A 41,755-nucleotide genomic window follows, 5' to 3' on the forward strand; every position below is an offset into this window, starting at 1 on the left:
TCAATTCCATTCCCGGGCTCATCCTGGCAGATTCCTCGCACGGCATCCCGTTCGCCATCCTCATCGTCAGGGCCTTTATGAACAACATGCCCGCATCTGTCATCGAGGCGGCAAAGGTGGACGGCGCAGGCCATCTCAGGGCCTTCTGGTCAATCGTCCTGCCGCTCAGCCGGAACGCGCTCATTACCGCAGGGCTCTTCACGTTCCTGTTCACGTGGAGCGACTTCCTCTTTGCGCTCACCCTGACAACCACCGACGACGTCCGTCCCGTGACGCTGGGCATCTTCCAGTACATGGGGGCCTACGTCAACGACTGGAGTTCGGTCATGGCGACGGCGGTCCTCGCCTCCATCCCCGCCATCATCCTGCTCATCGCTGCGCAGAAGTACGTGGCGGCCGGAACCACCGGCGGCGCCGTCAAGTGACGCAGACCTGTCCGCAACGCACGCCAGCCCCACCAAAGACCACCAGAACCCGGCAATGCCAGAACCACAAGGAGATGCAATGAGTAACACCGTCCCGACCAGGGTCACCGTCTGGAGCGAAAACCGGCACGAGCAGGAACACGAGCACGTGGCCAAGCTCTACCCGCATGGTATGCACGGTGCCGTCAAGGAGGGCATCGTGGAAAACCTGGGCGCCGGCGTCGAGGTTCGCACCGCCACCCTTGACGAACCCGAGCACGGCCTCACCGAAGAAGTCCTGGCGAACACGGACGTCCTGACGTGGTGGGGGCACATGGCCCACGGCGACGTCGACGACGAAATAGTGGAGCGCGTCCACCGCCACGTGCTCTCCGGTATGGGGCTGATCGTGCTGCACTCCGGCCACTGGTCCAAGATCTTCACCAAACTCATGGGCACCACGTGCACCCTGCGCTGGCGCAGCGAGCAGGACCGGGAGCTCGTGTGGACAGTGGATCCCACCCACCCCATTGCCAAGGGCGTGCCACACCCCATCATCATTGATGAGCAGGAAATGTACGGCGAATTCTTCGACATCCCCACACCGGAGGAACTGGTCTTCATCAGCTCGTTCAGCGGCGGCGAAGTCTTCCGCTCCGGCTGCACCTTCCGCCGCGGCCACGGCAAAATCTTCTTCTTCAGCCCCGGTGACCAGGACTACCCGGTGTACCACCACAAGGACATCCGCCGGGTCATCTCCAACGCCGTCCAGTGGGCGGTGACGGACCGGCCGCGCCGCGAACTACCCGAACTGCTGCGGTACGACACCAATGAGTTCTTCAAGGGCGCCGGGTACCAGGGCGCCACCGCGATCTACGAGGAAACCACCGCATGAGCCGGCCATTCACAACAATCGACGACGACGGCGCCCCCCTGAAAGTGGTGGTGGTCGGCGCCGGGGGCATGGGCCGCGCCTGGCTGGGGGCTGTGGAGGCCTCGCCGCTCGTGGAGCTCGGCGGCATCGTGGACCTTGACCTGGACGCCGCGCGCGCGGGTGCCGCTTCGGTCGGCAAACCGGACCTCCCGGTGGGGAGGGGAACAGCGCAACTGGCGTCCGATGTCGGCGCCCAGGCAGTCATCAACGTTACCGTTCCGGCCGCCCACCACCCTGTGTCCACCGAGGCGCTCTTCGCCGGGCTGCCCGTGCTGGGCGAAAAGCCCGTGGCCTCCACCGTGGCCCAGGGCCTGAGCCTGGCCGCTGCCGCCGAGCTCACCGGCCAGCTGTTCATGGTCAGCCAGTCGCGCCGGTACAACCGGGACCTGTTCGCGGCCAAGGCACTCGCGGGCGGGCTGGGGCGGCTGGGGATCCTGTCAGCGGATTTCTTCAAGGCACCGCACTTCGGCGGTTTCCGGGACCAGATGGATCACCCGTTGCTGCTGGACATGGCCATCCACCAGTTCGATATGGCCCGTTTCCTCCTGGAGGCTGACCCCGTCTCCGTCTTCTGCGAGGAATACAACCCTGCCTGGAGCTGGTACCGGGGTGACGCTGCGGCTGTGGCGTCCTTCGAAATGTCCGGCGGCGAGCGCTTCGTGTTCAACGGAAGCTGGTGCAGCCCCGGGCAGGAGACCTCCTGGAACGCCGCCTGGCGGCTGGGCGGCGAATACGGGACCGTGCTGTGGGATGGCGACAACCCGCCGACGGCGAGCCTTGCTTCTGCGGACGCCGCGGCTCTTGCTGCTGTTCCGGCGGATGCCGTCGTCGTGAAGGACCCGGGTTCGGAAGTCCACGGGTCCCTGCGCGAGTTCGTCACGGCACTCCGGACGGGGACCCCACCCATGGGCCAGGTACATGACAACATCCTCAGCCTGGCCATGGTGGAGGCTGCGATCGAAAGCGCCGCCACGGGCCGGCGGGTGCTCATCGGCGCGTTGCTGGAGCGTTCCTACAGGGAGGCGGTCCGCGACGAGAAGCGGCCGGACGTCGCAGCCGTCCTCAACTCGTGGTCCATCGACGGTTCCTTCTCAGCCGGGGCGGCCCTTGGCACGGCGCCTGCCCCGGCAGTGCCAAGCCCGATCTCCTGATCCAGAAGTGCCGGTCAGGAATGTCGGGTCAAGAATAAGGAGGCTCCTAGTCCAGCTGCCCGGTTCCGGCTGCGGCGAGAGGCAGGACCTGGGACCAGACGTCCTCGGGAATGTCCCATTCGGCCAGCCGGACTGTCTGGTCCACACGGCCGGGCTCGGACATACCCACGATGGTGGAGCTGACGCGCGGATCACGGGTGGAGAACTGCAGCGCAGCGGCCGCCAGGGGCACATTGTGGGCTTCACAGATCTGCTGCATTTTCCGCACCCGCTCGATGATTGCAGGACTGGCGGGCCGGTAGCAGTAGTTGGGGGCAACGTCGGGGCCCTTCACCAGCATTCCGCCGCCGAAGGGTGCGGCGTTGACGAACGCCACGCCCCGCTCCATCGCGTCGCGAATGAGCGGCTCTGCTGTCTGGTCCACGAGGGTGAACCGGTTGTGGCTGATGACGACGTCGAAGGCGCCTGTGGCCAGATACTTGAGCTCAAGGTCAATGGGGCCGCCTGCGACTCCCAGGTGTCCGATGACGCCCTGGTCCCTCAGATCCACCAAGGCTTCGAGGGGGCCGCCGGCCGCGGTGCCCTCTTCGAACGTGATCTTCTCGGGATCGTGGAGGTACACGAGCTGCAGGCGGTCCAGGCCGAGCCGTTCAAGGCTCTCCTCCACTGACCTGCGCACACGGTCGCCGGAGTAATCGCGTGTCCCGACGATAGGGTCGACTTTGGTGGCAACGACGAATCCCTCCGGCAGGCCGCCTGATTCCGCCAGGGCCTGCCCGATCCGGCGTTCGCTGTTGCCCCCGTTGCCGTATTCGTTGGACGTATCCACGAAGTTGAAGGGACCTTCCATGGCCCGCCGGATGGTGGCCACGGCTGTGTCGGTGCCATACGGGGGCGGCGGGCTGCCCAGGGAGCTTGTCCCCACGCAGACGGGAGAGACGGACAGTCCGGTGCGGCCAAGGGTTCGATATTCCATGCCTTGTACCTTATCCGCCGCCACCGTTTCCGTAGCCTGGGTCCGGGAGGGCCCGTCTTCTTTCGGCTCCCGGTTACCCGCGGCACTTCAGCTTTGAGGCCCGCGCATCCTGCCTGTGGATCGCCGAGGAACAAGTTCTGAGGGCAACGCCGGGCCACGAAGAGGCTCCGTCCGGTTGATCAGCCCGAGAAGCTCCTGCACTGCAGTGCGGCCCTGGGCCGCGAAATCAACGCGGAGAGTAGTAAGGGGCGGCGAGAAGTAGGCGGCCTCGGGGATGTCATCGATTCCGGTTACGCTCACGTCGTCCGGAACACTGATTCCGCTTTCGGAGAGTGCCAGCATGGCGCCGAGGGCCATCTGGTCATTGGCGGCCACCACGGCGGTGGCTCCGAGATGAGGGAGTCGCCGCCCCAATTCCTCGTACCCTGAACTTGCGGTCCAGTCGCCGTAGACGATTCCTTCGGAATGCAGTCCCTGCTGCGCGATCGCTGCCTCGTAGGCGCGGGCGCGGTTTCGGGCCGCGGAATACGTGAACGGTCCAGCGATGTGGATGAACTTACGGTGGCCAAGCGACGCGAGGTGCTCGATCAGGGACGGAAGGCCCACAGTGGTCAAGTGTGAGGGGTGCCCGCCGCGGGCGTCGTCCTGTTCCGCGGCAATGTATGCGGGCACCCGGAAGTCCGTTCCCTCGAAGGCCTCCGTCATTTCGTCCGTGGAGGCGAGCGCCAGGACACCCGCGAGATCGTGCTGCATCACCAGTTCGAGCGCCTCATCTATCGAACGGCGATCGCTGACGTCCAGGGTGACGATGTCGAGCAAGTATCCGGCCTCCCGGGCGGCAGCGCTGGCACCCTGAAGGATTTTGCTCGGGCCCACCTGGGAGATTTCATGGGTCAGTGCACCGAGCCTGTGCGACTGGCCCGTAGTCAGCGAGCGGGCCGCAAGGTTGGGCCGGTAGTTCAGCCTCTCAAGTGCCTCAACCACCCGCTGCTTCGTCTGGGGCCGAATCCCCTCGAAGCCTCTCAGGAAGCGGCTGACCGTTTGATGCGAGACGCCAGCGGCCTCGGCAACGTCGTAGATTGTCGCTTGCCTTGTTGCCGACCCGGAAATGCCCACCCCCGGTCCGGACTCGTCATCTCCGCCGCTGACCGTCGTGGCCGCCCCGGCCACGGCTCCCGGTCCGGCTACGGCTCCCGCCTCTTCCGCGTGCAAATCGGCCTCCCCTCGTTATCGATCAATCCTAAGGGCCCGCGGCCCTGCAGACAGTTTACCGGTAACATTTCTGTTACAGGGCTATGTTTCCGGTAACATTTCCGGTTAGGATTCAAAGCACCTTCCGGCGGATAACAGCTTCTCCGCACATGCACTTCCAGCACAGAACCTTGCACAGAACCCTTCCCGCACAGAACAACGGAGTTTACCTCGATGGATTCCCCCGCCCCCGCATTCGCCCCTAGCGGCATCCTCTTCGGAGCGGCCTACTACGCCGAATACCACGTGGCCGACCGGCTGGACCTCGATCTGGACCTGATGAAGGCCGCAGGATTCAATGTCATCCGGGTCGGGGAGTCAGTATGGTCAAGCTGGGAACCCCAGGACGGTGAGTTTGACCTCGAATGGCTGGCACCTGTACTCGACGGCGCCCATCGGCGGGGCATCAAAGTCATCCTCGGAACTCCTACCTATGCTGTGCCGCCATGGCTCCAGACGGCTTATCCGGAGATCGCGGCGGAGCGCAGCACCGGGGTTCGCATTCCCTGGGGCGCCCGACAGGAAGTCGACTATTCACACCCCGCGTTTTTGTTCCACGCCGAGCGGGTTGTCCGTGCAGTGCTGGAACGGTACGCCAAGCACCCGGCAATCATCGGATTCCAGGTCGACAACGAGCCGGGCATGGAGCTGTTCCACAATCACGGCGCGTTTACCAGGTTCGTGCGGCGGCTCAAGAAGCAGTACGGCGATGTTGAGACCCTCAACCGCGAGTGGGGCCTCACCTACTGGTCGCATCGGATCTCGGATTGGTCAGAGTTGTGGCGGCCGGACGGGAACACTTTCCCGCAGTACGACCTTGCCTGGCGCTGCTACCAGGCCGACCTCACCACCGAGTTCATTGCCTGGCAGGCCGATCTGGTGGCCGAGTACCGGCGCAGCGATCAGTTCGTAACGACCTGCTTGCAGTACCCCCGCCGCGGCCTCGACGACGAGCAGGTATTCCGTCGGCTCGACATCGGCGCGGGGAATCCCTACTACGGGATGCAAGATCACCTTGATGCACTTCAGGAGCGTCCGCAGCCCAATTACTGGACCACCACCGGGGTGGCGGGCCTCTTCCGCCAGGCAGACCGGCTCTTTTCCTCGAAACAGGGGCGTTACCTTGTCACCGAGACCAATGCGCAGGCAATCGGGGCATCTGATACAAATCAGCCGCCCTACCCCGGGCAACTGAAGCAGTCAGCCTTCGCCTTCATCTCCCGCGGGGCGGCGATGATCGAGTATTGGCACTGGCACACACTGCCCTACGGAGCGGAAACCTACTGGGGAGGCGTGCTGCCCCACAGCCTGGTGCCCGGCCGTGTCTATGCAGAACTGTCCGAACTGGGGTCCGAACTGGAACAGATCGGCACGCTCCTCGACGGTTACGAGCCAGACGCCGATGTAGCAATCCTGTGGTCCACTCCCAGCCGCTTTGCTTTCCAGTTCATGCCACCTTTCAACGTCGACGGGAAGCCGGATGAAGAATCGTACGAGCACATCGTGGACTCGTTCCACCGCGGCGTCATCGACGCCGGGCGGCAGTCCCGGATTATTCATCTCAGCCAAGCGGTAGCGCTCGGTGCCGAGGAACTCGTGCGACGCTTTCCGGTGCTGGTCGCCGCGGGCGTCTACATTGCAACGGACGAAGACCTTGAGCTGCTCCGGAAGTATGCCGAACTTGGCGGCCACCTCGTACTCGGGGTGCGCACCGGGTATGCAGACGAAGAAGCCCGTGCCAGGGTCGCCGTCGCGCCGGATCTGCTGCATGAGGCGGCCGGCGTGCGGTACGAGGAGTACTCGAACCTCGAACAGGAAGTGCCCGTCACGGGCCCGGACGATGGCCGCTTCGAGCTCGACGACGCGTCGTACGCGCGGCTGTGGCTTGATGGGCTCATCGTGCAGGGGGCTGAGGTGCTGGCCTCCTATAAGCATCCCCGGTTCGGCGACTTCCCGGCGGTCACGTCGCGGCTCCACGGCGCGGGCCGCGTGACAGTCGTGGGCTGCGTGCCGTCTCCCGGGCTCGCCAGCTCCATCATGCGGTGGGCCAGCCCGCAGGGACGGGCGTCCCAGTTGGTAGAGGCGGTCGAGCGTCCGCTCACGGTTTCCTCGGGTGTGCTCCCTGACGGCCGTCGGGTCTGGTTCCTCTTCAACTGGGGATGGGGCACTCACGAGGTCACGCTCTCCCACACCGTCACCGACACCCTCACCGGAACCGCCTACGAAGCGGGCACAAAACTCTCACTTGGCCAGTGGTCCACGCGGACCTTCGTCAGCCGGTGAAGCTACGGATCATCCGATCCGGACCAATCGCAGTTCGATCGTCACAACTCAAAGAAAGAGAAACGATGAAAAAGGCACCAAGAACAGCAATGAAGCTGGTGGGCAGCGCCGCGGTCGCCGCACTGCTCCTCACCGGCTGCAGCAGCTCCCCGGGGGGAACCACCGCCAAGGAAACCACCTCGCAGGACCAGATCGACAAGGCACTTACCACCCCGACCAAGCTGACCTTCTGGACCTGGGTTCCTGGTATCGAGAAGGAAGTTGCCCTGTTCGAAAAGAAGTACCCCGCCATCGACGTGACGGTCGAGAACGTCGGACAGGGTCTGCCGCATTACCAGAAAATCCGGACCGCGCTGCAGTCCAAGGACGGCGCACCCGACGTGGTCCAGATGGAGTACCAGTACCTTCCCTCGTTCACCGTCACCAACTCACTGCTGGACCTCTCAGCCTATGGCGCCAAGGGCGTCGCCGGTGACTACGTGGACTGGGTCTGGAACCAGGTCTCCACCGACAAGGGTGTGTGGGCCTACCCGCAGGACGTCGGACCGATGGGCAACCTTTACCGCAGCGACATCCTTACCAAGGCGGGCGTCACCAGTGCCCCGAAGACCTATGAGGAATACGCCACCGCCGCCAAGAAGGTCAAGGACGCCACAGGGTCCACCATCTCCAACCTCGCCACAAACGACCCCGCGCAGGTCGTGGGCCTGCTGTGGCAGGCAGGCGTGAAGCCGTTCGGCTACGACGGCGACAAGACCGTCTCCATCAACGTCAACAGCCCCGAAGCAAAGAAGGTGCTCGGCTACTGGCAGGACCTGATCCAAAAGGATCTCGTGTCCACGGACGCCGACTTCAACGACCAGTTCTACCAGGGACTTGCCGGGGGCAAGTACGCAGGATGGCTCACCGCTGCCTGGGCGCCCATCTTCCTCCAGGGAACCGTGGCAGATACGGCAGGAAAGTGGACCGCCGCGCCCATGCCGCAGTGGGACGCAACCAAGAACGTCTCAGGCAACTGGGGCGGATCCGCGGACGCGGTACTGTCGACCACTAAGAACCCCATAGCCGCCGAGGAACTCGCGAAGTTCATCAACCACGACCAGGAATCGACGACGATGCTGGCCACCCAGCAGTCTCTCTTCCCGGCAGCCAAAAACGTCCTCGGCAGCCCCACGTTCACGGACGCCAAGAGCGACTTCTTCGGCGGCCAGACAGTAAACAAACTGTTCGCCGACATTTCCAACACCGTTGACAAGAAGTTCGAGTGGCTGCCGTTCACCGACTATGCCTACTCCCAGTTCAACGAGATCGTCGGCACCTCGATCGGCGAGAAGAAGGACCTCAGCACCGCGCTGGATACCTGGCAGGACGTCCTGGTCAAGTACGCCAAGGACCAAGGATTCACCGTCAAGTAGACGCCTCCGGGAGGCGTCATGCGTCAGCAAGGCGCCTCCCGTTCCCTCTTTATCTTCTCCACAATGCAAAGGATCAGCCGTGGCCACCAGCTCACTTCCCGCCGCGAAACCGGCGGGCGCCACCCGCGTCAGACGCGCATCCGCCAGCAAGCGCAGACAGACCACCGCGGCCTACCTGTTCGTGCTGCCCTTCTTCGTCGTCTTCGCCACGATGCTTGTCATCCCGCTCGGCTACGCCGGCTACCTCAGCGTGTTCAAGAGCCAGCTCATCGGCGGACTTTCGTTCATCGGGCTGGACAACTACCTCCGGGCCTTTACCGATCCCGAGTTCCTGGGCGGCATCGGCCGGATGGTGATCTTCCTGCTCGTCCAGGTGCCCATCATGCTGGGAATTGCCCTAGGCCTGGCCCTGGCCCTGGACAGCGGCCGCGCTCACGGATCCAAGGCGTTGCGCCTGCTGTATTTCGTTCCTTATGCGGTTCCTGGCGTGGTCGCAACACTCATGTGGGGATACCTCTACGGGCCCGACTTCGGCCCCATCTCCCAGTTGTTCCGGGCCGTCGGTCTCGATGCCCCGAACCTGCTTGATTCCCAAAGCATCCTGGGGTCAACGATGAACATCGTCACCTGGGAGTTCGTGGGCTACAACATGATCATCCTGTACGCGGCGCTCCGCTCAATTCCCGCGGAACTCTATGAGGCCGCCGCCATTGACGGGGCCAGCCAGTACAGGATCGCCTGGAGTATCAAGATCCCCGCTATCCGGCCCGCGATTATGCTCACGGTCATCTTTTCGATCATCGGCACTTTCCAGCTGTTCAACGAACCCAGCCTGCTCGACGCGATCGCCCCCACCGCCATCACCAACGGATTCACCCCCAACTACTACGCCTACAACATCGCGTTCGTCAACCAGGACGTCAACTACGCAGCGGCGGTCGCCTTCCTTCTTGGAGCGCTCATCGCGATCATTTCCTACGTCGTACAGCTGGGAACGCAGCGCAGCGAACGCAAACAGCGAAAGGCCGCACGATGACCGCCACCATTACCGCTCCCGCCAGGGAAAATGCTGCGGGCCACGCCAAACCCTCCAAGCGTCGCCAGGGGAAAAAGCGCAGCCTGCCCCTGACCATCCTGTTATGGCTGTGCGCCCTCTACTTCCTCCTGCCTCTCTTCTGGCTGTTCATCGCCAGTACCAAAGACAATTCCGATCTCTTCAGCACCTTCGGACTGTGGTTCGGCAACCGGTTTTCCCTGTGGGACAACGTGGTATCCGTATTCACCGCCCGTGACGGACTCTACCTCCGCTGGGCCCTCAACACCGTCCTTTACGCCGGAGTGAGCGCCATCGGAGCGTCACTTGTGGCCACCATGGCGGGCTACGCGTTTGCCAAGTACACCTTCCCGGGGTCACGCGTCCTCTTCAGCCTCACCCTCGGGGCCATCATGATTCCCCTGACCGCACTGGCCCTGCCGACATACCTGCTCTTCAACGCGGCCAGCCTGACCAACACGCCCTGGGCCATGATCCTGCCCTCCCTCGTGAGCCCGTTCGGGGTCTTCCTCATGCGTGTTTACGCAGCAGACGCCGTCCCGGACTCCATGATCGAGGCGGCCCGCGTCGATGGAGCTGGTGAATTCCGGATCTTCTGGCAGGTCTCCTTCCGCCTGCTCGGACCCGGTGTGGTCACGGTGTTCCTCTTTGCGCTCGTGGCGACCTGGAACAACTACTTTCTCCCACTGATCATGCTGAATACGTCATCCCTCTACCCGCTGACTGTGGGACTGGCTCAACAGCAGGCTGCAAGCGCCGCCGGCGGCGGTGCCCAGGCCCTGTTCTCGACAGTCATTACTGGGTCGCTGATCAGCGTCGTGCCGCTGATCATTGCCTTCCTCTTTCTCCAGCGCTACTGGGAGACCGGTCTTGCAACCGGTGGAGTCAAGGAATAGCCCACCCTTTCCGGGGCCGGGCCGCAGATTTACCAACCAATCCCTAAAGGAGGGGCCATGAAGGAAAGAAGGCTGGTGAAGGCTCTTGGAGTCTTCGTTGCCGCAGTATCGCTTTTGTATTTGCCCGCGATCAGTGCTCAGGCCTATGCCCCCGAGGGCGGTGTAATCTACCAAGTGCCAGCCGATCAGCCGTGCCTCAAGGGGCGTGGCAACTGCGCAATTTACGTGAAGTCGGCGCAGTTGCCCAATGGGCGCCTCGTGGCGACGTTCGAGAAGGCGACCGTTGTACCCGAGTCCCAGGGAGCTGCCGGAGAGACGCTCCCGGTCTATAAGAGCGATGACCTGGGAACGTCGTGGCAGGCACTCTCGGAGGTCAAGGCCCCCGCCTACCTTTCCAGCGACCCGCAGTACGCGAAGTACACCAGCAACTGGGGGAGCCCGTACCTGTACACACTGCCGCAGGACGTCGGGAACCTGAAGTCGGGCACATTGCTCCTCGCGAGCACAGTGACGGGTGAGGACGCTTACTACAAGGAGCACAAGGCTGCCGATCCGAACTGGGTGCCGACCAATGACGGCGACCGCTCTGACGTGGCCCTCGCCCTCTTCTCGAGCACCGACAGCGGGGTGACCTGGAACGTCCTTAACGTCATCGCGACCGGTGGATGGCAGGGCGGCAGCGCGGGCGCGGCCGGCCAGAACATCGCGGCCGCGAACACGAACAGGCAGGTAGATCCCCTCTGGGAGCCGTTCCTGATGGTGCATGCCGGCAAGCTCGTTGTCTACTACTCCGACGAGAACGACTACATCGGCTTCGACCCGGCAACAGGCGTGCCGATCGTCGATCCGAACAACGCCACGGCTCCGGATTCGATTGGCCAGATCCTGGTCCACAAGACCTGGGATGGCAGCGGCGCTTCCTGGAGCACTCCCGTCGTCGATGTCGCGGGGGCCACCGTGAACAGGGGCAACGGCAAGACGGAGATCGGTGGCGGGCGCCCCGGCATGACCACAATCGCCCAGACGACTGACGGCAAGTGGCTGCTCACGTACGAATACTGGGGCGGGGGAGCCAACGTCAGGTTCAAGATCGCCAATGACCCGTTGAAGTTCTACGCAGCAAGTGATTTCGATGGCGAAGAGATCACCGGACTGCCGGTCGACGCCGGTTCCCGTACCTTGTCGCAGGGCGGCAGCCCCGTCCTGATCACCCTTCCTGACGGACGGATCGTATACAACGCTTCCGGCAGCGGAGACGTTTGGGTCAATGACAGCGGGCGCAGTGACGGCGTCTGGACCGAATACCAGACGCCGGTCGGAGCCGGCTACACCCGCAACCTTCAATACGTGCAGGGCACTGGGCGGGTTGTCATCCTGCAGGGTAGCTGGGGCGGCGCCGGCAGCCAGGCCGTGATTCGTTTCGGCGAGGTTGACCTGGGAAAGTCCGACGGCGCCTACTACCGGCTCGTGAATCGGAAGACTGGCCAGGTGATGGGCACAGGGAACAACACCAATGACGCGAACATCGGCAATGCGAACGTCCCCGACGTCGTGCTCGAAACGGCCGGCGCGGTGCAGAACCCGGATACCCAGTACTGGCATGTCGTCACCAAAGCTGACGGCAACGAGACGCTGCTGAATAAGTCGGGCGGCCGCGAAGCGTCCATCTGGACAGCAAATGCGACAGCCGGGCAGCGCATCGGACAATGGGTCGATAATAAAGCCTCGGGCGCCTGGAACCTCATTGACAATGGCAATGGCTACTACCGCTTCCAGGCCGTGAACAACACCAATGTGTACCTGACCGGTTCCGTTGCCGGCTCACCGCTGACACTGCAGAACTCCGCTGTGGATGGCTCGCAGGACTGGCAGCTCGTTGCAGAGCCGCAGCCGCAGGCCAAGACCCTACTGGGCGCGCAATCGGGGAAATGCCTCGATCTGAAGTCCTTTGCAACGAATGACGGCGCAGTGGTCGATATCTACACGTGCAACGGCGGCACGAACCAGAAATGGACCCTCGACACCTCAGGGCAGCTGGTCAATGCCTCCTCCGGCAAGTGCCTGGATGTCAGTGGCCAGTCAACCTCAAATGGCGCCTTCGCGCAGCAATGGACCTGCACCGGTGGCGGCAACCAGAAGTGGACCTACAACGCGGTGACCCGGCAGCTCATCGGGCAGCAATCAGGCAAATGCCTCGACGTCAACCAGGCCAGCACAGCAGACGGAGCGCGGCTGGTGATCTGGACCTGCGGCAACCAGACCAACCAGCAGTGGACCATCAGGTAGGAACGCACTGGTGAGTTAAATCAATCGGATGCACTGAGCACACGGACTGGGCGGGGCACTGACACAGTGCCCCGCCCAGCGCGCGTTCAGGCCAGCCGGGCGATGCTTCTTCGGCTGGGGCGGGCCGCTGTGCCGTCGGAGAAGAGCTCGGGCGTGGATGCCTGAATCCTTTTGACGTCGTCGAATACGCCGCGGAGGTGAAAGCGGAGGGAGCTGCCCCACCGGCGGCGTGAGCCTGGCCACCGGGCCGGATTACCTGAAACTGCCCAACGTCCCGTGCGTCGGCGGCAGCTGGCTCACTCCCCGCAGCGCGGTGGAAGCTGACGACTGGAGCCAGATCACCGCACTGGCCCGGCAGGCGGCAATGCTCCCGGCCGGGCGCTCCCGCACCTGACCGCATTCCTGCGGTGTATCGTCCGTGCTGTTTGAGCCGAGGGTGGGCGCTGAAGTTGTCCGCGGCCTTCCCGGGGCCGAAGCGGACCCGCTGTCCCAAAGCGATGTGCTCAAAATCGAGAGCCGTCGTCAAGCTTGAGCTGGGCAGGGTGAGGGCCGCGCTGCTGGAAACCACACGTACCGTCTCCAACGAGCTGGGCGTTTCCTCCGACAAGGCATCCTGACGCGCCCTATGCACGGCAAACGCCAGAGGGCGACGGCGGGAAGTTCCCGCCGTCGTCCTCTGGGCTTTCTCTACGGTCAGTCTTTCTGTAGGGCCTATGCTCCCGGAACCGTGGTGGCGCTACCCACAACCACAGGGGCGATAGTCACCGAGTCAATGTCCGGGGCGTAGGCCGAGCTGTTGCCAAGCGTCAGCGCTCCAGTGGTGGTGCTCAGTTTGATCGGAATGGTCCGCTCCCAGAAACTGTTCCAGGAGTAGGTGTACCTGAAGAAGGCGCTGCCCGCTGCAGCTGGGTTTCCTGCCTCGCCCACAGTGATCTTTCGGTCCACCACCTGGGGGTTGTAAGCGTGGTTGCCTGAAAGTTCGGCGTTGGCATAGCGGACCACCATGTTGTAATCGCCGGTCGCGGAAAACTTTGCCTGGCGTGCGATTTCAATGTAGTTCGCCGCCCCTGCTCCGACGTTCCCGACGAGTTTCATTCCGGAGGCGTTGCTGCCGGTGCTGTCAGCCAACGTCCTGGCTACTGCATTCCCACGAAGAGTGGCGTTCTCCGCCTCAATGGTTACTGCCGCGGAGTCCGACGCCGCCGCCCTGGTCGTGGTGATGCTTTCCACGTAGGCGCCTGCTGCCGACGTCAGCTCCAGTTCGTTGATTCCCTGCGAGAGGTGCACCCGGATCTTGGATACCCAAGACCCCTTTTGTGCGGGCGCGAAGTCCGCCACGGTCTTGCCGTTGGCGGTCAGGTGCAGATCCGACGCCGACGCCGTCCGGTACGTGGTGGTGATGTCGTAGTAGCCGGAGTCCCAGGCAGTCACGTAGCTGTCGGCCCGCTGCCCAGAGCCCTGAATGCGCAGTGATCCCCGCGAGGCAGAGGGGTTATCCAAAACAGCGTCACCCCAGGTCAGTTTGGCTCCGCCGAAGGGGCGCAAGGTGTTGGCCGGGTAGGCCGTCACCTCGCCGGATGTGACGTCCGTCAGGACGAACTTGTCCAAGGTAATGTCCGAGTTGGGCAGCTTGGTAGTGCCGTCGGCACTGGCCCGCAGTGAGAGCACATGCGTACCCGCCGTGAGCTGGACGGTCACCTCGGCGCTGCCGCGGTACTGCCACTTGCTGGTGGCATTGAGGGCAAGATCAGCGGTGTACTGAACGGTCTGGTTGCTGACGTTATCCACGAATAGGGCGTGCCGCCCAGGCACGCCGGGCGTAGACCCGATGACCTGGTAGCGGTAGGTCCCGGTCCGGGGAACTGTTACCGTCCAGTCGGCCTTGGACTGAACGGTGTTGAAGGATCCAACATCCTTGCTGCCGGAAGCGAGGAACTTCCAGCCGTTTAGGGATCCCGGGTCCTGGAAATATGCCGTCGCATTAGTGAGGGCAGTGTTTTCGGCCTCGACCGACTGGCTCCACGTTCCATCGACGCTAACAGCCCGGCCTTGCTCCGGGGTGATGATCACCTGGTAGGCGGCATAACGGTCGTAGGTGTCGACGTCGAACTTGAGCTTTCCATCGGTGACAGTGACACCGTCGAGAGCCTTGATGACGCGGGGTGTTGCTGCCAGTCCTTCAGCACCAGTGACTGCGGCTTCGCGGACTTCGACGTCCACCTTGCCGCCGAAGACGGCGGGATCAAGACCGCTGAGGTCCAGGGAGACGTCCTTGTTGCTTCCGCCAAAGAGGACGGTGGCGCGCTTGTTGACGTTGTCGACGGCACCGATTCCCTGAAGCGTGTCTGCCACATTCAACTGCGGAGGCGTCAGGTTCACGGTGGTGCTGCCCTGCAGATCGCCGTACCACTTGAACATCCACCAGCCGGCGTTGGCGCCGTTCGGACGGGCGGAGTTGTCAGAGAAATTGCCGGCATAGTTCCAGTAGGCCGTCTGGGCATCGACCTTCTCATCTTCAAACATGGCGAACCACTGGATCAGCTGGCCTGGCACGCCCATGTCACGGAGCATGCCGTACTCAGTGATGTTGACCGGAATCGCGGGGATGCCTTTAGCGGTTTCCAGGCTGCGGTAGGCGGTCAGGTGGGACCGGAAGGTTGCCAGCTCCTGGATGCCCAACTCGTGCCAAATGAAAACGTCGGGCAGGGTGTTGTTGGCTTTGGCGAAGTCGAGAATGTCCGAAGACCGCTGGGCCTGCCATTTCGTGTCACCCGGGCCGCCGATCCGTGCGTGTCCCAGCCCCTTCGCGGCATAGACGCTTTGGATCTTGGCGTAGGCGGCGTTCCAGTCGTTCAGGAAGGTGGTTTTCATGGTTGACCAGTTTGCGTACCAGTTTCCCCCATCCGGTTCATTGAAGGGAATGAAGACATATTTTTCCGGGTGGTCGGACTGGGTAGCCACAGCGGTGGCCACAAGCTCCACCACCTCGAGATAGTCCCAGATTCCGTTCGCCGCATTGGTGTAGGTTCCGGTGGCCTGGTTGTAGGAGCGGGTATCGCCGGGTCGTGCTCCGCCGTTGTAGGCCCAGTCCGGATAGTAGTCCTGAACGTACGTGTACATGTCCTGTCCACCCTTGGCGAAGAACCCGTCCTCGACTTTGAGGGCATCACCGCTGGGGTGCTGGGTGCCAAAGGGGGCTTTTTGGGAAGTGTTGGTAATCCTGGCCCCGTTAATGAGTGCCGGGGTGGGCGCGCCTTCGTCCCCAAAACCATAGAGCGTTCCCGTGGCTCCGCCCCGGAAGCTGCCTGTGGTCTGGGCAAAATTAACCCCAAGGACCTCCGGCAGCTCATCTGCGGCGACAGCCTTTTGGGCGGAGGCGTGTGGGACGGTCAGCCCCATAAGGGCCAGTGCCGCCACCGCCAAATATGTGGAACCTGCAAATCTCTTCATTGAGTTCTCCTTTTGGGTGGCGGACGCCGCTCCCGTCATCCACACGATAGCGCTTTCATGAGAATAAGCAATAAGCCGTTCAGGACCAGAGTATGTCCATTCTCCGGCGTAATTCCGCCATTGCTCACCCTAGTGGTCGATCTTGCAAGCGGTTTCAAATACGCCTTGCGCAAATTCTTGAAAGCGCTATCATGATTCTGTCGTGTGGTTGAGGAATCGTGCGACTCAAAGACGAGGAGCACCGTGAGCAGCAAGCTGTCCTGGGGACACACCACCTTCACACTCAAGTTCGAGTGGGATGCCGATCAACCCGTTTGCCTGGCCGGAGCCTCCAGCCCCGAGGCGGAACTGGTTATTGATCATCCGATGCCCGCAGTGGAAGTCCTCTCTGCGGCCGGCGGCCGGCTGGCTGCTTCGGACAGGCTGTCCCACACCGCAGTGGGAGCTGGCCTCCGGTACGTTTCGCATGAGATTTCAGAGACGTCCGGCGGAACGGCGTTGAATATTCTCCTCCGCTCGTTTCGCCACTCGCTGGAGGCCACTGCCTCCTTCGAAATGTTGAATGGCGCAGCCGCCGTCCGCGCCACTGTGACTGTCACCAACACGGGAACGGGCGATGCCGTCCTGCAGGCAGTTCCGTCATGGTCCGCCGGCTTCGGCACCCGGCCAGGTACCGTCGTCGACGATTCCTTCGGCACCTGGGAGAGCATTTCCGGCACCAGCGACTGGCTGGGGGAAGGCCGGTGGGGACGCCGCCCACTGCGTGGCAGGGATTTCCCCCGTCTGGGCGAGGACCTGACCGGGCACAATCCACGCGGCGCACTGGCAGCGGTCTCCACCGGCGCATGGTCCACCGGCAAGAACCTCCCGGTGGCAGCCTTGGAATCGCCCCAGTTCGCCGCCGCCTGGGCCTGGCAGATCGAACACAACGGCGCCTGGCGCTGGGAGATCGGCGAAGACACCGCAGATGGCTACTTCACGTTGTCCGGGCCCACCGACCGCGACTCGTCCTGGAACAAGGTCCTGGCGCCCGGCGCCTCCTTCACCACGGTGCCGGCCACGGTTGCCTTCGGGAGCGACCTCGTGGGCGCCATGGGCGAGCTCACGGCGTTCCGCCGCCTGGCCCGCCGGGAGCACCTGGACAACAGCACCCTGGGCGTGGTCTTCAACGACTATATGAACACCCTCAACGGCGACCCGACCACGGAGAAGCTGCTCCCGCTGATCGCGGCCGCCGCCGACGTCGGCGCCGAAATCTTCTGCATTGACGCAGGCTGGTACGACGACAGTGGGAACTGGTGGGACAGCGTGGGGGAGTGGCTGCCGTCAACAACCCGGTTCCCCGGAGGGCTGGGACTCGTGGTGGACGCCATCAAGGACGCCGGCCTCGTGGCGGGATTATGGCTGGAACCCGAGGTGGTGGGCGTCCGGAGCCCCATGGTGCACAGGCTCCCGGATGAGGCCTTCCTGCAACGGCACGGCCAGCGCCTGGTTGAACACGGGCGCTACCACCTGGACCTGCGCCACCCCGCTGCCGTACGTCACCTCGACGATGTGGTTGACCGGCTGGTAAAGGACTTCGGCGTCGGCTTCTTCAAGTTCGATTACAACGTGGACCCCGGTGCCGGAACAGACCACCGCGCGGACAGCCTGGGGGACGGGCTCCTGGAGCACAACAGGGCCCACCTGCAGTGGCTGGACCGGCTGCTGGACCGGCACCCCGGCCTGGTCATTGAAAACTGTTCCTCCGGCGCCATGCGGATGGACTTCGCCCTTCTCTCACGGCTGGCCATGCAGTCCACCTCGGACCAGCAGGACTTCCTCAGGTATCCGCCCATTGCCGCGGCCGCGCCGCTCTCCATGCTGCCGGAGCAGGCTGCCAACTGGGCGTACCCCCAACCTGAGATGAGCAGCGAGGAAGTGGCGTTCTGCCTGGCCACCGGGCTGCTGGGCCGGTTTTACCTCTCGGGGTACCTGAACAGGATGCCCCCGGAGTCCCTCGAACTCGTGCGTGAAGCAGTGGTGGCCTCCAAGGCCCTGCGCGCCGGTATCAGCACCTCGCGTCCCTATTGGCCGGCCGGGCTCCCAGCCTGGACAGATCCATGGGTTGCGCTGGGACTCCGAAGCGGCGAATCAGACCTGCTCACCCTTTGGAACCGGGGCAGCACGGCTGATATCCAGCTCGCCCTCCCACATCTGGCAGGGCGTGAAGTCCTGATCGACACTGTTTTCCCCGTTGACCTCCCGCCATGGAAGACCACCTGGGATCCAGCAGAAGGAACACTCACCGTTGCCGCCCCCACAGGCATCTCGGCCCGTACCTTCCGCCTCACTCCGGACAGTCCGGACTGAGGCACCCGCAGCACTCCGCACTGTTCGCGGAAAACACGGATAATACAAGAAATAAGGAGCAGTTCAATGAAGAAAGCCCTCAAAGTCGCCGCAGTTCTGGCGACCGCAGCATCTTTTATGCTGACGGGATGCAGTGACCCGGGAGCGGGATCGGGGACCCAGAACAACGGCCCGGCCACATGGCCAGCCGCCAACTCGGACCTGAAAGGCACCAAGCTGACCATCTGGGCCGCCCAGAACTCGAACAAGGTTCCGGACAGCGTGGTGGCCGGCTTCGAAAAGCTGACCGGCGCGGACGTCAACGTGGTCACCATCCCCGACCCCTATGAGCAAGGCATCCAGACCAAGGTGGCAACCGGGGACAAGCCGGACCTGGCCTTCTGGCAGCCCACCGGTTCCCAGCTCACCGCCCTTAACGCCACCACCAACCTGCAGTCCCTTGACGGCGCACCGTGGATCGACTCCACCAAGCCGGCGCTGAAAGACATCACCGGGATCCTGGACAAGACCCGGTACGCCGCGCTGATCACCACCCCCGCCGTCGAAGGCGTCTACTACAACAAGGAAGTCTTCGAAAAAGCCGGAATCACCACAGCACCCAAGGACTGGGATTCCTTCATCAAGCTTGGCCGTGACCTCAAGGCCAAGGGCGTGACACCGTTCTATGAAATGGGCAAAGACCGCTGGGCAACGCAGTGGTGGGTGCATGTACAGCTCGCGGACGCCGCGAAGGACGGCCTTTGGGACCGCGTCAACACCAACAAGGAAAAGTTCACCGATCCCACCATCCAGGGTGCCATCAATACCTACAGCGGCCTGATCAAGGAAGGCCTCTTCAACGACGACATCAAGACCGCCACGTTCGAGGACCAGGCCGACGCGCTGCTCGCAGGAAAGGCTGCCATGGCCGTCCAGGTGAACTCGTTCTTCACCCAGCTCCAGTCCAAGACGGACACAGCCACCCTGAACAAGAAGATCGGATTCTTCCCGATCGCCCCCAGCGGCAACATTGGCACCTTCATCCCGGACCAGAGCAACGCCCTGGTCGCTTTCAAGACCGGTGACGCCAAGCGCGAAGCCGCTTCCCGGCAACTGCTGAGCTACTGGCTCGGAGACGGCTACGCCGATTTCGTCGCGAAGCAGTCCACCATTTCGCTGCAGGACGGGGTCAAGACTCCCGCCACTGTTCCAGACGCGCTGCTCGCCGTCAGTGACTCACTGGACAGCGCCGTCGGCTCCATGCAGACCAAGGCCATCGCCAACCCCGATCTGTACATCTTCCTCGCGGACATGATCCAGGGGACCAAGACCCCCGAAGAAGTGGCCAAGGCCACCCAGGACCAGTTCGCACAGCTCGCCAAGGCCCAAGGCGCAGCCGGTTTCTAACCCCCTGAGCGGGTGCCGGGCAAGACGCCCGGCACCCGCTCCAGAAAGGACCAGACGTGACCGCAGTCATGTCCCCGCAGGACGTCTCCCGCGTCGAAGACACCAGCAAGGCCAGGCGGCACGGCGGAAAGCGCGGCGGAAAAAATGACCATCCGCTGTGGTTCCTGATCCCTGCCCTTGCCGTACTTGTCGTCTTCTTCTTCATTCCCACACTGTTCAACTTCATCTACGCCTTCACCAACTGGTCCAGCTTCAAGTCCGCCATCGGCTTCACCGGACTGGACAACTTCATCACCCTCTTCAACAGCGGCACCCTGCTCAACGCACTGCGCGTCACCCTGGTCTACGCAGTCCTGGTGGCCATTTTCCAAAACCTTTTCGGACTGGTCCTGGCGCTGCTCCTTGAACGCGACACACGGGTCAACCGGGCCGTACGGGTAGCCTTCTTCATCCCCGTCATCATGTCCGCGCTGGCCGTCGGGTACATCTTCCAGGCGCTCCTCAAACCCGAAGGCGCCCTGAACGGGATCCTCAGCTTCCTCACCGGAAACCACGTCAGCATCGCCTGGCTCGGCGATACCACCTGGACCATCGTCGTCGTCGCCCTTGTCCACGCCTGGAAATGGATGGGCCTGTCCATGCTGATCTACCTCGCGGGGCTCAAAACCATTAACGACGACGTGCTGGAAGCGGCACGGCTCGACGGCGCCTCCTGGTGGACCACGTTCCGGGAGATCCGCTTTCCGCTGCTGGCGCCAGCCGTCACCTTCAACGTCGCCACAGCTCTGCTCGGCTCCATGAACGGGTTCGACGTCGTCCAGGCAACAACTGAGGGCGGCCCCGGCGGTTCCACCGAACTCCTGAACATCTTCATCTTCCGCACCTTCGGCCAGGGCCTTTTCGCCCAGGCCACCACCATGAGCCTTGTGCTGTTCCTGGCGGTAGCCATCCTGGCGTTTCCGCTGATCCGGATGCTTCGCAAGCGAGAGGACGTACTGTGAGCGCCGCCCCGATTCTTTCCACGAAACCGGAACTTTCCGGAAAAACGGTCCGCCGCGCCAAGGTTCCCGTGCAGCCGATCGTTGCCGTACTGGCGGCGGTCCTCCTGCTCGGAGTTCCGTTCTGGCTGGTCATTAGTACCGCCGGCAAGAACCAGGCCGAGGCACTCAATCCGAACCTCAACGCCCCCAGCCAGTGGCAGCTCTTCGAGAACTTCGGCCAGGTATTCTCTGAGGGCCGGATGCTGACGGGCTTCTTCGGCAGCCTCCTGGTGATGGTTCCTGCCGTCTTCGGCGTGCTGATCCTCGGCTCGATGGCCGCCTGGGTGCTCGGCCGCCGCGGCGGCAAGGGCATGGCTGTCATTTACGCCGTCGCCATCAGCGGGATCGTACTCCCGCCGGCTGTGGTGACCATCGTCCTGCTGCTCCGGCAGCTGGGACTGGCAGGGACCGCCGTCGGCATGATCGGCGTGTACATGGGCATGTACCTGTCAACGGTCATCTTCTTTGTGACCGGCTTCGTGCGGACCATCCCGCCCGAACTGGAGGAGGCTGCCCGGGTTGACGGCGCATCGCCGCTGAAGGTCTTCCTGAAGATCATCCTGCCGCTCCTGGTCCCGGTCCTGGCGACGGCGACCATCCTGATCTGCCTCTATATCTGGAACGACGTCTTCTACGCCCTGTTCGTGGTGGGCGGACGGCTGGACACGTTGCCGCTGAACCTCTATCAGGTGGCAAGCTCCGGGCTGTACCTTCAGAACTGGCACCTGATCTTCGCCTACATCACCTTGATGAGCCTTCCGTTGCTGATCACGTTTGTGGTGGCACAGCGTAAAATCATCTCCGGTATTACAAGCGGCGCGGTTAAATGAGTTCAGGGCCGCGTCTGAACTTATCGGGGGGCGGCGCGGGTGAGGCTGACAGGCGGCGGGCCGCCCCCATTTCGACAGGCGGGCCCGAATTGACCACCAAGAAACCGCAGCAGCAGCGCTCACCCGTTATCGACGACGTCGCCCGGCTTGCAGGGGTCTCGGTGCCGACGGTCTCCCGCGTCCTGACCGGTGCGGCCAAGGTCAGCGAGGCAAAGCGCGAAGCCGTCATGAACGCCATCACCCTGCTGAAGTACCGGCCCAGTGCCGCGGCACGGTCAGTGGCGTCGCGCCGCTCCTCGGTGATCGCCGTCATTGCCGGCAACACCTCCCGGTACGGGTACGCGGAGACCATCCGGGGTGTTGAGGAGGCCGCGCGTGCGCGGGGCTATATCGTCTCGATCACGGTGGTTGATTCCACAGAGGACGACGACGTCGAGCGCGCGGTTTCGCTGGTGGTAGGCCAGGACCTTGCCGGCATCGTGGCATTGAAGTTCGATCCGCCGGGGGTGGCGGCGCTGCAAAGGCTGCCCGACCACATCCCCACGGTGGCTATTTCCGGGGTGCGTGAAACCCACGTCCCCCAGGCTGTCCTTGACGAAGCAAGTGCCGCCGCGGAGCTGACCGATTTCCTCCTTAACCTCGGCCACGGCACCGTCCACCATGTCCGGGTTCCGCCCTCCCGCCGGGAAGACGGCCGTACCGCCGGCTGGCGCCGGGCACTCCGGAAAGCCGGCGCAGTCATTCCCCCGGCCTTCGACGCCTCCTGGCAGCCCGAATCCGGCCGGGCCATCGGCCAGGCCCTGGCCAAGGACGAGTCAGTCACCGCCGTCTTCTGCGGAAACGACGAGATCGCCATGGGGGTCATCCGCGGACTGGCCGACGAGGGGCTCCGCACACCCGAGGACGTCAGCGTGGTGGGCTTCGACAACCACCCGCTCTCCGGGCTGTGGACGCCGTCGCTGACCACTGCCCACCAGGACTTCTTCGGGCTGGGCCAGCGCGGGTTCGAGCTGCTCATGGCCCAGGTGTCAGGGGAACCGGGAGCCCGCCGGTTCTCCTCCGAACGGCCCGCCCTGGTAATCCGCGCGAGCGCGGCGGCGCCGAGTTCCGGTCGCGGCCGGAGTGACCTGACGGCCTAGGCCGGGCTCCTCCACTAGGCTGGCAGCTATGACCCGGAAGATCAGTGTGAGCCTGCCGGATGCGGCGCTTCGTGAGTACCTGAAACCGCACCCCGACGTCACGGTCCTTGAGTGGGATCTTGCCGGAGAGGCGCCGCAGCGGCAGATCGACATCGTGGTACCCCCGTACATGCGCGGGACGCAGATTCTGCAGAATCTCGAACCCGTGGAGACAGCGCTGGTGCAGAGCCAGTCGATCGGATACGACGGCGTGGCCGAGGCGCTCCCGCCCGGACGGGTCTTCGCCAATGCCGCCGGAGTGCACGAGACGTCCACCGCGGAACTGGTTTTGGCCATGATCCTGGCCAGTCAGCGGGAGTTTCCGCGCCTCCTGCGGAACCAGCAGCAGGGCCTCTGGGAAACGAAGCCCACCGCCAGCCTGGCAGACCGCCGTGTCCTCATTGTGGGCTACGGCGGGGTGGGCAAAGGGATTGAACAGCGGCTTCTCCCTTTCGAAACCAGCGTCACGCGCGTGGCAAGCAAGGCTCGGACGGATGAAAACGGCGTAGTCCACGGAATTGCCGAGCTGCCTGCGCTGCTGCCGGACCATGACATTGTGATCGTGGGCGTTCCCCTCAACGACGCCACCTGGCACCTCATCGATGACGCTTTCCTCGCGGCAATGCCCGACGGCGCGTTGCTGGTCAACGTGGCCCGCGGGCCCGTTGCGGACACGGAGGCCCTTGTGCGCCACACCGGCTCCGGCCGCATCCGTGCCGCCCTGGACGTTACGGACCCCGAGCCATTGCCCCGGGACCACCCGCTCTGGAGCACACCCGGCGTCATCATCACCCCTCACGTCGGCGGGGCGAGTTCGGCGATGCGTCCGCGGATGGGCCGGCTGCTGCAAAAGCAGATCGACCTCATGCTGGCCGGCGAACCGCCGGTGAACGTGGTCCTGGGCGGTTAGCCGGAGCTGGCTGAGTTACACAGTCATTGCAACAGTCGACAGCACTCCACCCTCTCGGGTGTCACGGCGAGATTGGCAGCACTGCGTACACTCGGCCGCCCTTGGATGTGCTCTCGGCGGAGAGCGTGCCGCCGAGCTCGGCCGCCCGCTCGCCCATGGAGTCCATGCCGGCGCCGGCCCGCCACGGCGCACCCGTGCTCCCATCGTCGGTGACCTCAATCTCGAGGGCCTCCTCACCGAGTGTGAGGCTGACCGTCGCCGTGGTCGAGGTGGAGTGCCTGGCGGCGTTGGTCAGCGCCTCGACGACGATGCGGTAGGCCGCCACCTCGACGGCCGCGGGCAGCGCCTGCAACCTCCCTGCTCGCAGCTCGACCCGTAGTGGTGTCCCGTCAGGAGCCCGGAGCGCCTGTGCCTGCTGTCGCAGTGCGGTGACAAGGCCCAGCTCGTCGAGCGCGGGTGGCCGCATCGCGTAGACCAGCCCCCGGATGTCCTCGATCGCGTTCACCGTCTCCTGGCGCAGGGTCCGCAGCAGGTCCTCGGCTCCGGAAGGGTCCTTGCGCAGCGTGTTGCGTACCGCGTCCGAGGTGAACGCGATCCCGGACAGCCGGGGTCCGAGGCCGTCGTGGAGGTCGCGGCGCAGCCGACGGCGTTCCTCCTCGATTGCGGTGACGGCCTGGCCGCGTGACTCCCGCAGTTCGTCGGCCAGTGCCCGGGCACGTAACGTCTGCGCCAGCAGCGGCGCGACCAGGCTCAGCACGCGGTGATCACCCGCGGACAGGGTCAGGTCACCGGGCCGCAGCCCCAGCGCGAGCTCGCCCGCCCGGTCTGCGCCGAGGGCGAGGGGAAGGGTCCGGGTGTGGGTGACCTCTACTCCGGACTCGGCGACGATCTTCCCGTCCAGGCGGAGCGCAGAGTACGGAAGGACCAGCGCCTCGCGAATCGCCCGCAGTGCCAGCACCGGGTCGTCACCGATGTGGCCGACCACCTGGGTGGCCGCCCCCAGCGGGTCCGGACGCGCCCCGAAGAGGAGCTCGTCGACAACGGCCCGCAGAACCACCTGCAGCGGATGGAACGTTGTCGCCGCGACGACGCCGACGACCGCCAGTGTGCTCGCATGCGGGACACGGTTGCCCAGGATCTCGAGCAGCGACTCCAGCGCCATGAAGAGTGCGATGTAGCCGACGGCGGCCGTCACGAAAACCACGAACCGCACCACCAGGCCCCTGACGTCCACCACCTCGGGCCGGCGAACCCCAACGTACAGGGCGGGTGCGACGGTGCTCAACGCAAGGCTGGCAGTCACCTCTCCGACCGTGCCGAGCTGCATGAACCCGATGGTGAACCCGGTCATCCCCGCCAGTGAACCCGCCAAAGCCATCCAGGTGAGGGCCCTCCGGTCGCGGTCCCTCGCGTGTTCGATCTTCCACCAGGTGTGCGCGATCAGCGTGCAGCCCATGACCAGGCCCATCGCGCCGACCACGCCGTCGCTTCCGGCCGAGACCACCGCCAGGACGCCCGAGCCTCCGACCAGGACCAGCGAGACAAAGTCCAACGGGTGACGCCAGGCGAGCACCGGGTACGCGGTCAGTGCGAGCGGCGCCAGGAGCGCGCCGCCGATGATGAATGCCAGGCGCGAGGCTTCGCTTCCCCCGGTCGCTTCCAGGACGGCCCCCGCGAGGGTAGCCAGACCGGCGAACACCACGAGCACGGCGCTCGGCCAGACCCGACGAATGCCAAGCAAAGCCAACCCGCTGATGCACCAGCTCACGCCAACGGCGGCCAGGGCCAGCAGCACAGGGTAAGGGGTCACGTGCCGAGCCCGCCTTCACGGGCGCGGATGATCGCGGCGGCCCGGTCGAACACCTCGAGCTTGGCGAAGATGCTGGTCAGGTGGTTGCTGACCGTCTTGGGGGAGAGGAACAGCGCCTCGGCGATCGCCGTCGTACGCCGTCCGGACGCGAGCAGGTCGAGGATCTCGCGCTCGCGCTCGGTGAGCTCCGGGAAGGGGCGGGGCTGTGGTGTGGGTGGTGCGGTGAAGTGGCCCAGTATGCGTGCCGCCACGCCCGGCCCGAAGATCGCCTGCCCGGTGACCACTGCGCGGATGGCCGCGACGATCTCCTCCTGTTCGGCTCCCTTGAGCAGGTAGCCACGGGCCCCGGCCTGCATCGCGGTGAAGACGGTTGCGTCGTCGTCGTACATGGTCAGGATCAGCACGGCCGTCTCCGGCACACTGGCACGGATCCGTCGGGTGGCCTCCACGCCGTCAAGACCGGGCATCCGGACGTCCATAAGCACGACGTCGGGCCGCAGGAGTTGGGCCTGCCGTACGGCTGTCTCGCCGTCGGCTGCCTCACCGGCCACCTCGAGCCCGTCCAAGGTCCCGATCAGCGCCCGGAGCCCGCCGCGCACCACCGGATGGTCGTCCGCGATCAGCACCCTCAGGGTCATGAACCCATTATGATCCCCGTTCACTCCTGCTGACCCGGGAACTTCCTCCCCTTTGACCGGGATCTGCGGGAACATGGATGGGAAGGCCGCCCCTCGCGGAGGGAAGTGGCGCGGGCCGACAGTGGAGGAGTCCACTTCACCGACCCATCCGAGGAGCAACCATGAACACCACATCGAAACGACAGAAGGCCGGCCTGGCTCTGGCCGGATTCTGCAGCGCAGTCAACATCGTGGGCGTGCTCTTCCCACCTCCGGACGGCCAGGAGGGCCCGCCGATGGGCATCCTGGTTGTCGACAGCGTGCTCGGCTTGGTCGGTCTGGTCGCCGTGATCGTCACCTGGCGCACCGGCAACCGCGCCGCGCAACGCGTTGCCGCCGGCGCGATCATCATCATGACCCTCACCGCACTGCCGGCGTTCTTCGTCGACGTGCCAGCAGTCCTCAAGCTACTGGTTGGGGTGGCCGTGCTGCTCACCATCGCGGCCGTCGTCCTGATGTTCTCTCCGGGGCGCCGCTCGACGCCGGTCCTGGACTGAGTGAGGACCTGCGCGCCAAACATGAGTCCGCGGCGGTCGAACCTGCCGGTCTGAACCTGGCCGGCAGGGCCAGCAGCATCAGGGTGACACGGGCCGGCTAAAACATCGCGTCGATTTCCTTAGCCAGTTCCCTCGGGTGGTTCAGGAAGCCCATGTGCCCTCCGGGTACCGTCCGGCGGGCAGTACCGGCAGAGGACGCTATCCACTCTGCCGCCTCCACGAAGAATGGCGCGGTCTGTTCCGCGCTGAGCACCGCCAGCGGCACGCTCATTCCGGACAAGGCCCCGGGTTCGGGCCGCCAGGAGGAAAAAGCTCCGAACTCCGCTTCCAACAGGACCCTGGCGTTGGTCCGAAGCCCGTCAAGGAAGTCCGGCGGCAACTGAGCGGCGGCGTCCGCCGCCGCGAACTGGACGAACGCCTCGGCGCCGCCGGCAAGCCCGCCGGCCTCCACCCCTGCAGCAATCACCGGCTGGACCGTGGCCATGGCGTCGTCGGGATGGGCCAGAACGCCCAAAAGCGCTGGCTCGTGCAGCACTGCGCCGGTAAAGCGTCCGGGAGCCTTCAGGGCAGCGGCCAGTGCTATCAGCGCCCCGGTGCTGTTGCCGAACACGACGCAGGGCTCTGTTCCGAGCGTTTCCAACAGGGCGGCGACGTCGCCGGCGTGCTGGTCCACTGAGGTCTGGGCCCAGTCCGGACGCAGCGGACTGCGTCCGTTGTTCCTGCGGTCATAGGCGATGACTGTGTGGGTCTCCGCCAGCAGCCGGGCCAGCTCACCGTACTGCCTGGCGTCTCCTCCAGCGCCGGGGACCAGGAGAACAGGCGTTCCGGCTCCCGTGACGTCAACATGGAACGCGGCGCCGTTGGCCTCCACGAGGGCGGCGCCATCAAGTGTGCTCATTGTCTTCACCTTTCCGGTTGCGGTTTACCTTTCCCCTTCATTGGACGCCCCGCAAGGAGCTGCCGTCCAAGACAGCTATGGACTCGGACGATCACAAATTTTTATGATGGGGCATGGAGATCCGCCAACTCCGGCGATTCCTTGTGCTGGCTGAGGAACTGCACTTCGGCAAAGCCGCCGCCCGGCTCCACATCGCCCAGCCGGCGCTGAGCCAGGAGCTCAAGGCCCTGGAAAAAACCCTGGGACTCCGGCTCATGGACCGAACCCACAACTACGTCGCCCTCACGGATGCAGGCCGCCGTCTCCGTGAGGAAGCCGCACACATCATTGAGGCCCACGACGCCGCGGCATCAGCGATGGAAGAACTGCGCAGTCCTCCGCGCGGCACGCTCAGGCTGGGTGTGGCCGTGGGGGTGGCGTATCCGCTGCTGGCGGAGCTGCTCCGGGATCTCAGTTCAGGCGGCCTGGGTCCCGTTGACGCTGCCCCTGAGGTTGACGTCAAACCTGCGGCCGCGAGGGAAGGCGTCCAGAAGCTTCTTGACGGGGAGTTCGATGCCGTTTTCATCCATGCCGTGCCTCCCTCCGACGAACGGCTCGGTGTGCTGACCCTGGAAACCGAGCCAATGGGGGTTGCCCTTCCGTCCGGCAGCCCGCTGGCAAAGCTGGCAGCCGTCAGCCCCACCAACCTGAATGGCCAGGCCCTGATCTGGTTACAGCGCGACGGCGACCCCGACGTTCGCGAGCGCGTGCTGGATTTGCTGTTGGACGGCGGGATGGTTCCGGGCCCGCACCGCTGGTCGCCGAGCATTGCCACCACCATGAGCCTGGTGGCTGCCGGCCTGGGCGTGTCCTTCAAGACACCGCATCAGGTGGTGCCGGGTGATCCGCCCGGCGTCGTGTGGCGCCCGTTCTCCGGGATAGACCTGCCTATGCCCACTGTGCTCGTCTGGCGAAGGAGCGACGCCTCACCGTTGACGGCCGAGCTGGTCGTCCATGCCCGACGGTACCTGGCCAAAAAGGGTAAGGCATCGCTGCCGTGAGGCGGCGAATACGCTCTGGGAGAACCGGCCCCACTTTCCCTGCCGACGTCTGGTTGCCTCCGGCAACGAGACGTAAACTGACCTTCGAACCACACCCTGTGGGACCGAACTCATGGCTTGGAGCCCGATGCTCTGGAAACTGCTTGTCGAATACCTGCGGCCGCACCGGCAGCTCCTGATCGCCGTCGTCGTCTTCCAGCTGGCGCAGTCCATCGCGTCGCTGTACCTGCCCACCCTGAACGCGGACATCATTGATCAGGGCGTGGCGAGGGGGGACACGGGGTACATCCTGTCCACGGGCAGTGTCATGCTGCTCATCACGCTCGCCCAGATCGCCTGTGCGGTGATCGCCGTGTATTTCGGTGCGAAGGCGGCCATGGGCCTGGGGCGTGACCTGCGCGGCGCCATCTTCGCCCGGGTGGGGGAGTTCTCGGAGCAGGAGGTCACCCGGTTCGGTGCGCCGAGCCTGATCACCAGGTCCACGAACGACGTCCAGCAGGTCCAGCAGCTGGTGCTGATGAGCGCCACCATGATGGTCGCCGCACCCATGCTCAGCATCGGCGGCGTGATCATGGCCATCCGGCAGGACGTTCAGCTGTCCTGGCTGATCGCCGTCTGCGTGCCAGTGCTCCTGGTCGCGGTAGGGCTCATCGTTACCCGGATGGTGCCGCTGTTCCGGAAGATGCAGACCCGGATCGACACCGTCAACCGTGTCCTGCGCGAACAGCTCACTGGCATCCGGGTGGTGCGGGCCTTCGTCCGCGAGGACATGGAAACAGCCCGTTTCGCCCAGGCGAACGCCGACGTCACGGACGTTGCGTTGCGGGCCGGCCGTCTGATGGCGCTGATGTTCCCCGTGGTCATGCTGGTGCTGAACGTCTCCAGCGTGGCGGTGATCTGGTTCGGCTCGTTCCGGATCGAGGACGGCTCCATGCAGGTGGGCACCCTGATTGCCTTCCTGAGCTACCTGATGCAGATCCTGATGTCCGTCATGATGGCCACCTTCATGGCCGTGATGATCCCCCGCGCGGCCGTCTCCGCGGACCGGATCGGCGATGTGCTCAGCACCGAGTCCAGCGTCCGGCCGCCGCTGAATCCCGTCAGCAGTGCGGCTTCTTCCGACGGCGGACGCCGGGGGGAACTGGAAATGCTCGACGTCGGATTCGCCTACCCGGGTGCCGACCAGCCCGTCCTCAGCGGCATCTCCTTCACGGCCACGCCGGGACAGACGACGGCGATCATCGGCAGCACAGGCTCCGGCAAGACCACCCTGGTGAACCTCATGCCCCGGCTGTTCGACGCCACCACGGGCTCGGTCCGGATCGACGGCGTGGACCTGCGCGAACTGCACCCGGACCTGCTCTGGGGGCACATCGGCCTGGTCCCGCAGCGCCCCTACCTGTTCTCCGGGACCGTGCGCAGCAACCTGCTGTACGGCAAGCCGGACGCCACCGAAGAGGAACTCTGGACCGCGCTGAGCATCGCCCAGGCGCAGGACTTCGTGGAGCGGATGGAGGGCGGGCTGGACGCGCCCATCTCGCAGGGCGGCACCAACGTCTCCGGCGGGCAGCGGCAGCGCCTGGCCATCGCCCGGGCCCTGGTGAAACGGCCCGAGCTCTACATTTTTGACGACTCGTTCTCGTCGCTGGACACGGGCACGGACGCCCGGCTGCGCCAGGCCCTCAAACAGAACACCGCCGGCGCCACGCTGGTGATCATCGCCCAGCGCGTGTCCAGCATCGTGGACGCGGACCAGATCCTGGTGCTCGACGACGGCAGGATCGTCGCGCGCGGATCGCACGGCGAGCTCCTGGAGACTTCGGAAACGTACCGCGAGATTGTGTCCTCGCAGCTGGCAGCGGAGGAGACAGTATGAGCGCGCAGCGTCCCGGCCCAGGTGCCGGAACCTCCTCGGGACCGGGTGCCGCCTCCCGGACCGCACCTGCCGCCGTCGAACGCATTCCCCGTCCGGCCGGCGGACCTGGCCGCGGCGGACCATTCGCCGGAATGAACATCCCGGCCGAGAAGGCGATGAATTTCGGCGGCTCGGCCAAACGGCTGCTGGGCACCCTGCGGCCGGAGCGGGCCTGGCTGCTGCTGGTGCTGTTCATGGCGGTGGCCGGCGTGACGCTGCAGGTGATCGGGCCGAGGCTGCTGGGGGAGGGCACCAACCTGATCTTCTCAGGCGTGGTGTCCAAGCAGCTGCCGGCCGGGGTGACCAAGGCAGAGCTGATTGCGCAGCTGCGGGCCGCGGGGGAGAACCAGAAGGCGGACATGCTGAGCCCCATGGCGCTGACGCCCGGGACCGGGATCGACTTCGCGGCGCTGTCCTCGGTGCTGACGTGGGCGCTGGTGCTGTACGTGCTGGCGTCCGCGTTCATGTGGGTGCAGGCGTATGTGCTGAACGGGGTGGTGCAGCGGACAATGTTCGGGCTGCGCGAGGAGATCGAGGCGAAGATCAACCGGCTGCCGCTGCGGTATTTCGACTCCATCCAGCGCGGTGAGCTGCTGAGCCGGGTGACCAACGACGTCGACAATGTTTCGCAGAGCCTGCAGCAGTCCATCAGCCAGGCGGTCACATCCGTGCTGACCGTGGTGGGCGTGCTGGTGATGATGTTCATCCTGTCGCCCACGCTGGCGCTGATCGCGCTGGTGACCATTCCGTTGACGCTGGGGATCACGGCGCTGATTGCCAAGCGCTCGCAGAAGCTGTTCGTGGCGCAGTGGAAGCACACGGGGGAGCTGAACGGGCAGATCGAGGAGACCTACACCGGGCACGCGCTGGTGAAGGTGTTCGGCCGGCAGCGTGAGGTGGGCGAGAAGTTCCGGCAGAAGAACGTGGAGCTGTACGAGGCGAGCTTCGGGGCGCAGTTTATTTCGGGGCTGATTATGCCGGCCATGACGTTCATCGGGAACCTGGTGTACGTGGGGATTGCGGTGGTGGGCGGCCTGCAGGTGGCGTCCGGGACGATGCAGCTGGGCGACGTGCAGGCATTCATCCAGTACTCCCGGCAGTTCACCCAGCCGCTGGCGCAGCTGGGGTCGATGGCCAACCTGCTGCAGTCCGGGGTGGCGTCGGCGGAGCGGGTGTTCGAGCTGCTGGATACCGACGAGCAATCGACTGATCCTTCGCCTTCTGAGGCTCCCGACGGCGGCCGGGGGCGGCTGGTGTTCGAGAACGTCTCGTTCTCCTACTCGCCGGACAAGCCGCTGATTTCGGACCTGAGTTTGGTGGCGGAGCCGGGGCAGACGGTGGCGATCGTGGGGCCGACAGGTGCCGGGAAGACCACTCTGGTGAACCTGATGATGCGGTTCTACGAGCTGGACGCCGGGCGGATAACGCTCGACGGCGTGGACGTCACCGCGATGACGCGCAACGAGCTGCGCTCGCGGATGGGCATGGTGCTGCAGGATACGTGGCTGTTCGGCGGCTCCATCCGGGACAACATCGCATACGGGCGGCCTTCGGCATCCGAGGCGGAGATCCTGGAGGCCGCTCAAGCGACGTATGTGGACCGGTTCGTGCACTCGCTTCCCGAGGGCTACGACACCGTGCTCGACGACGAGGGTTCCAATGTCTCTGCCGGTGAGAAGCAGCTGCTGACGATTGCCCGGGCATTCCTGGCACGGCCGTCTGTGCTGATCCTGGACGAGGCAACTTCTTCCGTGGATACGCGGACCGAGGTGCTGGTGCAGAAGGCCATGAGTGCCCTGCGGTCCGACCGGACTTCTTTCGTGATCGCGCACCGCCTGTCCACCATCCGCGATGCCGACCTCATCCTAGTGATGGAGGCCGGCCAGATCGTGGAGCAGGGGACGCACGCCGAGCTGTTGGCTGCGGGTGGGGCGTACTCGGCGCTGTACGAGGCCCAGTTCGCAGCTCCGGTGGCGGAGGTTTAGCCGTAATTCCCTTAGAACAGCGGCCAGGGCACCGCCGACATCTCACCGCTTGGAGCCGGAAACCGCCCTGCCAAGCGCAACCGGGCGCAGCGCGCGGCGAGTGAAGCGATTTCTTCGGTGCTGAGCAAGTCAGCTAGGTTTCGGCCCAGCTCACCGTGCAGTTCTTCGCTGACACGATCGAGGCTGTCGCGTTCCTCGGTGGTCAGAGCGTCTCCCAGCCACCCCCACAGCACCGTGCGCAGCTTGTGGTCACAGTGAAAGGTGAGCCCATGGTCCACGCCGTGCCGGTGTCCGCCCGGCATGGCAAGAATGTGGTCGCCTTTGCGGTCGGCGTTGTTGACGACCACGTCGAACACCGCCATGCGTCTGAGCGCTGGCGAGTCTTCGTGAACGAGGGCGACCATCCGTCCGTTCTCATCTTGTCCCTCGAGAACGTGTTTCCAGCCCGTCTCCGGCACGTTGTCCGTCGCGACCAGGTTCACGGCGCGTTGGGCGGGGTCTTGCTCCTGCCAGAGCTGCACCATTCCTTCGCCCATCGGACCATCGCGCAGCCAGGTGTGCGGCACGACGTCCCAGCCGAAGACCTGCGAGACCAGGTAGGCGGCCACCTCCCGGTGGGCCAGGGTGCCGTGGGGGAAATCCCACAGCGGACTTTCGCCTGCTATCGGCTTATAGACGACCACCACGTCGCCGATGCTGCCCAGGAAGGTAGCGTTAGACGCCGTCGTGATGCGGCCGGTGAGCGTCAGCTCGGCGGTCACTAGGTCCGGCGCTGGCATCAGACTTCGGGAAGGGTGCAGATGTGCCCGTCGGCGTCTATGGGGTAACCGCAGAGCGAGCAGATTGGACGCCCGGCGCCCACGACCTCACGGGTGCGCTTGGTGAATGCGCGGGCGGTGCCGACCGGCATCCGCACCAGCAGCATTTCGGGCTCGTTAGCGCCATCCTCATCAAGGGATTCGTCGTTGTCATCAGGATCGACATCGGTGATGGGGTAGGCCTCTATGACGACCTGCGCCGTCGTTGGGTCCCAACCTAAGCTCATGGCGCCGGTCCGAAACTGCTCCTGAACGGCCTCGAGCTGGTCATTGTCGACAAGTTCAATGGGAGTACTCGTGGGAACGCTGAAGGGGTTGCCCTCGACGGTGATGAGCTGGTCGAGAATTTCGTCGATCTTCTCGGCGAGCAGAGCCGACTGCTGCTTCTCCAGGGCAATACTCACGATCTGCGTCCCGGCGCGCACCTGCAGGTAGAACGTGCGCGCCCCCGGAAGGCCAATGGTGCCAACGACGACCCGATCAGGCCAGGCAAACTCGTGAACGCGTGTAGGCATGTCAGTATTTTAGGCACATGACGTTCATGGCGCCTTGTGCCCTGCGCCGCCGCCCACCGGCGCATCGCCAGAATCGATGCCGTTCGACAGCCACGACAGATCCCCCGCGTCGGTGTTGGTCGCATAGACGCTCGGCCGACTAGCGCCGTAACCCACAATCGATACGGAGGCGGGGCCCACGTTAATACGCTGGAACAGGTCAAGGTGCATGCCGAGCGCGTCGGCGAGGATTGACTTGATGATGTCACCGTGACTCACCGCCACCCACACGGCCCCTGGCCCGTACTCGGCTTCGAAGGCTGCATCGTGGCGTCGAATCGCTGCCACCGACCGAGCCTGCATCGCGGCCATGGATTCACCGCCCGGAAAGATGACGGCGGACGGTTGCGACTGCACAACCGACCACAAATCCTCCGTCGCGAGATCACTGAGTGTGCGGCCCTGCCACTGGCCGTAATCGCACTCGGTGAGATCGGGATCGACCGACGCGTACGGAGTGCCAGCCTGGCGATCGAGGATGAGCTGGGTGGTCTGCTGACAACGCTCAAGAGGGCTCGACACCACCCCGACTACGGGCACGGCTGCGAGCCGGTCTCCGGCCAGAGCCGCCTGGTCGCGCCCGATCTGGTCCAGGCTGACGCCGACGGCCCGACCGGCCAGCAGCCCAGTGGCATTGGCTGTGGTGCGGCCGTGCCGCACGAGAATTACTGTCGCCATCCACCCAGCCTAACCACCGGGTTGCAAAGGGGTAGAGCGTCCTTGGAATAGGCTGTTTAGCGGATTCATCCTGTAGTCGATCGCGTGGAGGCAGTTCTTGAGGGGTTTACTGGTCAGTGGCGAAGCCATGCCAGGTGGGACTTCAGTAGCCCCGGCAGGCGACAACTGATGTCGGCTGTGAGTACCGCAACCCGGCCAGTCCGCATCAGCTCGAGCCCTTTGCAACTGCAAACAGTGGAGCCTTTGCTGGAGTCTGTCCAGGCGGAAGTCGGGAATGTGCCGGCATTATTGGCTATCGCAGAGAACCTCGGGCGGTCGGCTGCACGCCCGGGCGTAGGGGAGACTGTCCGGCTCTGGGAGCTCCTGGCCTCGGTGACGGCAGTGGATGTGGCTGCTGGTCGCGTGCTTGAACCACATCTTGATGCGGTGGCGATCCTCTCGCAGTCCGGTATGCCAATGGACGCCATGAATGGAGCCTGGGGTGTATTCGCGGCCGAAGGCCCGGGCCTGCGCCTTGAGGCGACCAGGGACGGCGCCGGCGGCTACATCCTGACCGGGACTAAGCCCTGGTGTTCGCTGGCTGAGCAGCTCCGCGGCGCTGTGGTCACAGCGCACCTTCCTGACCGGGACGGCAGGGGCGCCTTCGCGGTCAATCTTGAGGACCCCGGAGTGGCCTGCCAGACACCGAACTGGATCAGTCGCGGACTGAGCGAGATCCCCAGCGGGAACGTGCATTTCGCCAGCGTCCCAGCAACGCTTATTGGTCAACCGGGATGGTACTACGAGCGTCCGGGCTTCGCGTGGGGTGGCATGGGCGTGGCTGCGTGCTGGTTCGGCGGGGCAGTGGCTGTGGCCCGCGAGTTCAGGGATTCTTTGGTCAAAGCCGCGGAGCGTGGTCGCGAACCGGACCAGGTTGCCTTGGCTCATTTGGGTGAAATTGATCGGATCATCGCTGCTTCAACCGGGTACCTGGCCGGGGTTGCCGAGGGTATCGATGCCGGGGAACTTTCCGGCTCCAACGCGTGGAGCGAAGCGCTGCGCGTCCGCGGCGCAGTAGCCACCGCCGTCGAGCGCATTCAAGCGTTAGTAGTGCAGAATTTAGGTCCGGGCCCGCTGGCCTTCAACGAGAATTACGGTAAGCGAATGGCTGACCTATCGCTTTATATCCGGCAGCACCATGCGATGCGTGATGACGCCCAACTGGGCGCCCTTACGCTGCAACGGGACTGCCCGTGGTGAACTTTTCGCACCGAGACGCCGGGACCGCCGAGTCCGTCTGGGCTGCCTGCGGCCTCGACGGCCTGCCGGAGCTCCCACTGGACGCAGCTGAACTTGAGGCCATGACCTTTGTTGTGCTTGCTGCGCACCCCGATGATGAAACCCTCGGCGCGGGCGGGCTCCTGGCGAAGCTGCATGCCGCTGGGGCCGCAATAGAGGTCCTGCTGTGCACAGCTGGCGAGGCTTCCCATCCTGAGTCGCAAACCACGACGGCGGAGCAGCTTGCCGCTGTCCGGCTCAGTGAATTCCAGAGCGCTGTGACTGGCCTTGCTCCCAGCGCGGCGTGGCGGTTCCTGGAACTGCGCGATGGACAACTGGCCTCTGACCCTGCCCCTATCGCGGCTGCAGTTCGGGAAGCCATCACCCGATCTGGGCGTCCGGCCGAAAGGGTAGCGATTGTGGCTCCGTACCGCGGGGACGGCCACACTGACCACGATGTCCTGGGCACTCTTGCGGCAGAGGTGGCTGACGAAGGTGGCCACGGGTTGCTGGAGTACCCGATCTGGTACTGGCTTTGGGCCAGTCCGGAAGATCCACTCTGGAAGTCCTGGGTGCAAGTGCCACTGGCCCCGGAAGAACAGCACGCGAAGGCAAAGGCCATGCGTTCCCACGCCTCGCAAACCAGTCCTCTCTCCGACCAGCCCGGAGACGAAACACTTCTGTCCGAGACCTTCCTGGAGCACTTCTCCCGCCCCCGGGAACTGTTCGCATGGCATCCGTCGGAGGCCGGTACCAATAGCGCAAACGACGCTGAGCGGATCTTCGACGCGGTGCACACCCGCGACGAGGATCCGTGGAATTACACCTCCAGCTGGTACGAACGGCGCAAGAGGGCCCTGACGATGGCCGTCCTGCCGGAGGAGAATTACGACTCCGGGCTGGAACTCGGCTGCTCAATCGGCACTCTAAGCGTTGACCTGGCCCAAAGGTGCCGGCAGTTTCTTGCGGTGGACGCCAGCAGCGCAGCCCTGGCCCGGGCAGCGGAGCGTCTTTCTCTCTACCCGTCAGCCCAGACACGGCAGCTCACTCTCCCGCGTGACTGGCCAGAGGAACGCTTCGACCTCGTGGTCATGTCCGAAATGGGCTACTACCTCGCCCGGGATGAACTCTCTGATCTGCTGAGACGGGTGGAAGCCTCCACAGAACCTGGCGGCACACTTGTCCTTTGCCACTGGCGCCATCCAATCTCCGGCTGGCAGCTGGACGGGGAAGCTGTACACGACCTGGCCCGCAGTCAACTCCGATGGCGCACCAGGGGGCTTTACCGGGAAAAGGACTTTGTTCTGGAGGTGTTGGTCGCGCCGACCATGGTGCCATGACACCGCTGCCGATCTCCCGCGTGGCAGTGGTCGTGCCTGCACACAATGAGGAACAACACCTGGCCCGCGCCCTCTCCGGCCTGCTGGCTGCCGCCGATGCGCTGCAGCAGGAGCATGCTCAGGTTGACGTCACCGTCACGGTGGTGCTGGACAGCTGCACAGACCGCTCGGCCGACATCGCAGCCGCGTACCTTTCCACCGACTCACGCTTCAATACTTTGGAGGTTCGCCTGCGGAGCACCGGGGCCAGCCGGGCGGTTGGGATAGCGGCAGCTATGGAGTCGCTTGGTACAGCGGCCAGTATGAACACCACATGGCTGGCCAACACGGACGCCGACTCCACCGTTCCCGGTCATTGGCTCACCCGGCAAGTGGGACTGGCCAACGCAGGAGCCGACGCGGTACTTGGAACCGTGCAGCCCAATCCCAGCGATCTGGACTCTGCGGTCCTGCGCCGCTGGCTGGAACATCACCCGTTCCGGGAAGACCACCAGCACATCTACGGCGCCAACTTCGGGGTGCGTGCCTCCGCCTACCTCACGGCAGGCGGCTTTCCGAAGCTGCGCGTCCATGAGGACAGGATCCTGGTGGAGCGCCTTCGCCGGCACAACTTCTCCGTTGCAGCAACTGACACTATCCGGGTACTGACATCCGGACGCACACTTGCCCGGGCACCCCAGGGCTTCGGCGCGTATCTGCGCGCTCTTAGCCGGGAACTGCGCGAACAGCACCTCTAACACCCACTAAAATTACTCTCCTCCAGGCCATCGTCTCCCGCAGCGTCCGCCTGCCCGTCTCCGTTGAGGTGACTGTCGAAACCACCGGAACCATGCTGATGGGATCCGAGATCGGCGCGGCGCTCACCTTGGCCCGAGCCGCTCGGCGTCGTGTCCTTCTCCTATTCGCCGGACAAGCCGCTGATCTCTTCTCTTTCTTTGGTAGCTGAGCCGGGGCAGACGGTGGCTATTGTCGGGCCCACCGGGGCGGGCAAGACCACGCTGGTGAACCTGATGATGCGGTTCTACGAGCTGGATGCGGGGCGGATATCGCTCGACGGCGTCGACGTCACCTCGATGACGCGGCTTGAGCTGTGCTCGCGGATGGGGATGGTGCTGCAGGATAGGTGGCTATTCGGCGGGACCATCCGGGACAACAATGCGTATGGCCGGCTCGAGGCTTCGGAGGCGGAGATCCTGGAGGCCGCGCAGGCGATGTATGTGGACCGGTTCGTTCGGTCCCTGCCCGAGGGGTACGATACGGTTCTCGACGACGAGGGCTCGAACGTGTCGGCGGGGGAGAAGCAGTTGCTGACCATTGCGCGGGCGTTCCTGTCCCGGCCGTCGGTGCTGATTTTGGATGAGGCGACTTCTTCCGTGGACACCCGGACCGAGGTGCTGGTGCAGAAGGCGATGAGTGCGCTACGGTCTGACCGCACGAGTTTCGTGATCGCGCACCGCCTGTCCACGATCCGCGACGCCGACCTCATCCTGGTGATGGAGGCTGGCCAGATCGTGGAGCGGGGGACTCATGCTTCTTTGTTGGAGGCGGGTTGGGCGTATGCCCGGCTGTATGAGGCGCAGTTCGCGGCTCCGGTGGCGGAGGTCTAAGAGCGCTACGCAGCAGGGGCGTGCTGGTGCTTTTGTGGTTACTTTGGATGTGGGTCGCTGGCTGGGAATTTTTAGCTGTTTATGTTGGCGAACATTTTCGCTGGTTCTTATGTAATAAAAGCGACTTCTGTCCTCCGCGTAGTTCCAAGTCATAGGCGGATCCCGGGTGAGGGAAGGACCGCTTGTTCAAGCACCCGGTGTTCCCCAAGGAGGTGGCCGCCAGGGTCAACGGTGGAGCAGGGGACTGTCTTCGACGTAGCGGAGGACCGGCTCAGTTTCCGAGCGGATAGGTCCCGTAGACGACTGGACGGATGCCATCGAGCGGAAACTGACGGGGTTGGTAACACCTTATGGGATTCCCTGCCGGACCTACCGTACCTCCGACACAGAGTGTCCTGTCTTGCCGGCCGCGAGGAAGGTGTAGAGTGCTGACAAGATCGCCTGAGGCGCCTCTAGCCTCTAGCTTTTGAACCGTAAAACCGACACTGCCAGCGCATCAAAAGTCATAGCCAAAACTTGAACTCGTGGCACGAGTGAAGGTTGTTCAGTTTTTTCTTCGAATCGAGGCGGGAATAAATAATGGGTTCTGCAGCACTTCTGACGGTTTCAAGAGTTGAAGATCCAACAAAGGTCATTGAGGCCCTTGACCACGGAGACATCTCATTCTTCCCCCGCTCCTCTGATGACTCTCCCGAAACTACCCTCGAATTCAAGGGGCGGCGCTTTTACGGAGAGGCGGATATTCTCGAGAATATCGATAGCATCGCTGCCAGCATCCATTCAGCCCGATAGGTCGGGCTTTGGTCAATATCGCCCTTCTTGCGTCACCTGGAGTCGGCTCTCGTCTCGTTCGTGAGCAGTTGCTACGGGCCTTACCAGACATGGGCTTGCATGATGTTGACGATGAACTCATACGCCAAGAGCATCTCTGGTTGAATGCGCGGTTACGGTCAGTCCCTGCTCAAGCTCGATCGATTCGATCATTAATCGAAGGTTTGACTAGGGATGCCTTATTAAACTATTGGAATGAAGCTTATCAGGGAATCATTGACCATATAGTTCAAAATAAGGTCAATACTAACGTTGTATCTTTCCACCCTTCATATTATTCTTCCCGCCGCAGTGAATTTTATTCCACATTAGCTTTTCCAATCTCTCAGCGAGATGACCTTCGATTCTCTCATATCATTCTCTTGATAGATGACATTTATGATATACAACGTCGACTCGGCGGAAAGAATGATATTTTCGACCTCAAGAAGAGGCTGGACAGGCACCTGCTTTCACAACGCCTTGATGTTTATCAGGCAGCAAAGGGGGAACTTCCAGACCATATGGGTGAAACGTGGGAGTCTTTCCGTTCAGAAAATCTGAACGCCGTCCTGTCTGACATTGCTACCTGGCGTCGATTTGACATGGTGCAGGCGGAACTCCTCGCCCGGGCCCATGACTGCAAGCTAACCGTCCTGGGCGTGAAGCACCCGTTCCGCTCACTTGTTGAACTGATAAAGGATCCGAACAATTCAAAAACCGCCTACCTTTCCCACCCGATTTCGCGACCCCGCCGGGCCGTTCTGGCTGGTACAGTGGCGGACTGGCCAGAGGTTGTTCTCTCCAGCAACAGGCTAGGAGATCGACTTGCGTCAGAAGGCGTCGACTTAGTCATGCCGACATCGATTGACGAGTTTCGGATCATGCCTGCTCCCGACGAGACTCGTCCTTACGAGAGGCCATATCGGCTTGGTAAACGCTGGCCGGACTTGTCCCCGACTGGAGCGATAGTTCCCAATGAGAGTCCAGCAGACCTTGCGGTTCTTCCCGATTTGCTTACTGAACTCAAATTGGGAACACATGCTAGGGGCCTGGAGAAAATGATAATCGGCGAAGTGCCTTTCCGCGACCACTTCCTAGTTAGTAATACTGACTCGTTCTTCGTATACCGACCGCTGTTTGGTGTCAAGACGTCGGAGTCCACCAAGGAGCGTGGTGGCTCGTTCTCTGGTGGCGTCCAAGCCGAAATTGACCACTGGGTTGACTCATGGGATTCGCAAAGCTTCGGAACTCGGAAAAGACGCGCTCTGTTCACCCATTGCCTGAGTGATATTGAAGAAATTGGATGGCTTTGGGCCGGAAACCAACCCCAGAATATAAATGAGCGTAAATTGCACGTCAGAGGTGTAGAGCAGGCACTTCGGTCACATCTTCGCGAAGAGTACGGACTCAAACGCTTTGATATTGAGAATGTGCTGCAGGGTGAGCCGCTACGCGAAGACATGCTTGATGCCGCAGTTATGGACGCCAGTCACGATGCTGGCGAACTGCGAGTTCAAGCCTATGAGACGGCTGGGAAGAGTTACCTGGTCCAGTACCTTTCGGGGGGAATAGAGCGACAGGACGTTTTAGACTCTGGCGACGTGGGCATTTTCCTAGTGGATGGGGAAGAACTTTTCGATAATGATCTTCGTGAGTGTGCGGCGTTTCTTCGAGGCGAGAGTTCATGGCCGACGCTACTGCTAGACCAAGGCGGAGTCCTTGAACGAGGTTTAGGGGTTGCCGCCATCGGAGAATGGGTGGAAGGCCTCCTCGCTCCGAGCTGATTTCCTGAATGTCGAAAACACTCCGCCATCAGCTACCCTGAACCGCAGATTTACTCTCCGGAGGGAAAGCAAGGCAGAGCCTGCACACGTCAGACCTTGCCTCTATATTTGGCCTTTCGCCTCTTTGAGGCGCTTTGCTTCCAATTTCAGTCCCTTCCTTCTAAAAACAACGTCCACGGCCGCGAAGTTGAAACCGGTTGCATCCCACCCTCCAGCCAACAGTTGTCTGCCTGTGAAAACCAACGGCAGGTTTCTATCCCACATACGGGCTCTTCACGGTTGGTGG

At 63.8% G+C, this 41,755-nt stretch carries 33 protein-coding genes and 1 pseudogene (1 of these 34 cut by a window edge); 25 read left to right on the plus strand and 9 right to left on the minus strand.

Translation table 11 applies throughout. The features are described 5' to 3' along the window. The 3 genes from J7E83_RS11630 to J7E83_RS11640 form a co-directional block, all read left to right on the plus strand. Positions 1–425, plus strand: the 3' portion of a protein-coding gene (locus tag J7E83_RS11630; RefSeq protein WP_251043789.1) for a carbohydrate ABC transporter permease. It extends 328 nt beyond the left edge of the window; 425 of the gene's 753 nt are visible here — the last part of the coding sequence; the start codon falls outside the window, past its left edge; its stop codon occupies positions 423–425. 79 nt (positions 426–504) lie between these two features. After that, positions 505–1,299 carry a ThuA domain-containing protein gene (locus J7E83_RS11635; protein WP_214962182.1) on the plus strand — a complete coding sequence of 265 codons (795 nt, stop codon included), beginning with the start codon at positions 505–507 and terminating at the stop codon, positions 1,297–1,299. After that, positions 1,296–2,489, plus strand: coding sequence for a Gfo/Idh/MocA family protein (locus J7E83_RS11640; protein WP_214962184.1), 1,194 nt, complete (start codon positions 1,296–1,298; stop codon positions 2,487–2,489). Before J7E83_RS11635 ends, J7E83_RS11640 begins: the two co-directional genes overlap by 4 nt. 46 nt (positions 2,490–2,535) lie before the next feature. Here J7E83_RS11640 and J7E83_RS11645 read toward each other — a convergent pair whose 3' ends face one another. Both J7E83_RS11645 and J7E83_RS11650 read right to left on the minus strand, forming a co-directional pair. Then, positions 2,536–3,465, minus strand: a complete 930-nt coding sequence (locus J7E83_RS11645; RefSeq protein WP_214962186.1) for an aldo/keto reductase — start codon at positions 3,463–3,465, stop codon at positions 2,536–2,538. An 87-nt stretch (positions 3,466–3,552) separates the two neighbouring features. Beyond that, on the minus strand, positions 3,553–4,677 hold the full coding sequence (locus J7E83_RS11650) for a LacI family DNA-binding transcriptional regulator (RefSeq protein ID WP_214962188.1): 1,125 nt from the start codon (positions 4,675–4,677) through the stop codon (positions 3,553–3,555). 213 nt (positions 4,678–4,890) lie between these two features. Between J7E83_RS11650 and J7E83_RS11655 the strand changes: the two genes are divergently transcribed. The 6 genes from J7E83_RS11655 to J7E83_RS11680 all read left to right on the plus strand — a co-directional run bounded on the left by J7E83_RS11655 (position 4,891) and on the right by J7E83_RS11680 (position 13,044). Further along, the gene (locus J7E83_RS11655) at positions 4,891–6,999 is read left to right on the plus strand and encodes a beta-galactosidase (RefSeq protein ID WP_214962189.1); all 2,109 of its coding nucleotides are present in this window, start codon (positions 4,891–4,893) and stop codon (positions 6,997–6,999) included. Positions 7,000–7,064: 65 nt separating this feature from the next. After that, positions 7,065–8,414, plus strand: coding sequence for an ABC transporter substrate-binding protein (locus J7E83_RS11660; RefSeq protein ID WP_251043758.1), 1,350 nt, complete (start codon positions 7,065–7,067; stop codon positions 8,412–8,414). Positions 8,415–8,493: 79 nt separating this feature from the next. Next, complete coding sequence (locus J7E83_RS11665; RefSeq protein WP_311379645.1) at positions 8,494–9,450, plus strand: sugar ABC transporter permease; 957 nt, start codon at positions 8,494–8,496, stop codon at positions 9,448–9,450. Next, complete coding sequence (locus tag J7E83_RS11670; RefSeq protein ID WP_214962191.1) at positions 9,447–10,364, plus strand: carbohydrate ABC transporter permease; 918 nt, start codon at positions 9,447–9,449, stop codon at positions 10,362–10,364. Before J7E83_RS11665 ends, J7E83_RS11670 begins: the two co-directional genes overlap by 4 nt. A 57-nt stretch (positions 10,365–10,421) precedes the next feature. After that, positions 10,422–12,650 carry an RICIN domain-containing protein gene (locus tag J7E83_RS11675; protein WP_214962193.1) on the plus strand — a complete coding sequence of 743 codons (2,229 nt, stop codon included), beginning with the start codon at positions 10,422–10,424 and terminating at the stop codon, positions 12,648–12,650. Between the two features lie 229 nt (positions 12,651–12,879). Beyond that, complete coding sequence (locus J7E83_RS11680) at positions 12,880–13,044, plus strand: hypothetical protein (protein ID WP_311379646.1); 165 nt, start codon at positions 12,880–12,882, stop codon at positions 13,042–13,044. Positions 13,045–13,361: 317 nt separating this feature from the next. On the opposite strand, the gene J7E83_RS11685 is transcribed toward J7E83_RS11680, so the two are convergent. Next, positions 13,362–16,100, minus strand: coding sequence for a hypothetical protein (locus J7E83_RS11685; RefSeq protein ID WP_214962196.1), 2,739 nt, complete (start codon positions 16,098–16,100; stop codon positions 13,362–13,364). Between the two features lie 243 nt (positions 16,101–16,343). Here J7E83_RS11685 and J7E83_RS11690 point away from each other — a divergent pair, with 243 nt between their 5' ends. The 6 genes from J7E83_RS11690 to J7E83_RS11715 all read left to right on the plus strand — a co-directional run bounded on the left by J7E83_RS11690 (position 16,344) and on the right by J7E83_RS11715 (position 23,796). Next, entirely contained in the window at positions 16,344–18,452 is a 2,109-nt protein-coding gene (locus tag J7E83_RS11690) for a glycoside hydrolase family 36 protein (protein ID WP_214962197.1), read from the plus strand. A 66-nt stretch (positions 18,453–18,518) separates the two neighbouring features. Continuing rightward, a complete protein-coding gene (locus J7E83_RS11695; protein ID WP_214962200.1) occupies positions 18,519–19,838 on the plus strand; it encodes an ABC transporter substrate-binding protein in 1,320 nt (439 codons plus the stop codon). 56 nt (positions 19,839–19,894) lie between these two features. Further along, positions 19,895–20,839 (plus strand): sugar ABC transporter permease, encoded by a 945-nt coding sequence (locus J7E83_RS11700; RefSeq protein ID WP_311379647.1) that lies wholly within the window; start codon positions 19,895–19,897, stop codon positions 20,837–20,839. Further along, positions 20,836–21,708 (plus strand): carbohydrate ABC transporter permease, encoded by an 873-nt coding sequence (locus J7E83_RS21515; RefSeq protein WP_311379648.1) that lies wholly within the window; start codon positions 20,836–20,838, stop codon positions 21,706–21,708. The genes J7E83_RS11700 and J7E83_RS21515 overlap by 4 nt, the downstream gene beginning before the upstream one ends. Positions 21,709–21,797: 89 nt before the next feature. Next, positions 21,798–22,847 carry a LacI family DNA-binding transcriptional regulator gene (locus tag J7E83_RS11710; protein ID WP_251043759.1) on the plus strand — a complete coding sequence of 350 codons (1,050 nt, stop codon included), beginning with the start codon at positions 21,798–21,800 and terminating at the stop codon, positions 22,845–22,847. A gap of 28 nt (positions 22,848–22,875) precedes the next feature. After that, on the plus strand, positions 22,876–23,796 hold the full coding sequence (locus J7E83_RS11715; protein ID WP_214962204.1) for a 2-hydroxyacid dehydrogenase: 921 nt from the start codon (positions 22,876–22,878) through the stop codon (positions 23,794–23,796). A gap of 61 nt (positions 23,797–23,857) precedes the next feature. Here J7E83_RS11715 and J7E83_RS21520 read toward each other — a convergent pair whose 3' ends face one another. Both J7E83_RS21520 and J7E83_RS11725 read right to left on the minus strand, forming a co-directional pair. Further along, positions 23,858–25,606, minus strand: a complete 1,749-nt coding sequence (locus tag J7E83_RS21520; RefSeq protein WP_214962206.1) for a histidine kinase — start codon at positions 25,604–25,606, stop codon at positions 23,858–23,860. Continuing rightward, positions 25,603–26,244 carry a response regulator transcription factor gene (locus J7E83_RS11725; protein WP_214962208.1) on the minus strand — a complete coding sequence of 214 codons (642 nt, stop codon included), beginning with the start codon at positions 26,242–26,244 and terminating at the stop codon, positions 25,603–25,605. Before J7E83_RS11725 ends, J7E83_RS21520 begins: the two co-directional genes overlap by 4 nt. Positions 26,245–26,405: 161 nt before the next feature. Between J7E83_RS11725 and J7E83_RS11730 the strand changes: the two genes are divergently transcribed. Further along, the gene (locus J7E83_RS11730; RefSeq protein WP_214962210.1) at positions 26,406–26,780 is read left to right on the plus strand and encodes a hypothetical protein; all 375 of its coding nucleotides are present in this window, start codon (positions 26,406–26,408) and stop codon (positions 26,778–26,780) included. A 97-nt stretch (positions 26,781–26,877) separates the two neighbouring features. Here J7E83_RS11730 and J7E83_RS11735 read toward each other — a convergent pair whose 3' ends face one another. Next, the gene (locus J7E83_RS11735; RefSeq protein WP_214962212.1) at positions 26,878–27,678 is read right to left on the minus strand and encodes an alpha/beta fold hydrolase; all 801 of its coding nucleotides are present in this window, start codon (positions 27,676–27,678) and stop codon (positions 26,878–26,880) included. Between the two features lie 113 nt (positions 27,679–27,791). On the opposite strand from J7E83_RS11735, the gene J7E83_RS11740 reads away from it, so the two are divergent. From J7E83_RS11740 to J7E83_RS11750, 3 genes are all read left to right on the plus strand, one after another. Next, complete coding sequence (locus J7E83_RS11740; protein ID WP_214962214.1) at positions 27,792–28,718, plus strand: LysR family transcriptional regulator; 927 nt, start codon at positions 27,792–27,794, stop codon at positions 28,716–28,718. Positions 28,719–28,845: 127 nt separating this feature from the next. Then, a complete protein-coding gene (locus tag J7E83_RS11745) occupies positions 28,846–30,594 on the plus strand; it encodes an ABC transporter ATP-binding protein (protein ID WP_214962273.1) in 1,749 nt (582 codons plus the stop codon). Further along, the gene (locus J7E83_RS11750) at positions 30,591–32,618 is read left to right on the plus strand and encodes an ABC transporter ATP-binding protein (protein WP_214962216.1); all 2,028 of its coding nucleotides are present in this window, start codon (positions 30,591–30,593) and stop codon (positions 32,616–32,618) included. Before J7E83_RS11745 ends, J7E83_RS11750 begins: the two co-directional genes overlap by 4 nt. A gap of 11 nt (positions 32,619–32,629) precedes the next feature. Here J7E83_RS11750 and J7E83_RS11755 read toward each other — a convergent pair whose 3' ends face one another. Genes J7E83_RS11755 through J7E83_RS11765 form a run of 3 tightly spaced genes read right to left on the minus strand, consistent with a single transcriptional unit; the run spans position 32,630 to position 34,668 of the window. Further along, on the minus strand, positions 32,630–33,397 hold the full coding sequence (locus tag J7E83_RS11755) for an SCO1664 family protein (RefSeq protein WP_214962218.1): 768 nt from the start codon (positions 33,395–33,397) through the stop codon (positions 32,630–32,632). Continuing rightward, entirely contained in the window at positions 33,397–33,951 is a 555-nt protein-coding gene (locus J7E83_RS11760; protein ID WP_214962220.1) for a DUF3090 domain-containing protein, read from the minus strand. Before J7E83_RS11760 ends, J7E83_RS11755 begins: the two co-directional genes overlap by 1 nt. 24 nt (positions 33,952–33,975) lie before the next feature. Then, the gene (locus tag J7E83_RS11765; RefSeq protein ID WP_214962223.1) at positions 33,976–34,668 is read right to left on the minus strand and encodes an MSMEG_4193 family putative phosphomutase; all 693 of its coding nucleotides are present in this window, start codon (positions 34,666–34,668) and stop codon (positions 33,976–33,978) included. A 168-nt stretch (positions 34,669–34,836) separates the two neighbouring features. Between J7E83_RS11765 and J7E83_RS11770 the strand changes: the two genes are divergently transcribed. The 6 genes and pseudogenes from J7E83_RS11770 to J7E83_RS11795 all read left to right on the plus strand — a co-directional run bounded on the left by J7E83_RS11770 (position 34,837) and on the right by J7E83_RS11795 (position 41,469). Continuing rightward, a complete protein-coding gene (locus J7E83_RS11770) occupies positions 34,837–35,907 on the plus strand; it encodes a hypothetical protein (protein WP_214962225.1) in 1,071 nt (356 codons plus the stop codon). Further along, on the plus strand, positions 35,901–37,265 hold the full coding sequence (locus J7E83_RS11775) for a bifunctional PIG-L family deacetylase/class I SAM-dependent methyltransferase (RefSeq protein ID WP_214962226.1): 1,365 nt from the start codon (positions 35,901–35,903) through the stop codon (positions 37,263–37,265). Before J7E83_RS11770 ends, J7E83_RS11775 begins: the two co-directional genes overlap by 7 nt. Next, a complete protein-coding gene (locus tag J7E83_RS11780) occupies positions 37,262–38,002 on the plus strand; it encodes a glycosyltransferase family 2 protein (protein WP_214962228.1) in 741 nt (246 codons plus the stop codon). Before J7E83_RS11775 ends, J7E83_RS11780 begins: the two co-directional genes overlap by 4 nt. A gap of 150 nt (positions 38,003–38,152) precedes the next feature. Then, positions 38,153–38,872 (plus strand): annotated as a pseudogene (locus J7E83_RS11785) (ABC transporter ATP-binding protein); the annotation flags it as partial. 579 nt (positions 38,873–39,451) lie between these two features. Then, positions 39,452–39,664, plus strand: coding sequence for a hypothetical protein (locus J7E83_RS11790; RefSeq protein ID WP_214962232.1), 213 nt, complete (start codon positions 39,452–39,454; stop codon positions 39,662–39,664). Positions 39,665–39,672: 8 nt separating this feature from the next. Beyond that, on the plus strand, positions 39,673–41,469 hold the full coding sequence (locus J7E83_RS11795) for a hypothetical protein (RefSeq protein ID WP_214962234.1): 1,797 nt from the start codon (positions 39,673–39,675) through the stop codon (positions 41,467–41,469). The last annotated feature ends 286 nt before the right edge of the window (positions 41,470–41,755 follow it).

The organism is Arthrobacter sp. ISL-48 (genome assembly GCF_018613805.1).
GTDB lineage: Bacteria > Actinomycetota > Actinomycetes > Actinomycetales > Micrococcaceae > Arthrobacter.

Bases quoted from the DNA above. Each gene is read 5' to 3' on its own strand.
- J7E83_RS11635 (WP_214962182.1), top strand. From the start codon at position 505: ATGAGTAACACCGTCCCGACCAGGGTCACCGTCTGGAGCGAAAACCGG.
- J7E83_RS11640 (WP_214962184.1), top strand. From the start codon at position 1,296: ATGAGCCGGCCATTCACAACAATCGACGACGACGGCGCCCCCCTGAAA.
- J7E83_RS11645 (WP_214962186.1), bottom strand. From the start codon at position 3,465: ATGGAATATCGAACCCTTGGCCGCACCGGACTGTCCGTCTCTCCCGTC.
- J7E83_RS11655 (WP_214962189.1), top strand. From the start codon at position 4,891: ATGGATTCCCCCGCCCCCGCATTCGCCCCTAGCGGCATCCTCTTCGGA.
- J7E83_RS11660 (WP_251043758.1), top strand. From the start codon at position 7,065: ATGAAAAAGGCACCAAGAACAGCAATGAAGCTGGTGGGCAGCGCCGCG.
- J7E83_RS11670 (WP_214962191.1), top strand. From the start codon at position 9,447: ATGACCGCCACCATTACCGCTCCCGCCAGGGAAAATGCTGCGGGCCAC.
- J7E83_RS11675 (WP_214962193.1), top strand. From the start codon at position 10,422: ATGAAGGAAAGAAGGCTGGTGAAGGCTCTTGGAGTCTTCGTTGCCGCA.
- J7E83_RS11685 (WP_214962196.1), bottom strand. From the start codon at position 16,100: ATGAAGAGATTTGCAGGTTCCACATATTTGGCGGTGGCGGCACTGGCC.
- J7E83_RS11695 (WP_214962200.1), top strand. From the start codon at position 18,519: ATGAAGAAAGCCCTCAAAGTCGCCGCAGTTCTGGCGACCGCAGCATCT.
- J7E83_RS11715 (WP_214962204.1), top strand. From the start codon at position 22,876: ATGACCCGGAAGATCAGTGTGAGCCTGCCGGATGCGGCGCTTCGTGAG.
- J7E83_RS11725 (WP_214962208.1), bottom strand. From the start codon at position 26,244: ATGACCCTGAGGGTGCTGATCGCGGACGACCATCCGGTGGTGCGCGGC.
- J7E83_RS11730 (WP_214962210.1), top strand. From the start codon at position 26,406: ATGAACACCACATCGAAACGACAGAAGGCCGGCCTGGCTCTGGCCGGA.
- J7E83_RS11735 (WP_214962212.1), bottom strand. From the start codon at position 27,678: ATGAGCACACTTGATGGCGCCGCCCTCGTGGAGGCCAACGGCGCCGCG.
- J7E83_RS11740 (WP_214962214.1), top strand. From the start codon at position 27,792: ATGGAGATCCGCCAACTCCGGCGATTCCTTGTGCTGGCTGAGGAACTG.
- J7E83_RS11745 (WP_214962273.1), top strand. From the start codon at position 28,846: ATGCTCTGGAAACTGCTTGTCGAATACCTGCGGCCGCACCGGCAGCTC.
- J7E83_RS11750 (WP_214962216.1), top strand. From the start codon at position 30,591: ATGAGCGCGCAGCGTCCCGGCCCAGGTGCCGGAACCTCCTCGGGACCG.
- J7E83_RS11755 (WP_214962218.1), bottom strand. From the start codon at position 33,397: ATGCCAGCGCCGGACCTAGTGACCGCCGAGCTGACGCTCACCGGCCGC.
- J7E83_RS11760 (WP_214962220.1), bottom strand. From the start codon at position 33,951: ATGCCTACACGCGTTCACGAGTTTGCCTGGCCTGATCGGGTCGTCGTT.
- J7E83_RS11765 (WP_214962223.1), bottom strand. From the start codon at position 34,668: ATGGCGACAGTAATTCTCGTGCGGCACGGCCGCACCACAGCCAATGCC.
- J7E83_RS11770 (WP_214962225.1), top strand. From the start codon at position 34,837: ATGTCGGCTGTGAGTACCGCAACCCGGCCAGTCCGCATCAGCTCGAGC.
- J7E83_RS11780 (WP_214962228.1), top strand. From the start codon at position 37,262: ATGACACCGCTGCCGATCTCCCGCGTGGCAGTGGTCGTGCCTGCACAC.
- J7E83_RS11790 (WP_214962232.1), top strand. From the start codon at position 39,452: ATGGGTTCTGCAGCACTTCTGACGGTTTCAAGAGTTGAAGATCCAACA.